Origin of the sequence: Planobispora rosea, from assembly GCF_014648175.1 — a bacterium.
GTDB lineage: Bacteria > Actinomycetota > Actinomycetes > Streptosporangiales > Streptosporangiaceae > Planobispora > Planobispora rosea.
The window spans coordinates 1-56,727 of sequence record NZ_BMQP01000019.1 but is presented as its reverse complement, the minus strand read 5'-3'; the positions used below and the strand labels follow the sequence as shown (position 1 = coordinate 56,727).

The window sequence follows — 56,727 nt, the reverse complement described above, 5'->3', positions numbered from 1 at the left end:
TATGGCAGAGATGCTCAAGGGCGGCGTCATCATGGACGTCGTCACCCCGGAGCAGGCCAAGATCGCCGAAGACGCGGGCGCCGTCGCGGTCATGGCCCTGGAGCGGGTCCCCGCCGACATCCGCGCGCAGGGCGGCGTCTCCCGGATGAGCGACCCCGACATGATCGACGGCATCATCAACGCCGTCTCCATCCCGGTCATGGCCAAGGCCCGCATCGGCCACTTCGTCGAGGCCCAGGTCCTGCAGTCGCTGGGCGTCGACTACATCGACGAGTCCGAGGTCCTCACCCCGGCCGACTACGCCAACCACATCGACAAGTGGCAGTTCACCGTGCCCTTCGTCTGCGGCGCGACCAACCTGGGCGAGGCGCTGCGCCGCATCACCGAGGGCGCGGCCATGATCCGCTCCAAGGGCGAGGCCGGCACCGGCGACGTCTCCAACGCCGTCACCCACATGCGCACCATCCGCGCCGAGCTGCGGCGGCTCTCCTCCCTGCCCGAGGACGAGCTGTACGTCGCGGCCAAGGAGCTGCAGGCGCCGTACGAGCTGGTGGCCGAGGTCGCCAAGACCGGCAAGCTGCCGGTCGTGCTGTTCACCGCGGGCGGCATCGCCACCCCGGCCGACGCCGCGATGATGATGCAGCTCGGCGCCGAGGGCGTGTTCGTCGGCTCCGGAATCTTCAAGTCCGGCAACCCCGCCCAGCGCGCCGCCGCGATCGTCAAGGCCACCACGTTCTACGACGACCCGGACGTCGTGGCGAAGGTCTCCCGCGGTCTGGGCGAGGCCATGGTCGGCATCAACGTGGACGACATCCCCGTCCCGCACCGCCTGGCCGAGCGAGGCTGGTGACACGCGGGCATCCGCAGGAGAGGGCGGCATCCGCGAGGATGCCGCCTTTTTCATGTCCGGTGGAGTTCACCCCCCTGTCATGATCCTCCGCGAGGCTACGGATGCCCGCGCCTGATCATCCAGGAGGCCCCGTGTCCCAGTTCAGCCGCCGAACGTTCCTCGTCACCGGTATCGCGGCGGGGGCCGTGGCCGGTGTCCCCGCCGCGCACGCCGCCTCCCGGACCTCCCGGGAGCTGACGTCCGACCCCTTCACGCTCGGGGTGGCCTCGGGCGACCCCGACTCCGACGGGTTCGTGATCTGGACCCGCCTGGCGCCCCGGCCGCTGGCCGAGGACGGCATGGGTGGCATGCCCGCCCGGCCCTTCCGGGTCCACTGGCAGGTCTACGCCGACGAGGGGGGCCGCGCGGTCCTGCGGCACGGTGTGGCCACGGCGGCGCCCGAGTGGGGCCACAGCGTCCACGTGGAGGTCGACGGGCTCTTCTCCGACCGCGACTACTGGTACCGCTTCCGGGCCGGCGCGTACGTCTCGCCCATGGGCCGGGCCAGGACCGCCCCGCACCCGCTGTCGTACGGCTCCGGCCTGACGATGGCCTTCGCCTCCTGCGCGCAGTACGAGCACGGCCACTTCACCGCCTACCGGCGCCTGGCCGAGGAGAACCCGGATCTGGTGCTCCACCTGGGCGACTACCAGTACGAGTACCAGCGCGACACCTACACGATCCCCGGCGGCAACGTCCGCCACCACGAGGGCCCGGAGACCGAGACCCTCGCGAACTACCGCCAGCGGCACGCCCAGTACAAGACCGACCCCGACCTGCAGGCCGCCCACGCCGCCGCGCCCTGGCTGGTGGTCTGGGACGACCACGAGCTGGACAACAACTGGGCCGACGAGGTGCCGGAGAAGCCGGAGATCCCGCAGCCGGGCTTCCTGACCCGCCGCGAGGCGGCCTTCCGCGCCTACTACGAGAACATGCCGCTGCGCCGCAGGTCGGTCCCGAAGGGGATCGACCTGCAGCTCTACCGGCGGATCCGGTGGGGACGGCTGGCCGCCTTCCACATGCTCGACACCCGGCAGTACCGCAGCGACCAGGGTTGCGGCGACGGCTACCGCGACTGCCCGGAGGCGGCCGACCCGGCCCGCTCGATCACCGGCGAGGAGCAGGAGCGCTGGCTGATCGAGGGCTTCCACCGCTCGCGGGCGCAGTGGGACATCATCGGCCAGCAGGTCTTCTTCGCCCAGCGCGACAACAACGCCGGACCGGCCAAGATCACCAGCCAGGACGCCTGGGACGGCTACGTCGCCTCGCGGCAGCGCATCACCCAGGGCTGGGTGGACGCGGGGGTGCGCAACCCGGTGGTGCTCACCGGCGACGTGCACGCCCACTGGGCCAGTGATCTCAAGCTCGACTACGACGACCCGACGACCCGCACGGTCGGCTCGGAGCTGGTCACCTCCTCGATCAGCACGGGCGGCGACGGCCGGGACTCCGATCCGGCGGCCCACCCGTTCCTGACCATCAACCCGCACCTGAAGTTCTACAACAACCAGCGCGGTTACGTGATCACGAAGATCGAGCGCGAGCTGCTCACCGCGGACTTCAGGGTGCTGCCCCAGGTCACCCAGCCGGGTGCGGCGGTGCACACCAAGGCGACGTTCGTGATCGAGGACCGGGTGCCGGGGGTGCGGCAGACATACCTGCGCCCGATCGGCCCCCAGGCCAGGACGCTGCCGCCGGCGGACCAGATCCAGGAGACGGTGGACCTGGAGACCAGGCGCCCCTGACGCGCGGGCACGGGGTACGCGGGGCGGCGGCCGTACGGCCGCCGCCCCGTCCCGTTGCGGGAACGCCCGGTGTGATCGTGTCCGGCACACCGGGCGGCAGGGACTACGCTCATAAGCGAACCCGACAAGCCAGGCGAAAGGATGACCGTGCTCACGATCGGTGTGCTCGCCCTTCAGGGGGACGTGCGCGAGCATGCGCGCGCGCTGGAGACGGCGGGCGCGAAGGCGGCGGCCGTACGGCGGCCCGCGGAGCTGGAAGCCGTCGACGGGCTGGTCATCCCGGGCGGGGAGTCCACCACGATGTGGAAGCTCGCCGACACCTTCGAGATGCTCGAACCGCTCCGGATGCGGATCAAGGACGGCATGCCGGCCTACGGATCCTGCGCGGGCATGATCATGCTGGCCGACCGGATCGAGGGCGGCATCGAGGGTCAGGAGACCGTCGGCGGCATCGACATGACGGTCCGCCGCAACGCCTTCGGGCGCCAGGTCGACTCCTTCGAGGCCGACCTCGACTTCGCCGGGCGCGGCGCGATGCGCGCGGTTTTCATCCGCGCACCCTGGGTGCAGTCGATCGGTTCCGGGGTCGAGGTGCTGGCACGGGCCGAACCTGGAGATAGGATCGTCGCGGTCCGTCAGGGACCGCTGCTCGCCACCTCGTTCCATCCGGAGCTCACCGGGGATGTCGGCGTGCATTCATACTTCGTTGAGATGGTTAGGGAGCTTTAGCCGATGTCGGGCCACTCCAAATGGGCGACGACCAAGCACAAGAAGGCCGCGCTCGACTCCAAGCGCGGCAAGCTGTTCGCCAAGCTCATCAAGAACATCGAGGTCGCGGCCCGGACCGGCGGTCCCGACCCGGACGGCAACCCGACGCTGTACGACGCCATCACCAAGGCCAGGAAGAGCTCGGTCCCGCTGGACAACATCGAGCGCGCCCGCAAGCGCGGCGGCGGCCTGGAGGCCGGCGGCGCCGACTGGCAGACCATCATGTACGAGGGCTACGCCCCCGGCGGCGTCGCGGTGCTGATCGAGTGCCTCACCGACAACCGCAACCGGGCGGCCTCCGAGGTCCGCGTCGCGCTGACCCGCAACGGCGGCTCCCTGGCCGACCCCGGTTCGGTCTCCTACATGTTCAACCGCAAGGGCGTCGTGATCGTGCCCAAGGGCGACCTGACCGAGGACGACGTGCTGACGGCCGTCCTCGACGCGGGAGCCGAGGAGGTCAACGACCTCGGCGAGGCCTACGAGGTCGTCTCCGAGGCCGGTGACCTCGTCCCGGTCCGCAAGGCCCTGCAGGAGGCCGGGATCGACTACGACTCGGCCGAGTCCAGCTTCATGCCGACCATGAACATCCAGCTCGACGAGGAGGGGGCCCGCAAGGTCTTCCGCCTGATCGACGCGCTGGAGGACAGCGACGACGTGCAGAACGTCTGGTCGAACGCCGACGTCTCGGACGAGGTCCTGGAGAAGCTCGACGCCTGACCCGCGGTGACGCCCGCTGCCCGGCCCGGGGAGGAGAGCCCTCCCGGGAGCCGGGCGGGCGGCGTTCCGGGAATCGCCGTGTGGAGCCGTGAGATCACCACGGGGTGCCCTGGGACCACGTGAGATCACCGCGGAGCGCCCTGGGACCACGCGGGATCATCGCGGGCGGTACGCCCGCCGGGTGCCGGGACGATTTGTCCTCGATGTCGTGGGTATCTCCGCGGGACCATGGGGAACTCCGACCTGATCTTTGCCGTGGCGGGCGTCGGCGCGCTGCTGGCGGCCGTCCTCCCGCAGGTGCTCAGGAAGCGCGCCTTCTCGCTGCCTCTGGCCTGCCTGGTGGTCGGCGTGCTCCTCTACCTCTCGCCGCTGGACCTGCCCCGGCTCGATCTTGTAGCGCACCGGGCGGCGGTCGAGCATGTCACCGAGATCTGCGTGCTCATCTCGCTGATGGGCGCGGGACTGGCGCTCAACAGGCCCTTCGGATGGCGCGGCTGGGCCTCCACCTGGCGGCTGCTGATCTGGACGATGCCGCTGACCGTGGCGGCGGTCGCCGGGGCGGCCTGGCTCCTGCTGGACTGGCCGCTCGCCGCGGTGCTGCTGCTGGGGGCGGTGCTGGCCCCGACCGACCCGGTGCTCGCCTCCGACGTGCAGGTCGGCGAGCCCGTCGACTCGGAGAAGGCCGACGACGAGGTGCGCTTCACCCTCACCTCCGAGGCCGGGCTCAACGACGGCCTGGCCTTCCCCCTCGTCTACGCGGCGATCACACTGGCCCTGGTGGGCGGCTCCGGGTGGGTCGCGGAGTGGGCGCTGGTCGACCTGCTCTACAAGTGCGGCGTCGGCGTGCTGTGCGGCCTGGTGATCGGCAGGCTGCTGGGCCGCATGTTCTTCCGGGCCCGCACGCCGGACCTGAGGCTGGCCGAGCACCGGGACGGCTTCGTCGCGCTGGCCGCGACGTTCCTGGCGTACGGGCTGACCGAGCTGGCGCGGGGGTACGGCTTCATCGCGGTGTTCGTGACCGCCTGCACCATCCGGGCCGCCGAGCGCACCCACGGCTACAACGGCGTGCTGCACGGCTTCATCGAGCAGGTCGAGCGGCTGCTCACCGCCTGGCTCATCCTGCTGCTCGGCGGTTTCGTGGCGTCCGGCGGCCTGGCCGCCCTCACCTGGCGGGGAGCGGCCGTGGGCCTGCTCCTGCTGCTGGTGATCCGGCCCCTGACCGGATGGATCGCCGGGCTCGGCGGCCGGGCCGGGCCGCGTGAGCGCGGGGTGATCGCCTTCTTCGGCATCCGGGGCATCGGCTCGCTGTTCTACCTCGCCTACGCCCTCGGCCAGGCCGATTTCGGCGTGCCGGGAGAGGAGCTGTGGGCGGTGGTGGCGTTCACCATCCTGGCCTCGGTGGCCCTGCACGGCGTCACGGCGACGCCGGTGATGGCCCGGCTGGACCGGATGCGCGTCCGCGCGGCCGAGGGCACCAACGGTGAGCCCGCCGCCCAGCACCTGTGAGCCCACCGGTGAGCCCCGGGGCTTCTTGCGCACGGCTCCATGCGCGTGTCGCCCGCAGGCGGTAGAGTCGGGCACCGAACAGGTGTTCGGCGGGGTGGGAGGCGTGCCGGTGGGGGTGCCCGAGCTGCGGGTGATGGGAGTCGACCCGGGTCTGACCCGGTGCGGGCTCGGCGCGGTGGAAGGACGGCCCGGCTCGCCGCTGACCCTGGTCAAGGTGGGGGTCGTGCGCACCTCCGCCGACGACGAGATCGGGGCCCGGCTGGTGGCCGTCGAGGCCGGGATCGAGCAGTGGCTCGACGAGGTCAGGCCCGACGCCGTGGCCGTGGAGCGGGTCTTCGCCCAGCACAACCTCAGGACCGTCATGGGCACCGCGCAGGCCTCGGCCGTGGCCATCCTGTGCGCCTCGCGGCGGGGGCTGCCCGTCGCGCTGCACACCCCGTCGGAGGTCAAGGCCGCGATCACCGGCAGCGGCACGGCCGACAAACGGCAGGTCGGCACCATGGTGACCAAACTGCTCCGACTCGACGCGATGCCCAAGCCCGCCGACGCCGCCGACGCCCTCGCGCTCGCCATCTGCCACGTGTGGCGGGGCGGCGTGCAGAACCGCCTGGCCGAGGCGGTGGCCAGGACCGCCGGTCCGGGCACGACCGCGGCGGCCTACTTCCGCGGCCGGGGCCGCGCCGGACACTCGAGAGGAAACACCCAGTGATCGCCTCCGTGCGGGGACAGGTGACCGCGATCGCGCCCGACGGGGCGGTCGTCGAGGTCGGGGGGGTCGGCGTGCTGGTGCACTGCACGCCGGCCACGCTCGCGACGTTGCGGGTGGGGGAGGAGGCCCGGCTGGCCACGTCGCTGGTGGTCCGCGAGGACTCCCTCACCCTGTACGGCTTCGCCGACGACGACGAGCGCCGGGTCTTCGAGCTGGTGCAGGGCGCCAGCGGGGTCGGGCCCAAGGTGGCGCTGGCCATGCTCGCCGTGCACACGCCGAACACGCTCCGGGTGGCCGTGGCGAGCGCCGACGTCAAGGCGCTGACCCGGGTCCCCGGCGTGGGTCCCAAGGGCGCGCAGCGGATCATCGTGGATCTCAAGGACAAGCTGGGTGCGCCCGAGGAGGCGGTCAACGCCGCGCTCAACGGCCGCGCGGTCGCGCCCGCCTGGCGTGAGCAGGTCCACTCCGGGCTGGTCGGGCTGGGCTACTCGGCCAAGGACGCCGACGAGGCCGTCGCCGCGGTGAGCCCGCAGGCCGACGCCGACGTGGCGGAGGGCCGTACGCCGCAGGTGGCGGTGCTGCTGAAGGCGGCGCTGCGGATGCTGAGCCTGCGATGAGCGCGGATGCCGAGCCCCCGATGAGCGCGGAACGGGATCTCGTGTCGGCGGAGGCCGCGGGCGACGAGCGGCTGATCGAGGCGGCGCTGCGGCCCAAACGGCTGGACGAGTTCATCGGCCAGGCACGGGTGCGCGAGCAGCTCTCGCTGGTGCTGCACGGCGCGCTGCGCCGGAACCGGCCGCCGGACCACGTGCTGATGAGCGGCTCGCCGGGGCTCGGCAAGACGACGCTCTCGATGATCATCGCGACCGAGCTGGGCGTCCCGCTCCGCATCACCTCCGGGCCCGCCCTGGAACGGGCCGGTGACCTGGCCGCGATCCTCTCGACGTTGTCGGAGGGGGAGGTCCTGTTCATCGACGAGATCCACCGGATGTCCCGTCCCGCGGAGGAGATGCTCTACCTGGCGATGGAGGACTTCCGGGTCGACATCGTGGTGGGCAAGGGGCCGGGCGCGACCGCGATCCCGCTGGAGATCGCCCCGTTCACCCTGGTCGGCGCGACCACCCGGGCGGGACTGCTGCCGGCGCCGCTGCGCGACCGGTTCGGTTTCGTCGCGCACATGGACTTCTACGAGGTCGCCGAGCTGGAGCAGGTGCTGCACCGCTCGGCGCGGCTGCTCGGCCTGGAGCTCCCGGACGACGCGGCGCGCGAGGTCGCCGGGCGCTCCCGGGGCACGCCCCGGATCGCCAACCGGCTGCTGCGCCGGGTCCGCGACTTCGCCGAGGTCCGGGCGGACGGTGTGATCACCCGGGACATCGCCTCGGCCGCGCTGAACCTGTACGAGGTCGACGCCCAGGGACTGGACCGGCTGGACCGGGCGGTGCTGGGGGCGCTGCTGCGCAGGTTCGGCGGCGGCCCGGTCGGCCTGTCCACGCTGGCGGTGGCGGTGGGAGAGGAGCCCGAGACGGTCGAGGTGGTCGCCGAGCCGTTCCTGGTCCGGCAGGGGCTGCTGGCCCGCACCCCGCGCGGCCGGGTCGCGACCGCCGCCGCCTGGATCCATCTCGGGCTGACGCCGCCGCCGGACGCCTTCGGCGCCGGAGTCGCCGCCGATCTCGCGGAGGGTGACGAGCGGTCCTGACGCCGTCTCGCGGAGGGGATGGACGACCCTGACGCCGTCCCGCGGAGGGAACGAACAACCCTGATGCCGCCCTGCGGAGTACCGTGGAACGGGACAAACAGCTCTTAGGTTGTTCTTCTTGGAGGGAAGGCCCGGTAGAGGCCGTACAGGATTCCGTGCGGGAGCCGTACAGAATCGATCACGGATCGATGACAACCATCCCGAAACGGGAACTTCCCTGTATACGAGATCGTGACTTCGTTGCCGCGCTCCGAACAGCTCGCCTAAACTCCGTGGCTTGGCTGGCTGTGTAGGCTGACGTGCTGAGCGGCGTGGCCGTGTTCGACGTCCGGCGGCAGGCCGGTCATTCCCAAGTGAAGGAGCGGCCCTATGGCTGACTACTCAAGCCTTATCATGATCGCTCTCATGGTCGTGGTGTTCTACTTCCTGCTGATCCGCCCGCAGCGCAAGCGGCAGCAGGAGCAGATCCAGATGCAGAACTCCCTTACCCCGGGGACGCGCGTCATGACCACGACCGGGCTTTTCGCAACCGTGGTGACCATCGACGCCGACGACGTGATCCTGGAGATCGCTCCCGGTGTCGAGACCCGCTGGGTCAAGGCCGCCATCGGGCGTGTGCTGGTCCCGGTCGACGACACCGAGGTCAACCTGAAGGCCGTCGACGGTGACGCGGTGGAGACCGCCCAGCAGCAGGACGACGACCAGGACTCCACGACCAAGAAGTCCTGACCAGGCTCACCGCCAATCCCCTATAGCCGAAAGAACTGACGACCAGTGGCCCGACCGACCAGCGGCCAGAGCAGACCGGGGCGCATGCTCCTGCTGCTCCTGGCGCTCATCCTCGCCATGGGCGGGGTGATGTTCCTCAACAAGGCGCTCACCCCCGAATATGGCCTCGACCTCGCCGGCGGCACGACAGTGACGCTGCAGCCCATCACCCCGGACGGGAGCGACCCCTCCGAGGAGAGCCTCAACCTGGCCGTGAACATCATCCGTGACCGGGTGAACGGCAGTGGCATCTCCGACGCCGAGGTCGCCATAGCCGGTGACAACATCGTCATCTCCGTCCCCGGAGTGGGCCAGGAGGAAGTCGTCAAGCTGGTCGGCACGACCGCCGAGCTGCGTTTCCGCCAGGTGCTCGCGATCGGCGCCGGTTCCCCCACGCCCCCGGGCGAGATGGCCACCCAGGCTCCGACGCCCTCCGCCTCGCCGACGGCCACCGGGGGACAGGGCACGCCCGCGCCGAAGCCGTCCGCGTCCGCGACCGCGCCGAAGCCGTCCGAGACCGCGGCGCCGGGCCCGAGCGGCTCGCCCGCCGGACGCGGCCTGTCCTCCGCGCTGACCAATCCGAGCCCCGCCGCCTCGGCCCAGCCGGAGAAGGCCGCGACCCCGTCGGCCCGGGCCGGGCGGAACGGGACGCAGGAGGGGACGCAGAACGGGAACACCGCGGCCCGGCAGGGCAAGGGCGCCACTCCCTCGGCCGCCCCGAGCGCCAGCGCCAGCCCGTCGGCCCCGCCCGCGGCCCCCGAAGAGGCGTCGGTGGCCGGACTGGAGCTCGGCGGGATCGACGACGCCGTGCTCAAGGAGTTCCAGGCCCTCGACTGCTCGAAGGCGGACCGGGGCCAGGGCGCCCAGGACGACCCGAACAAGCAGTTCGCCGGGTGCAGCGACGACGGCAGCGTCAAGTACATCCTCGACAAGGCCGCCGTGACCGGTACCGCGATCGACAGCGCCGATGCGGGCCAGGAGCCGAGCACCGGCGAGTGGCTCGTCCAGCTCTCCTTCAAGGGCCAGGGGCCCGAGCAGTGGACCAAGGTCACCACGACCGCCTTCAACTCGCAGGAGCCGCGCACCCAGGTCGCCATGGTCCTGGACGGCGTGGTGATCTCCGCCCCCGTCATCCAGGAGCCCATCACCGGCGGCCGGGCGCAGATCTCCGGCGGCTTCACCCTGGAGACCGCCACCGAGCTGGCCAACCAGCTCAAGTACGGCGCGCTGCCGCTGAAGTTCCAGAAGGGCTCGATCGACGAGGTCTCCTCCACCCTGGGCGCCGACCAGCTCCGCGGCGGTCTCATCGCCGGCGGGATCGGCCTGGCCCTGGTGGTCGTCTACTCGATGCTCTACTACCGCGGCCTGGGCCTCGTCTCGGTGCTGAGCCTCGCGGTCGCCACCATCCTGACGTACCAGTCGGTGGTGCTGCTCGGCCACTACGCGGGCTTCCGCCTCTCGCTGCCGCACATCATCGGCCTCATCGTCTCGATCGGTATCACCGCGGACTCGTTCATCGTCTACTTCGAGCGCATCCGTGACGAGATGAAGGAGGGCCGCCGCACGCTGCGCGCGGCCGTCGAGGTCGCCTGGGTCCGCGCCCGGCGGACGATCCTGATCGCCGACGCGGTCATGTTCATCGCCGCCGTGGTCCTGTACTTCCTGGCGGTCGGCGGCGTGGCCGGGTTCGCGTTCGCGATGGGCCTGACCACCCTGATCGACCTCGTCGTGGTGTTCATGTTCACCAAGCCGTTCGTCGCGCTGCTGGCCCGCCTGAAGTTCTTCGCCAAGGGGCACCCGCTCTCCGGTCTGGACGCCGAGCGCATGAGCGTCCAGCCGGTCGCCGGCCCCAAGACCGTTTCGCAGGAGGCATGATGGCCGGCCTCGTAAGCCGCCTGTACCGGGGCGAGGTCAACGTCGACTTCGTCGGACGCCAGAAGCTCTGGTACGGCCTGTCCGCCTTCCTGCTCGTGGTCTCCATCGCGGGTCTGGTCGTCAACGGCCTGAACCTGGGCGTGGAGTTCAAGGGCGGGTCCGTCTTCTCCTTCAAGGCGCCCTCGGCCACCATCGAGCAGGTCCGCGGCACCGTCCAGGAGGCGGGCGCGCACCAGGTCATCGTCCAGACGACCAACAACGGCTGGCGGGTCACCACCGAGAGCCTCCCCGAGGCGGAGGTGACCGCGGTGCAGAACGCGGTCACCAAGAGGTTCGGCAGTGACGTCACCCTCCAGGTGATCGGCGGTTCCTGGGGCGGTCAGGTCGCCGACAAGGCCATCATCGGCCTGATCGTCTTCATGCTGGCGATCATCCTGTACCTGACGATGGCCTTCGAGTGGAAGATGGCGCTGGCCGCCATCGTCGCGCTGGTGCACGACCTGGTGATCACCGCGGGCGTCTACGCGTGGTCCGGGTTCGAGGTCACCCCGGCGACCCTGCTGGGCTTCCTGACGATCCTCGGATACTCGCTGTACGACGCGGTCGTGGTGTTCGACATGATCAAGGAGGTCACCGCCAAGCTCGGCACGACCTCGAAGGTCACCTACACCCAGGCCGCCAACGACGCGCTGAACCACACGCTGATCCGGTCGCTGAACACCACCCTGGTGGCGATCCTGCCGGTGGCGGCGATCCTGTTCATCGGCACCACGCTGTTCGGCGCGGGCACGCTGAAGGACCTGTCGCTGGCGCTGTTCGTCGGCATGATCGTCGGTACCTACTCCTCGCTGTGCGTGGCGACGCCGCTGCTGGTGACGCTGAAGGAGCGCGAGCCGCGCTACCGGAAGATCGCCGAGCGGCTCGCCGCCACAGGCGGCGGGACGGGCGCCCGGACGGAGAACGCCAAGGCCGCCCGCCAGACGGTGGCGGCGGGCGCGTCCAAGGCCACGGCCGCGGACGACAAGCGCAAGAAGAAGTAGCCGGAGATGATTGCGCCTCCGCCCTCCCCAGGGGAGGACGGAGGCGTTTTCCGTGGGCGGCGTCCCCTGCCGGGCGGCGCCCTCCGGCAGACTCGTCGAAGACCCCACCCGCAGACCCCACCCGCAGACCCCACCGCTCCACCAGGGATGTGACCATGAGCGACCTGAGCCGGCTGATCCTGGACCGGATCCGCGACGTGCCCGACTACCCCAAGCCGGGAATCCTGTTCAAGGACATCACCCCGCTGCTGTCCGACCCCGAGGCGTTCGCCGCGGTGACGGACGAGCTGGCCGGGCTGCACACCGTCGACAAGATCGTCGGCATCGAGGCCCGCGGGTTCATCCTGGCCGCTCCCGCGGCCTACAGGGCGCGCGCCGGATTCGTGCCGATGCGCAAGAAGGGCAAACTTCCCGCGGAAACCCTTGACGCGTCCTATGATCTGGAGTACGGCTCCGCCACCATCGAGGTCCACCGGGACGCCTTCGCTCCCGGAGACCGGGTTCTGATCGTCGATGACGTGCTCGCCACCGGTGGGACGGCGCGCGCGGCGGTGGAGCTGGTCCGCAGGGCGGGCGCCGAGGTCGTCGCCGTCGCCGTGCTCATGGAACTGGCCTTCCTGAAGGGGCGGGAGAGGCTCGACGGAGTCGGGCTCCACTCCCTCGTGATCGTCTGATCCACCCCGGGGCGGGCGGCACCCGACCAGGTCTGGATACACTGAGGGATCTGGACTCGAACGTGAGGAGTCTGAGTGCCCCGTGATGTGGTCGTGCCCGACGTGACCGCCGCCGGTGGCGGTCCCGACATGGCCGTCCCGGCAGGCGATGCCGGTTCCGCCATGTCCGGAGCCACCGAGGAGAAACCGGCGGTGCGGCGGAGGATCGCCCGCTTTGGGGGGCAATGGGGTGGCGCCATGAACCCGGTGCTTGAGCCGCTTTTCCGCACGGTCCGCGCGACCCATCCGAAGGCCGACCTGCGGCTGATCGAGCGTGCCTACGATGTGGCGGCCTATCACCACCGCGATCAGAAGCGCAAGAGCGGTGATCCGTACATCACCCATCCGCTGGCCGTCGCGACGATCCTGGCCGAGCTGGGCACCGACGACGAGACGCTGTGCGCGGCGCTGCTGCACGACACCGTCGAGGACACCGCCTACGGCCTGGACGAGCTGCGGCAGGACTTCGGCGACAACATCGCGCAGCTGGTCGACGGCGTCACCAAGCTCGACAAGGTCAAGTTCGGCGACGCCGCCCAGGCCGAGACCGTGCGCAAGATGGTCGTCGCGATGTCCCGCGACATCCGGGTGCTGGTCATCAAGCTCGCCGACCGGCTGCACAACATGCGCACCATGCGCTACCTGCCCGAGCACAAGCGGCAGCAGAAGTCCCGCGAGACGCTGGAGATCTTCGCCCCGCTCGCCCACCGGCTGGGCATGAACACCATCAAGTGGGAGCTGGAGGACCTCGCGTTCGCCATGCTCTACCCCAAGCGCTACGACGAGATCGCCCGGATGGTGTCGAAACGGGCCCCGCGCCGGGACCTGTTCCTGCAGGAGGTCATCGAGACCGTCTCGGCGGACCTGCGCGAGGCCAAGATCCGCGCCGAGGTCAAGGGCCGTCCCAAGCACTACTACTCGGTCTACCAGAAGATGATCGCCAGGGACGTCGCCTTCGACGACATCTACGACCTGGTGGGCATCCGGGTGCTGGTCGACACGGTCCGCGACTGCTACGCCGCCCTCGGAACGATCCACGCGCGATGGAAGCCGGTGGCCGGCCGGTTCAAGGACTACATCGCGATGCCCAAGTTCAACATGTACCAGTCGCTGCACACCACGGTGATCGGTCCCGAGGGCAAGCCGGTGGAGCTGCAGATCCGCACCCACGGCATGCACCGCAGGGCGGAGTACGGCGTCGCGGCGCACTGGAAGTACAAGGAGGACATGACCACCTCCGGTCCGGGCGGGGGCAAGCTGAAGCCCGCCAGCGACATGGCGTGGCTGCGCCAGCTGCTGGACTGGCAGAAGGAGACCGCCGACCCGGGGGAGTTCCTGGAGTCGCTCCGGTTCGACCTGTCGGTCTCCGAGGTCTACGTCTTCACCCCGCGCGGCCAGGTGCTCGCCCTGCCCGAGGGCGCGACCCCGGTCGACTTCGCCTACGCCGTCCACACCGAGGTGGGTCACCGCTGCATCGGGGCCCGGGTCAACGGCCGCCTGGTGCCGCTGGAGTCCCGGCTCAACAACGGCGACACCGTCGAGATCTTCACCTCCAAGTCGCCGGACGCCGGGCCGTCCCGCGACTGGCTGAAGTTCGTCAAGTCCGGCCGGGCCCGCAACAAGATCCGCCAGTGGTTCTCCAAGGAACGCAGGGAGACCGCGATCGAGGCGGGCAAGGAGGCCATCGGCCGGGCGATGCGCAAGCAGGGACTGCCGCTGCAGCGCCTGATGTCCGGAGAGTCCCTCCTGGCGCTCGCCAGGGACCTGCGCTACCCGGACGTCTCCTCGCTCTACGCGGCGGTCGGAGAGGGCCACATCGCCGCCCAGGCGGTCGTGCAGAAGCTCGTGCAGTCCCTCGGGGGCGTGGAGAGCGCCGAGGAGGACATCGCCGAGACCGCGGTCCCGACGAAGCTCAAGGGCCGCCCGCGCGGCGGTGGCGGCGCGGGCGTCGTGGTCGCCGGCGACTCGGACGTCTGGGTACGGCTCTCGCGCTGCTGCACCCCGGTCCCCGGAGACGACATCGTCGGCTTCGTCACCCGCGGGCACGGCGTGTCGGTGCACCGGACCAACTGCCCCAACGTGGAACAGCTGCGCTCCGAGCCGGACCGCCTGGTCGAGGTCTCCTGGGCTCCCGGCGGCGACTCGGTGTTCCTGGTCGCCATCCAGGTCGAGGCGCTGGACCGGCCCCGCCTGCTGTCCGACGTCACCCGGACCCTGTCCGACCAGCACGTGAACATCCTGTCGGCCTCGGTGACCACGTCCCGCGACCGCGTGGCGATCAGCAAGTTCACCTTCGAGATGGGCGACCCCAAGCACCTGGGCCACGTCCTGAAGGCCGTCCGCAACGTCCAGGGCGTCTACGACGTCTACCGGGTCAGCGGCGCCGGCGGCTGAGGCGTCCTCGGCGTCCGAGGGAGAACCCCCGCGATCGGTGTGCTGATCGCGGGGGTTCCCCGTGGTACGGCGGGCAGGCCCGGGACGGTCAGGAGAACTCGGCGAGCGTGCGCTCGGCCTCCTCCAGCCAGGAACGGCGGGCGGTCAGGGCCTCCTCGGCGTCCTTGGCGTCCTTGTCCCGGCCGGCGGCGCGGGCCTTGGCCAGGCGGGCCTCCAGCTGCTCGATGGACCTGCGGAGCTGGTCCACCGTGTTCTGGGCGCGGGCGCGGGCCTCGGGGTTGGAGCGCTTCCACTCCGTCTCCTCGGCCTTGCGGACCGCGTCGTCCACCTTGCGCAGCCCGCCCTCCAGACGGTCGCGCTGCTCCCGGGGGACCGGACCGGCCTCCTCCCAGCGTTCCAGGATGCCGCGCAGGGCGGCCCGGGCGGTGCGGGCGTCGGTGACGGGGAGGATCTTCTCCGCCTCGGCCAGCAGCTGCTCCTTGACCTCGGCGTTGGCCGCCAGCGAGGCGTCACGCTCGGCGAAGACCGCCGAGCGGGCCTGGAAGAACTGGTCCTGGGCGCCCTTGAACCGGGCCCAGAGCTCGTCCTCGACGTCGCGGGCGGCCCGGCCGGCGGCCTTCCACTGGCGCATCAGCTCCCGGTAGGCCGAGGCGGTCAGGCCCCAGTCGGTGGAGGAGGCCAGGGCCTCCGCCTCCGCCACGATGCGCTCCTTGGTGGCGCGCACACCCTCGCGCTGCTCGTCCAGGCCCGCGAAGTAGGCCTTGCGCCGCTTGGCGAAGGCCGTACGGGCCGCCGACAGCCGCTTCCACAGCGCCGCCTCGGTGGTCCGGTCGATCCGCTCGGCGGCCTTCCACTCCTCCACCAGCTGACGCAGGCGCTCCCCGCCGGTCTTCCAGTGGGTGGTGGACTCGGCCACCGACTCGGCCTCGGCGACGATGCGCTCCTTGATGCCCTTGGCCTCGGCCCGCGCCACGTCACGGGCGGCCTTGGCCTCCTCCCGGCGCTGGGAGACCAGCTCCGACAGGCTGTCCAGCCGCTTCAGCAGCGCGTCGAGATCGCCGACCGCGTGCGCGTCGGTGATCGCCTCGCGGAGCTTGACGATGGTGGCCTCGGCCTGAGCGGGAGGCAGGTCCGTGCCGCGCACCCGCTGCTCCAGCAGCGTGACCTGCCCGGCCAGCTCGTCGAACTTGCGGCGGAAGTAGGCGAGCGCCTCTTCCGGCTCGCCGGCCTGCCAGGACCCGACGGCCCGCTCTCCCTCAGCCGTACGCACGTAGACGGTGCCGTCGTCGTCTACCCGGCCCCACGGGTCGGTGCTCACCGTGTCCTCCCGCACTTTCCTGTCGCCTTTCCGGGACCGTCCGGCCCCGGGTCCATATGCCTGGTTGTATTACGTCAGCTCTTGGCGGACATTGTCACGTCTTTGATCTCGACGGTTTTCTTCGGGGCACCGGTACCGTCGGGTCCCGGGGTGATGACACCGCCCTTGTTCACCTCGTCGACGATCTCCAGACCCTTGGTAACCGTACCGAACGGCGTGTAGTTCGGGCCCAGTGCGGCGTCACCGTACACGATGAAGAACTGGCTGCCGTTGGTGTTGGGACCGCTGTTGGCCATGGCGACCACGCCGCGGCTGTACTTGGCGCCCTCGAGGTTCTCGTCCACGAAGCGGTAGCCGGGGCCGCCCTGCCCGTCGGTCTGGCCCTTGCCGTCGGCCTTGGCCAGCGGGTCGCCGCACTGCAGGACCGGGAACTGGTCGGAACCCAGGCGGTGGCACTTGGAGCCGTCGAAGTAGTCCTTCGAGGCGAGGAACGCGAAGGACCCGACCGTGCACGGGGTCTTCTCGGCGTCCAGCTTGATGACGATGTCGCCCTGGTTGGTCTTCAGCGTCATCGTCTTGGGGGAGAGATCGACCTTGGCCGGGGGCATGCCGACGTTCTTGGCCTCGCCGCCCTCGGTGGCGGGCACGTAGCCGCAGCTGCCGGAGGCCTTGTCGAAGGCGGTGGGCTCGGGCCCGGCCGCGGCGCTCTCGCTCGGCGCTGGGGTGGCTGCGGCGTCCGTCGGGGCGGGGTCGCCGGAGCCTCCGAGCAGGGCGATCGCGGCGACGATGCCGCCGATCACCACCACGGTGCCCACGGTGCTGCCGATGATCGCGGTCTTCTTGGCCTTGGTCTCGCGCTCCATACGTCGCTGCATCTGCCGCTCGTAGTGCTCGCGCGCCAGTTGCTTCTGGCGGTCCTTGCCGCTCACCGCTTCGCCCTCCCGAGTGCCGGAGTATTCATATTGAGGTGGGCGAATCGTATCGGCCAGAGCGCGATGATTCGCAGCCCGCCGACCCGCACCGGTACCCTTCGGTTACATTCTCATCCGCATTCTTGACGAGATCAGCTGAGGCAGATGCTCATCGCAGGGTTTCCCGCAGGGTCCTTCCAGGCCAACTGCTATGTCGTCGCTCCCGCCGCGGGTGAGGAGTGCGTCATCGTCGATCCAGGGCAGAACGCCGTCGGCGACCTGGACGACCTGCTGCGGGAGCATCGGCTCAAGCCGGTCGCGGTGCTGGTCACCCACGGTCACATCGATCACATGTGGTCGGTCGCCCCGGTCTGCGGCGCGCGCGACGTGCCGGCCTGGATCCATCCCGAAGACCGCGACCTGCTGTCCGACCCGGGCAAGGGGCTGTCGCTGACGACCCGGCAGCAGCTGTTCGGCGGGCTCACCTTCACCGAGCCCGACGACGTGCGGGAGCTCGCCGACGGCGAGGTGCTGAGGCTGGCGGGCATGGAGCTCACGGTCGACCACACTCCCGGCCATACCAGGGGGTCGGTGACGTTCAGGTTGCCCGGTACGGACGAGATCCCGGACGTGATGTTCTCGGGCGACCTGCTGTTCGCCGGCTCCATCGGCCGCACAGACCTCCCGGGCGGCGACTACCCGACGATCCTGCGCAGCCTGGCCGTCAAGTGCCTGCCGCTGCCGGACGACACGGTGGTCCTGCCCGGCCACGGACCACAGACCACGATCGGCCGGGAGCGCGCCACCAACCCGTATCTCGCGGAGGCGGCTCCCCACGCCGGTCCCGGCAGGGGACTTTAGAGACATGAGCTTCCAGGCGCCCAAGGGCACCTTCGACTGGATCCCGCCGCGCTCCGAGCGGGTCCTCGCCATACGGGAGGCGCTGGCCGCCCCCGCCCGCCGCGCGGGCTACGGCTACGTCGAGACACCGGTCTTCGAGGACACCGCGCTGTTCGCACGCGGCGTGGGGGAGTCGACCGACATCGTCTCCAAGGAGATGTACACCTTCACCGACAAGGGCGGGCGCTCCATCACGCTGCGTCCCGAGGGCACCGCGTCGGTCGTGCGGGCCGTCCTCCAGCACGGCCTGCACAACGGGCAGCTGCCCGTCAAGCTGTGGTACTCCGGGAGTCAGTTCCGCTACGAGCGCGCGCAGAAGGGCCGCTACCGCCACTTCTGGCAGGTCGGCGCCGAGGCCCTCGGCGCCGAGGATCCGGCGCTGGACGCCGAGCTGATCCTGCTGGCCGCCGACGGCTACGCCGGGCTGGGCCTGACCGGGGTCCGGCTGCTGGTCAACACGCTGGGCTGCAAGGAGTGCCGGCCCGGCTACCGGGCCGCGCTCCAGGAGTTCCTGCGCGCGCTCGACCTCGACGAGGCCACCCGGGCCCGGATCGAGATCAATCCGTTGCGCGTGCTGGACGACAAGCGCCCGGAGGTGCAGGCCCAGCTGGCCGGCGCGCCGATGGTCGTCGACCACCTGTGCGGGGCGTGCAAGGCCTACCACGAGGAGGTCCGCTCGCTGCTGACCGCCTCGGGCGTCGCCTTCACCGACGACCCGCGCCTGGTGCGCGGTCTCGACTACTACACGCGAACCACCTTCGAGTTCGTCCACGACGGGCTGGGCTCGCAGTCCGCGGTCGGCGGCGGCGGGCGCTACGACGGGCTGAGCGAGATGATCGGCGGTCCGTCGCTGCCGAGCGTCGGCTGGGCGCTCGGCGTGGACCGGACGCTCCTGGCGATGGAGGCCGAGGGCCTGCTTGCGGACGAGTCCGCCGGGGAACGTGTGCAGGTGTACGGTGTCCCGCTGGGCGAGGAGGCACGCCGCCGGATGTTCCTCCTCGTCACCGAGCTGCGCCGGGCGGGCCTCACCGCCGACATGTCGTTCGGAGCCAAGGGCCTCAAGGGGGCCATGAAGGGCGCCGGCCGCTCCGGTGCCCGCTACGCGCTGGTCCTGGGCGAGCGCGACCTGGCGGCCCAGGCCGTACAGCTGAAAGACCTGACCACCGCAGAGCAGACCGAGGTGCCGTTGGCCGAGGTCGCCGACATTCTGAAGGGGAAGTTCTCGTGATCCGCACGCACACCGCCGGTTCGCTCCGCAAGGAGCACGCGGGTGAGCAGGTAACGCTGGCCGGATGGGTGGCGCGCCGCCGCGACCACGGTGGCGTGGTCTTCATCGACCTGCGTGACGCCTCCGGCACGGCCCAGGTGGTCTTCCGCGAGGAGGACGACGCGCACGGCCTGCGCGCCGAGTACTGCGTCAAGGTCGTCGGGGAGGTGCGGGTCCGCCCCGCGGGCAACGAGAACCCCGATCTGCCCACCGGTGAGATCGAGGTCGTCGCCTCCGAGGTCGAGGTGCTCAGCGAGTCGGCCCCGCTGCCGTTCCCGATCGAAGGCGCCGCGGGCATCTCCGAAGAGGCCCGGCTGAAGTACCGCTACCTCGACATCCGCCGCCAGCAGGTCGCCCAGGCCATGCGGATCCGCTCCAAGGCCACCTACCTCGCCAACGAGGTGCTGAACGAGCACGGGTTCGTCTACGTCGAGACGCCGACGCTGACCCGCTCCACCCCCGAGGGCGCCCGCGACTTCCTGGTCCCGGTCCGCCTGCAGCCCGGCAACTGGTACGCCCTGCCCCAGTCTCCGCAGCTGTTCAAGCAGCTGCTGCAGGTCGCCGGGCTGGAGCGCTACTACCAGCTGGCCAAGTGCTACCGCGACGAGGACCTGCGCGCCGACCGGCAGCCGGAGTTCACCCAGATCGACCTTGAGATGTCCTTCGTGGACCAGGAGGACGTCATCGCCGTCGGCGAGGCGCTGATCGGGCGGGTCTGGAAGGAGATCCTCGGCTACGAGATCCCGCTGCCGCTGCCCCGGATGACCTACGCCGACGCCATGGCCCGCTACGGTTCCGACAAGCCGGACCTGCGCTTCGGCCAGGAGCTCGTCGACATGACCGGGTTCTTCGCCGACACCACCTTCCGCGTCTTCCAGGCGCCGTACGTCGGCGCCGTGGTCATGCCGGGCGGCGCCTCCCAGACCCGTAAGGAGCTGGACGGCTGGCAGGAGTGGGCCAAGTCGCGCGGCGCCCGGGGCCTGGCCTACGTGCTGGTCGGCGAGGACGGCACGCTCGGCGGCCCGGTGGCCAAGAACCTGTCGGAGACCGAGACCGCCGGTCTGGCGGCCAAGGCGGGCGCCGAGCCCGGTGACGCGATCTTCTTCGCGGCCGGTGCGGTCGCCGCCTCCCGCGACCTGCTCGGCGCGGCCCGCCTGGAGATCGGCCGGCGCTGCGGCCTGATCGACGAGTCGCAGTGGAGCTTCCTGTGGGTCGTCGACGCGCCGATGTTCGAGCCCGTGCTCGACGACGCCGGCACCCAGATCGGCTGGACCGCGGTGCACCACCCGTTCACCGGTCCCAAGCCCGAGTGGGCCGACACCTTCCAGGACAACCCCGGCGAGGCCCTGGCCTACGCCTACGACATGGTCTGCAACGGCATGGAGATCGGCGGCGGCTCGATCCGTATCCACCGCGCCGAGATGCAGCAGCGCGTCTTCGACGTGCTCGGCATCTCCAAGGAGGAGGCCGAGAGCAAGTTCGGCTTCCTGCTGGAGGCGTTCAAGTACGGCCCGCCGCCGCACGGCGGCATCGCCTACGGCTGGGACCGCATCTGCATGCTGCTGGCGGGCGGCGACTCGATCCGCGACGTCATCGCCTTCCCGAAGACGGCCTCCGGCTTCGACCCGCTGACCGGCGCGCCCACCCCGATCACCTCCGAGCAGCGCAAGGAGGCGGGCGTGGACGCCCGGCCGAAGGAGACGGGGCCGAAGGAGACGGGGCAGCAGACCGAGGCGGCCCAGCCCGCCTGAGCCTGATCCGTCCGCATGCCGGTGCCCCGGCGGGCACGCCGCCCGCCGGGGCACCGGCATGTGAGGGCGAGGCCCGCCGGTGTCAGAAGCGGACCGGGAGCGCGTTCAGGCCGCGGATGAACGAGGCCTGTCCGCGCCAGGAGAGCTCCTCGGGGGCGCAGTCGAGCGCGATGCCCGGCAGGCGGCGCAGCAGCGTCTCGAAGGCGATGTGGGCCTCCATGCGGGCCAGCGGGGCGCCCAGGCAGAAGTGGACGCCGTGGCCGAAGGCCATGTGCTGGCCGGGGGGCCGGGTGACGTCCAGCCTGTCCGGATCGTCGAACGCCGCGGGGTCGCGCCCGGCCGCGCCGAGCGAGACGTGGACCAGGCTGTCCGCCGGGATGGGGACGCCTGCGATCCGGAGGTCCTCGGTGGCGAAGCGGAGGGTGGCGCGCTCCAGCGGCCCGTCGTAGCGGAGGAACTCCTCGACGGCGTCCGGGATCAGGCCGGGCCGCTCCCGCAGGAGCCGGAGCTGGTCGGGGTGGGTCAGCAGGGCCAGCATGCCGTTGCCGATGAGGTTGGCCGTGGTCTCGTGACCGGCGATGAGCAGCAGCGTGAGCATGGCGATCAGCTCGGGCTCGGTCAGCGTCTCGTCCCCGTCGCGCGGGGCGGCCAGCGCGCTGACCATGTCGTCCCTGGGCGCGGCCCGGCGTTCGGCGATGAGCCGGGAGAAGCAGGTCTGGATGGCGCCGCTCACCTCGTCGCGGCGCTTGACGGCCTCCTCGTCGAGCGACGGGACGACGAGGGTGGCCGACCAGACGCGGAAGTCGTCGCGGTCCTCGGCGGGCACGCCCAGCAGCTCGCAGATCACGGTGACCGGCAGCGGGAAGGCGAAGTCGTCGAGGAGGTCGGCCCGCCCCCTGCCCTCCATCCGGTCGACCAGCCGGTCGGTGATCTCCTGGACCCGGGGCCGCAGGCTCTCGACCCGGCGCGGAGTGAACGCCCTGGAGACCAGGCGGCGCAGCCGGGTGTGGTTCGGCGGATCGCTGGAGAGCATGTTGTCGGCGAACGCGGGATTGGCGCCGGCCAGTTCCTGCAGGAGGGCGGATCCGTGCTGCAGGTTCTTGGCCAGCCGGGGGTCGCTCAGCGCCGCCCGGCCGTGCTCGTGGTCGATGACCAGGAAGGACGACATCCCCGGGGGGAAGTCCACCGGGTGGACCGGCCCCGCGTCGCGCAGCCCGGCGTACTGGGCGTACGGGTCCCGGACGAACTCCGGGGCGAGCAGGAACTCGATCGGCAGTTTCCCGGGAGCCGGTGCGTTTCCGGAGACCGGGTCGTGCTCGGCGGCATGTCCGTCGCCGGTGTCCGGGCCGGGCCTGGCGGTCGGGTCGGGCATGGGCGTCTCCTCCGTGAGTCGGATCGCGTGCCTTGCCCCTACAGCTTGATCTCCTGCGGGCGGTGATCGACACGATGTGACCGAGATCACAGGATGGAGGCGCCCCGCCCGCGTGCGTCCCGTCCTCGCGGGCCCGTGCCGGGAGCCGGGCCCGTGCCGGGAGCGGGCCCGGGACGCCTCAGGAGAGCTTGACGTCCTTGATGATGACCGGGATCTTGGGGGCGTTGGAGCCGCCGTCGCCGGTGATGTCGTCGGGGTTGGTGATCCACCCGCCCGCGGCGATCTTGTCGATGATCTCCATGCCCTTGGAGACGGTGCCGATGGGCGTGTAGGCCGCCGCCGCGTCGAGCTGGGCGGTCTCCTCGTGGTAGGAGATCCAGAACTGGCTGCCGTTCTGGTTGCTCGCGTCGCCGGGCTGGGCCAGCGCGACCGTGCCCCTGCCGTACGACAGGCCTCCCAGGTTCTCGTCGTTGAACACGTAACCCGAGCTGCCCTGCCCGTCGGTGGGGTTCTTGCCGTCGGCCTTGGCCTGCGGGTCACCGCACTGCAGGAGTCCCAGCCCCGCGTTCTCGGGGGTGGCCAGGCGGTGGCACCTGGTGTTGTCGAAGAAGTTCTTCTTGGCCAGGAAGGCCATGGAGTTGACGGAACAGGGGGCCGCCTCGGTCGCCAGGTCGATCACGATGTCACCGTGGTTGGTGGTGATCGTCATGGTCTTCAGCTTCAGGTTCGGCTTCTTCGGCGGGTAGCCGACCTTCTTGGCGGGGGAGCCGCTGGTGTCCTCGCGGTACTCGCAGGTGACGGCACCGGCGTTGAGCGGGGTGCTGGGGCTCGGCTGCGTGCTCGGGCTCTCCGACGCGGACGGGGTCGGCGTGGCGGCCGCCTCGTTCGTGGCGCCGCTGCTGCCTCCGAGGAGGGTCGTCGCGGCGATCACACCGCCGGCCACGACGGCCACGGCGGCGCCGGCTCCGATGAAGGTGTTCCGCTTCGCCTTGCCGGCCTGCTGCGCACGCTGGATCTGCCGTTCCTTGTGCTCCCGTGCCAGCTGACTCTGGCGGTCTTCGCCGCTCACCGCTATGTCCTCCAGGATCGCCGTTCTATGACTGTTAACCCGGCGAAAGCGTACCGGCACTGGAGTGTGATGGATGTAAGTGGCGGAATCTGCCACATGCCTACACACGTGATGGGAGGGAAAACGCTGGATCTCTTTACATCTTCCGGAACCTCTGCGTGGTGAGATGCGTACTCGGTGACCACGAACTACGCACGACCGGAGCAACACCATGTTCGAAGAGTTTCTCGGCCTTCCCGCCCATCCCCTGATCACCCATTCGGCCGTGGTCCTGATACCTCTGCTCGCGGTCCTGGCGGCGGTCTACGCTCTGGCTCCGCGGACGCGCGCCGCGACGACCTGGGCGGTTCTGGGACTCGCCGTGGTCGCGCCCCTCGCCACCCTGGCGGCCCGGCAGAGCGGCATCGCGTTCAAGGAGGGCCGGTTCTCCTCCGCCTCGGGGCAGCTGGGAGAGCGCATCGCCGAGCACGAGAGCTTCGGCACGCCGCTGACGCTGGTCGTGGCCGGGCTGGGGCTGGCCGCGCTGGGACTGGTCTACGTCACCCGCGGCGACCGGTTCGGCCGCCCGGTGGTCCTGGCCGTCTCGGCGCTCACCGTCGTCCTGGCCGTGGCCGCCGGGTACTACGTGGCCCGGGCCGGTCACAGCGGGGCCGTGGCGGTCTGGGCGGACTAGCCGGTGACGGTACTGTCGGGGGGTGGACAGCCTGTTCGACTCGGCGGCGGAGGAGGCCCACCGCGGCCAGGAGCCCCTCGCGGTCCGGATGCGTCCGAGATCCCTGGACGAGGTCATCGGCCAGCGCCACCTGCTGGGGCCGGGGACGCCGCTGCGGCGGCTCGTCGAGGCCGAGGCTCCGATGTCGCTGTTCCTGTGGGGGCCTCCGGGCACCGGCAAGACCACCCTCGCCTACGTCGTGGCGGGGGTGACCAGGCGCCGTTTCGTCGAGGTCTCCGCGGTCTCCGCGGGCGTCAAGGAGGTCCGCGCGGCCATCGAGCAGGCCCGGCGCGAGCTGGGCATGTCCGGCCGCCAGACGGTGCTGTTCGTCGACGAGGTGCACCGCTTCAACAAGGCGCAGCAGGACGCCCTGCTGCCCGCCGTGGAGAACCGCTGGGTCACCTTCATCGGGGCCACCACGGAGAACCCGTTCTTCTCCGTCATCTCGCCGCTGCTGTCGCGCTCCCTTCTGCTCACGCTGGAGCCGCTCTCCGACGACGACGTCCGGACGGTGCTGGAACGCGCCGTCGCCGACCCCCGCGGCCTGGACGGGAGGGTCCGGCTGACGCCGGAGGCGACCGGGCACCTCGTCCGGCTGGCGGGCGGGGACGCCCGCCGGTCGCTGACCTACCTGGAGGCCGCCGCGCTGATCGCCGACGGCGAGGTCACCGTGGAGGTGGTGGAGCGGGCGGTGGACAAGGCGGCCGTGCGCTACGACCGCCAGGGCGACCAGCACTACGACGTGATCAGCGGTTTCATCAAGAGCATGCGCGGTTCCGACGCCGACGCGGCCCTGCACTACCTGGCCCGGATGATCGAGGCGGGCGAGGACCCCCGGTTCATCGCCCGCCGGATCATGATCTTCGCCTCCGAGGACGTCGGCATGGCCGACCCGACCTGCCTGCAGGTCGCGGTGGCCGCGGCCCAGGCGGTGGAGCTCATCGGCCTGCCCGAGGGGCGGCTCAACCTCGCCCAGGCGGTCATCCACTGCGCGCTGGCCCCCAAGTCCAACGCGGTGATCAGCGCCATCGACGCGGCCGCGGCGGACGTGCGGCGCGGCGACATCGGCCAGGTCCCCGGCCACCTGCGCGACGCCCACTACGCCGGGGCGAGGAAGCTCGGCCACGGCAAGGGCTACAAGTACCCCCACGACTTCGAGCACGGACTGGTCCGTCAGGACTACATTCCCGGCACGCTCCGCGACCGCCGCTACTACCAGCCCACCAGGCACGGGGCCGAGGCGGCTTTCGCCGACCGGTGGGCCAGGATCCGGGCGTTCCTCCGCGGCGTGCCGGGAGAAGACGGCAAGACGCGATAGGGTCGTGCCGTTCTGGGCGGGTGAGGTAGGGAGAGTCGGCGCGTGCTTACCGCTGGAGAGGTCGCCGGACTGATCGCGGCCGTGGCCTGTGTGGTCCTTGTCTGCTTCCTGATCGTGGTCCTGCTCAAGCTGTCCCGGTTGCTCACCGAGACCACCAAGGCGGTCACCGAGCTGAACGGCCGGGTGGTGCCCCTGCTGGAGGAGGTCGCGCTCACCGTCGGCGAGGCCAACCGCCAGCTCGTCGAGGTCGAGGCCGTCATCCGCGACGTCAAGCGGGTCAGCGGGCACGCGGCCAAGGTCAGCGACGTCACCCAGGCGCTGGTCACCCGCCCGCTCATCAAGGTCGCGGCGCTCGGCCACGGACTCCGGCAGGCCATCGGCGCCCGCGGCCGGGGCCGGCCGCAGCCCCGCGCGCTGGAGAGGCGGCGGCGATGATCCGCAGACTGTTCTACATGGGCCTGGGGGCCTTCGGGGCCGTGTGGGTCATGCGTAAACTCCAGGCCCTGCACCCCAACCACGTGGCGCGCCGCGCCGTCCGCAACGCCTCCGGTCTGCTGGAGCAGGCCAGGGACATCGCGGGGGACGCGCGGGAGGTCGCCGCCAGGCGGGAAACCGAGTTGCGGGCCCGCTTCGGGCTCGACACTGTGGAAGACACCACCGTGGAAAACACCTATCACTACGACGTAAAGGATGGCCGCTGACATGGAGTCGGCAGAGATCGCCCGCCGCTTCCTGCGCTTCTTCGAGGAGCGTGGGCACACCGTCGTGCCCTCGGCCAGCCTGATCGCCGAGGACCCGACGCTGCTCCTGGTCCCCGCGGGCATGGTCCCCTTCAAGCCCTACTTCCTGGGTCAGCGCAAGCCCCCCTACAAGCGGGCCGCCAGCGTGCAGAAGTGCGTGCGCACCCCGGACATCGACGAGGTCGGCAAGACCACCCGGCACGCCACCTTCTTCCAGATGCTCGGCAACTTCTCCTTCGGCGACTACTTCAAGGACCAGGCGATCCCGTTCGCCTGGGAACTGCTGACCACCTCCGAGGCCGACGGCGGCTTCGGCTTCCCGGAGGAGCGGCTCTGGGTCACCGTCTTCCACGACGACGACGAGGCCGCCGAGATCTGGCACCGGCGGGCCGGGATGCCGCTGGAGCGCATCCAGCGCCGCGGCCTGGCCGACAACTACTGGCACATGGGCGTGCCCGGGCCGGGCGGGCCGTGCACCGAGATCTACTACGACCGCGGCCCGGAGTACGGCCGCGAGGGCGGTCCCGTCGCCGACGAGAACCGCTACCTCGAGGTGTGGAACAACGTCTTCATGCAGTTCCAGCTCGGCACGGTCCGCAGCAAGACCGACTTCGACGTCGTCGGCGAGCTGCCCGCCAAGAGCGTCGACACCGGCATGGGCCTGGAGCGCATGGCCGCGATCCTGCAGGGCGTCGACAACATCTACGAGATCGACACCACCTACAAGATCCTTGACCGCGCCGCCGAGCTCACCAAGACCCGCTACGGCCGCGACGAGCGCTCCGACGTCAGCCTGCGCGTGGTCGCCGACCACGTCCGCACCAGCACCATGCTGGTCGCCGACGGCGTGCTGCCCGGCAACGAGGGCCGGGGCTACGTGCTCCGCCGCATCCTGCGCCGCTCGATCCGGAACCTGCGCCTGCTGGGCTCCGGCGAGGAGCGCTACATGCACGAACTGACCGCCGTCGCGATCGACGTGATGGGCGAGCTGTACCCCGAGCTCAAGGCCGACGCCCCGCAGATCCACGGGGTCGTCGACGCCGAGGAGGCGTCCTTCCTCGGCACCCTGCGCACCGGCACCGCGATCTTCGACGTGGCCGTGGAGGAGACCAAGCGCAAGGGCCGGAACGTGCTGGCCGGCGAGCAGGCGTTCCAGCTCCACGACACCTACGGCTTCCCGATCGACCTGACCCTGGAGATGGCCTCCGAGCAGGGCCTGAAGGTCGACGAGGAGGGCTTCCGCCGGCTGATGAAGGAGCAGCGCGACCGGGCCAAGGCCGACGCCGCCGCCAAGAAGACCGGCAACGCCGACATCTCGGTCTTCGGGCAGATCCTGGAGAAGGCCGGCAAGGTCGAGTTCCTCGGCTACGACCAGGTGACCGCCGAGACGGAGGTCATCGGCCTGCTCGCCGACGGCGCCCCGGTCCCGGCGGCGGGCGCCGGGAGCATGGTCGAGGTCGTGCTGGGCCGTACCCCCTTCTACGCCGAGGGCGGCGGCCAGCTCGCCGACCAGGGCGTCATCCGCACCTCCGGGGCCGAGGTCGAGATCGTGGACGTGCAGTCCCCGGTGGCCGGCGTCATCGTGCACCGCGGCAAGGTCCGCGCCGGTGAGATCCGGGTGGGCGACCAGGCCGAGGCCGAGATCGACGTCGAGCGCCGCCGCGCCATCTCCCGCAGCCACACCGCCACCCACCTGGTGCACCGCGGCTTCCGCAACGCGCTGGGCGAGACGGCGGCCCAGGCCGGCTCGGAGAACTCGCCCGGCCGCTTCCGCTTCGACTTCACCTCCGCCGGCGCCGTGCCGCCCAGCGTGCTGCGCGACGTCGAGGACGAGGTCAACGCCGTCCTGATCAACGACCTCCAGGTCAACGCCTTCCACACCTCCCAGGCCGAGGCCCGGGCGATGGGCGCGCTGGCCCTGTTCGGCGAGAAGTACGGCGACGTGGTCCGCATCGTCGAGGTGGGCGACTACTCCCGCGAACTGTGCGGCGGCACCCACGTCAGCAACTCCGGCCAGCTCGGCCTGGTCAAGGTGCTGGGCGAGTCCTCGATCGGCGCCGGCGTGCGCCGGGTGGAGGCCCTGGTCGGCCTGGACGCCTTCCGCTTCCTGGCCCGTGAGAGCGTGCTCGTCGCCCAGCTGTCCGAGCAGCTCAAGGCCCGCCGGGAGGAGCTGCCCGAGCGCATCGAGGGCATCGTCACCCGGCTGCGCACCGCCGAGAAGGAACTGGAGCGGCTCCGCTCGGCCCAGGTTCTCGCCGTCGCCGGCGAGCTGGCCGCGGGCGCCCGCGACGTGCACGGCGTCTCCGCCGTGACGCACCGCGCGCCCGACGGCACCTCCGCCGACGACCTGCGCAAGCTCGCCCTCGACGTGCGCGGGCGCTTCCCCGCCGACCGCGCCGCGGTGGTCGTGGTCGCCGGCGTCCCCGCCGACCGGCCGGTCGTCGTCGCCGTGGTCAACGACGCCGGGCGCACGCGCGGCCTGAAGGCGGGCAGCCTGGTCGGCGTGGCCGCCAAGGCCCTCGGCGGCGGCGGTGGCGGCAAGGACGACATCGCCCAGGGCGGCGGCGCCCGTCCCGAGGCGATCGGCGACGCCCTCGGCGCCGTCGAGCAGGCGATCGCCCAGGCGCTGTCCTGACGGTGAGGACCCGGCGATGAGGAACGGCGTGCGCCTCGGCGTCGACGTCGGCTCGGTCCGCATCGGCGTGGCCCGCAGCGACCCCTCGGGGCTGCTGGCCACGCCGGTGGAGACCGTACGGCGGGGCAAGGGCGATCTGGACCGGATCGCCGGGATCGCGGCCGAGCACGAGGTGATCGAGGTCGTGGTCGGCCTGCCGACCTCCCTGTCCGGCCGCGAGGGACAGGCGGCCGGACTGGCCCGCGACTTCGCGGCCAAGATCGCCGCGCGGCTCGATCCGGTCCCGGTGCGGCTGTTCGACGAGCGGCTCACCACGGTCACCGCCCAGCAGGGCCTGCGGGCCAGCGGGGTGAAGGCGAAGAACCAGCGCGGCGTGGTCGACCAGGCGGCGGCGGTCGTGCTGCTCCAGGCCGCCCTGGACGCCGAGCGCGCCACCGGCAGGCGACCGGGGAGTCCCGTCGGCCTCACGCCGTGAGATTCGCGACGTCCTCGGGCCGGTCCTCGCCAGGGCCGTGAGCCATGCGGAAGATGACAGGTCAGGTTTGTCGTGACCAGCCCAGAGCATAGAATCACGAAATTCACTGACAAAGAGAGTGAGTTCGTGAGATACCGGGAAGAGCTGAACAGATTCGCTGGAGCGTGTTGATGCCCGGCGGAACACCCCCCGTCCCAGCGTGCGTGGCGGCACCTGCCGGGACACCGAGGGAAGGTGCCCGGCCGATGGGTACATTTAGCTCGGTGGTTCCCCATGGTTTGGCACACTTGCTTGACGCCGGGTCGCCCGTGCCGGGAGATTGGCCAGCGCAGCTATGAACGATCTCGACATGGATTTCCTCGTTGGCGCGGACAGCGACGATGGTCGCTCGCCGCGCGGCTCCCGCGCGGGCCGTGGCCGGCGCCGGAAGCGACGGCGCAACAAGGGCGGCTTCCTGGCCCCTCTGCTGGCGGTCATCATCCTGGTCGGCGGTCTCGGCGGAGGCGGCTACTACGGCTACACGTGGTTGCGCGACGCGATGACCGTCGAGGACTACACCGGGCAGGGCACCGGTAAGGTCCTGGTGGAGATCAAGCAGGGACAGAGCAGCGCCGCCATCGGGCAGACCCTGGAGGAGCAGGGCGTGGTCAAGAGCGCCCGCGCGTTCACCGACGCGGCCGAGGCCGCGGGCAAGAGCGCCTCGTTCCAGCCCGGTGTCTACGAACTGCGCAAGCAGATGTCCGGCGCCGCGGCCGTCGAACTGCTCGACCCGAGCAAGCAGATGGTGGACCGGGTCACCCTCAAGGAGGGACTGCGCCTGTCCGACACCCTGGTCACCCTGGCCAAGGCGACGGGCAAGCCGCTGAAGGAGTTCCAGCAGGCGGCCAAGGACGCCGAGGCGCTGGGCCTGCCCTCCTACGCCAAGGGCAGACTGGAGGGCTACGCCTTCCCCGCCACCTACGACATCACGCCCAAGATGTCGGCCGCCGACATCCTCACCGCGATGGTCGACCGCTTCAACCAGACCGCCGAGAAGGAGCGGCTGGTGGCCGGGGCCAAGGAGATGGGCCGCACCCCGCACGAGATCATGACCATCGCCAGCATCGTGCAGGCCGAGGCCGGCAACGTCGACGACATGGGCAAGATCGCCCGTGTCATCTACAACCGGCTCAAGGTGGACCAGAAGCTGGAGATGGACAGCACGATCTTCTACGCGCTGAACAAGTACGGCATCGCCGCCTCCAACGCCGACATCGAGAGCGACTCCCCCTACAACACCTACCGGCGGCTCGGGCTGCCGCCCGGACCGATCGCCAACCCCGGTGACCACGCCATCCAGGCCGCGCTCAACCCCACCGAGGGCGACTGGCGCTGGTTCGTGACCACCGATCCGGAGCGGGGCATCACCAAGTTCGTCTCCACCGAAGACGACTTCTTGAAGATCAAGGCCGAGTTCGAGCGGAACCAGGGCCAGCAGAGGCAAGGAAACGGATGACGCGGGCCGCGGTTCTCGGATCCCCCATCGCCCACTCGCTCTCGCCGTACCTGCACCGGGCCGCCTACGCGGGGCTCGGTCTGGACGGCTGGAGCTACGAGGCGATCGAGTGCGACGAGGCGGGGCTTGCGGCGCTGCTGGACGGGCTCGGCCCCGGGTGGGCCGGGCTCTCGCTGACCATGCCGCTCAAGCGGGCCGTGCTGCCGCTGCTCGACGAGGTCTCCGAGCTCGCCGTCGAGGTGGGCGGGGCCAACACCGTGGTCTTCCGCGACGGGGCCCGGTACGGCGACAACACCGACGTGTACGGCATCGTCCGGGCGCTGGCCGAGGCCGGAGTGGCCGCGCCCCGCTCGGCGACGGTCCTCGGCGGCGGCGCCACGGCGGCCTCCACCCTGGCCGCCCTGCGCGAGCTGGGCCTGGGCGGGGCGACCCTGGTGGTCCGCGACCCGGCCAGGGCGGGGGAGACCGCCGAGGTGGCCGAGCGGCTGGGGATCGCGCTGGAGACGCGGACCTTCGACAAGCTCGACACCGCCCTGGACGTCGACCTCCTCGTCTCGACACTGCCCTCCGGCGCGGCCGACGGCCTCGCCGGGACGGTGGCGGGCCGGGTGCCCGCGGTCTTCGACGTGGTCTACGCCCCCTGGCCCACCCGCCTGGCCGCGGCAGTGGAGCGGGCGGGCGGCACCGTGATCGGCGGGTTCCCGATGCTGCTGCACCAGGCGGTCCGGCAGGTCGAGCTGATGACCGGCCGGACCGACGTCCCCGTCGAGGCGATGCGCGCGGCCGGGGAGGCCGAGATCCTCAGGCGATCCGGTCGGGTGAGCTGACCGTCCCGGAGCCGTACGGCTTGAAGCCGCGCCTGGCCACGGTGAAGATGACGGCCACCAGGAGCACCTCCAGCAGGAAGGGCGGCCAGCCCCGCATCTGGATCTGCGCGAAGACCTGCTGACCCGCGACCGTCAGGATGATCGGGAGCAGGAGCACGACGGCGCGCCGGCCCACCGGGGTGCGGCAGCCGGCCCCGCAGGCCATGGCGACCAGGGCCGGGACGGCCATCTGCTCGATGAAGAAGTCGACCATGAACGCGTTCCAGATGACGGTCGTCACCGCCAGCGCCAGGGCGGAGACGGTCGTCCAGCGGATCAGGGCGCCGCGTCCCACCAGGTCCACGCCCTCGGCCGGGCGGGAGGCGAGGGTTATCAGCACGGCGGTGAGGACGCCCGGCAGGTACGGGGAGACGACGGAGGAGAGATCGAGCGGCTCCGCCGCGACGGCTCCCCACCCGAACAGGGCCGCGGACCCGTAGTAGGTCAGGACGGGCCCGCTGAGGCCCCATATCCACGCCCAGGCCACCGCCGCCCGGCGCGGCCCGCGCAGCACCAGCAGGAGGATGAGCGCGTCCGGCAGGACCACCAGGCCGAGGGCGAGCAGGTGGTCGCGCAGGGACGCCTCTCCTCCGATGAACGGCGTGATGGCGATGGGGCTGGTGGCGAGGACGAGAAAGAAGATCGGAGCGATGACCGCGGCGACGTTCAGCGCGTCGCGCCAGTGAGCGGACGACTCGGGCCCGAGAAGCCGCTGGGCGCGGATGACGACCGCGCCGCGGAGGAGGTCGAAGACGTCGCGCGGGTCCGGGAGCCTGCGGCCCGGATCGGCCCCGGCCAGGAGCACCCCGAGCATCTCCTCCTCGTGGCGTGCCCGGTGGTCCGCGGGGTACCAGGCCAGCAGCCTGCGGTAACGGCCCTCGAGCGCTCTCACACTGCCTCCTCCGCCGACCGCGTCCGCGATGCCGCGGTGCCCGCCGGCCCGCTCGCCCGCGCCGCCCCCTCCGCCGGTCGCGTTGGCTGCACTGCTGTGCCCACCGGCTCGCTCGTCCCGCCCGCTCACGCCGTACCTCCCGCGAGACCGCGGTGGAACGGGGTCTCCCCGCCGAGCGGGCGGTTGCGGAGGGCATGGCCGGACAGCGCGCCTCCGGCGAGGCGGGCGCGCAGGCGGGTGGTGGCGGCCTCGGCGTTCCGGCGCAGGCGCTCGGCCTCGGCGGCCAGCCGGGTGCCGCCCTCCTCGGTCAGCCGGTAGTAGCGGCGGACGCGGCCGTCCACGATCTCCTCCCGGTCGACGGCGATGAGGTGCTCGGCCTGGAGCCGGTCCAGGGCCGCGTAGAGGGTGCCCGCGCGCAGCCGTACCCGGCCGCCGGAGATCTCCTGGACGTCGGTGATCATCCCGTAGCCGTGCTGTGGCCCCGCGGCGAGGGCGGTGAGGATGAGGAAGGTCGGCTCCTGCATCGATCGGTCACTCATGTCTTCTTTATATATCGATCGTCTGTATATAGGAAGGGAAGATTCTGAGGTCGCGCCGCGTTGTGGTAACGTAGCTAATCGATCGGTCCGGCATGCCTGCTGGACGCGCAAGCGGAGGTCTTCTCCCACCTGGTCGGCCGCGAGGCCGGCAGGTCAAGGATCACCCCGGGTGAAACCGGGGAGCTTACGGCTTCGGGTTCGTGAGCTCGTGTGGCCCCGCATGCGCGACGTGCGGGGCAATTTGCGTTCGGCATCCGGCACGCGGATGCGCCAGGCGTGACCTCCCGGCACGATCGAGCACGTGGCAGCCGCCCCGCAGGGCGGCAGCGGATCGCAACCTAGGAGGCCCCATCAGCGCCGAGCCCCGCATCAACGACCGTATTCGTGTGCCCGAGGTGCGCCTCGTCGGCCCGAACGGCGAACAGGTGGGCATCGTCTCCATCGGCGATGCTCTGAAGCTGGCTCAGGAGGCCGACCTCGACCTCGTGGAGGTCGCGGCCACGGCTCGCCCGCCCGTGTGCAAGCTCATGGACTACGGCAAGTTCAAGTACGAGTCCGCCATGAAGGCACGCGAGGCGCGCCGCAACCAGGCATACACGATCATCAAGGAGATCAAGCTCCGGCCGAAGATCGACCCGCACGACTACGAGACCAAGAAGGGTCACGTGGTGCGGTTCCTCAAGGCGGGAGACAAGGTCAAGGTCACGATCATGTTCCGCGGGCGGGAGCAGTCCCGGCCCGAGCTGGGATTCCGGCTCCTGCAGCGGCTGGCGGAGGACGTCACGGAGCTCGGCTTCGTGGAGTCCCAGCCCAAGCAGGACGGCCGAAACATGATCATGGTGATCGGCCCGCACAAGAAGAAGGCCGAGGCCAAGGCCGAGAAGGCCGCGGCCAAGGCGCGACGAGACGAGGAGCCCGCGGAGGTGACCGAGGCGCCCGAGGTGTCCGAGGCGTCCGCTCCGCAGGAGTGACTCGCATAGCCTGAACGCTCAGGCAGTCGCGAGATGAATCCGAGACCGGGTCCGGTCTCGCAGTCAGGCATGCCCTTGACTCGGGTTACCGGCCCGGGGCATCGGCACGATCGAGGGAGAGACGGCTCAGATGCCGAAGATGAAGACGCACAGTGGTGCGAAGAAGCGGTTCCGGCTCACCGGCACCGGCAAGATCAAGCGCCGCCGCGCCAACCGCGCGCACTACAACGAGTGGAAGTCCTCCACCTTGACGCGTCGTCTCAAGCCCGAGGTCGTGCTCTCCGACGCCGACACCAAGAAGATCAAGAAGCTGCTCGCTAAGTAACGACCCGGGGAGATAGATACACATGGCACGCGTGAAGCGGGCGATCAACGCCAAGAAGAAGCGCAGGGTCGTTCTCGAGCGGGCGAGCGGTTACCGGGGGCAGCGGTCGCGTCTGTACCGCAAGGCCAAGGAGCAGATGCTCCACTCGATGACCTACGCCTACCGCGACCGCAAGGACCGCAAGGGCACCTTCCGCCGTCTCTGGATCCAGCGCATCAACGCCGCTGCCCGCCAGAACGGCATCACCTACAACCGGCTCATCCAGGGTCTGCGCCTCGCGGAGATCCACGTGGACCGCAAGATCCTCGCCGACCTCGCGGTCAACGACGCCGCGACGTTCGCGACGCTGGTCGAGGCCGCCAAGAAGGCCCTCCCGGCGAACGTGAACGCGCCGGTCGCTCAGTAACCAGCGCGCCTCAGTCGCGCCGGGCTGATCCGGTTCTCGTACGGCACGCGGCCCACAGCGATCACGCTGTGGGCCGCGTTCGCATTCTTGGGTTTCTCGAAGGACGGGTATGGCGGGCTCCGAACTCACCAACATCAAGTCGCCGCGGGTCAAGGCCGCGCGCAGGCTGACCAAACGGGCCTTCCGGGACCGGGACCGGTCCTTCCTGGCCGAGGGGCCGCAGGCGGTCCGGGAGGCCCTGGCGCTGGACGGCGTCGTCACGGAGCTGTTCACCACGGCCGAGGCCGAGGTCCGGCACGCCGACATCGTCGCCGCCGCGCGGGACGCGGACGTCCCCGTGCACCGGGCCAGCGGCGAGGTCATGGCCGAGCTCGCCCAGACGGTCACCCCCCAGGGCCTGCTGGCCGTGTGCCGGTTCGTGCACGTGCCGCTGGAGCGCGCCGTCACCTCCGGCGCCCGCCTGGTGACCGTCCTGGCGCACGTCCGCGACCCCGGCAACGCCGGGACCGTGCTGCGCTCGGCCGACGCCGCCGGCGCCGACGCGGTCGTCTTCACCGACGCCTCGGTGGACCCCTACAACGGCAAGTGCGTACGGGCCAGCGCGGGCAGCCTGTTCCATCTCCCGGTCGTCACGGGGGTGCCGGTGGCGCAGGCCGTACGGGAGCTGCAGGCCGCCGGGCTGCGGGTGCTGGCCGCCGACGGCGCGGGCACCCGCACGCTGGACGACGTGGACCTGTCCGGGCCCACCGCGTGGATCTTCGGCAACGAGGCGTGGGGGCTGCCGGAGGAGATCCTGAGGCTGGCCGACGACGTCGTCCGCGTGCCGATCTACGGCAGGGCCGAGAGCCTCAACCTCGCCACCGCCGCCGCGGTGTGCCTGTACGCCTCCGCCCGGTCCCAGCGGACGGGCTCCCCGGTCCCGGCGCCGTGACCCCCTGTAATTTCCCTGTGATTCCGCTGTGACCCCCCGATAATCCCGTTGTGACCCCTGATGGCCGCCCGGCCGGCCCCGCGGGCCGTCGCCGAGGCTGCCGGAGAACGCGGGAAACCCGCTATTGTCGGCGATGTAGCGTCGAGGAGGCGGGGTCGTGCACGACGGACACACCGACGGGCGGAGCGCTGACTCCGCGTGTGTCATCGGCGTGGACGACCTGCCGGACGGCCTGGTGGTGGTCGACCGCGACGGGCACGTGCTGGCCGTCAACCGGGCCGCCACCCGTCTGACCGGGGTCACCTCCGCCGGGGCCGTCGGCCGTCACGTGCGGGACGTGTTCTCCTTCCGCGACCAGGACGGCCGCGACTGGTGGAAGTGGCTCGACACCTACGGCGGCCTGCCCACCCGCACCCGCCAGCCCGAGCTCCCGCTGCGCACCCCGGGCGGGCACGAACTGCTCGTCGCGGCCCGCCTGGTGCGCGAGCCCGAGCGGGGCGGGGAGATCGTGCGCGTGGTCGTCACCATGCGCGACGCCGGTGCCCGGGCCCGGCTGGAGCGCAGCCGCGCCGACCTGGTCTCCACCGTCGCCCACGAACTCCGCTCGCCGCTGACCAGCGTCAAGGGGTTCACCGCCACGCTGCTGGCCAAGTGGACCCGCTTCACCGACGACCAGAAGCTGGTCATGCTGGAGACGGTCAACGCCGACGCCGACCGGGTGACCCGGCTGATCACCGAACTGCTCGACGTGTCCCGGATCGAGTCCGGCCGGCTGGAGATCCACCGGCAGGTCGTCGACATCCCGGCCCGGGTCCGGAGGATCATCGCCGGGCGGGTCGCGGCGGGCGAGCCCGAGGAGCGCTTCGCCCTCCAGGTCCGGGGCGAGTTGCCCGAGACCTGGCTCGACCAGGACAAGATCGACCAGGTCCTGGCCAACCTGGTGGAAAACGCGCTGCGTCACGGGCGCGGTACGGTGACAATAGTCGTCGAACCGAACGAGTGGGGAGTGACCGTGTCCGTCCGTGACCAGGGGGAGGGCATCCCGCCCGAGCTGGCCACGCGCGTGTTCCGGCAGTTCTGGCGGGGCAACGCTCGCCGTCGCGGCGGCACCGGCCTCGGCCTGTTCATCGTCAAGGGCCTGATCGAGGCCCACGGCGGCAGCATCACCGTGCAGCGGGGTCCCGAGGGCGGGGCCGAGTTCCGATTTATGCTGCCCACCGGCACCCCCGACTTCGCCTGAGGCGGACCCGGACCCGGTGGGCTTCTCCCGGTTTCATCAGCGCTTCGACGGCGCTGCGCGCCGTGCTCGCCGGACCACCCGGATCGACCGGGCCCGGCCCTCCCAGCGATAGACTCGTGGCCGCTTAGGCCCTGGATTCGGAGCTCTCTCTTGTCTAACTACGACCCGGTCGAGGTGACACCGCTGCACGCCGACGAGATGGCGCGCATGCGGGCCGACGCGCTCGACGCCATCACGGCGGCGCGCGACCTCGACGAACTCAAGCAAGTACGGCTCGCGCACGCCGGCGACCGCTCGCCGATCGCCCTGGCCAACCGGGAGATCGGCGCGCTGCCCCCGGCGGCCCGCGCCGAGGCGGGCAAGCGCGTCGGCGCCGCCCGTAAGGCCGTCGCCGACGCCCTCGCCGAGCGCCAGGCCCAGCTGGAGGCCGAGCGGGACGAGCGGGTCCTCGTCGAGGAGACGGTCGACGTCACCCTCCCCTGGGACCGCGCCCCGCGCGGCGCCCGGCACCCGCTGACCACGCTGCAGGAGCGCGTCGCCGACGCGTTCGTCGCGATGGGCTACGAGGTGGCCGAGGGGCCCGAGCTGGAAGGCGAGTGGTTCAACTTCGACGCGCTGAACATCTCGCCCGACCACCCCGCCCGATCCGAGCACGACACCTTCTTCGTGGAGTCCGTGGACTCCGGCAAGGTGCTGCGTACCCAGACCTCGCCGGTGCAGATCCGGGCCCTGCTGAGCCGGGAGCTCCCGGTCTACGTGATCTCTCCCGGCAAGGTGTTCCGCACCGACGAGCTCGACGCCACCCACACCCCGGTCTTCCACCAGGTCGAGGGGCTCGCGATCGACGAGGGCCTGACGATGGCCCACCTCAAGGGCACCCTGGACCGCTTCGCCGAGGTCATGTTCGGCGAGGGCATCACCACCAGGTTCCGGCCGAACTACTTCCCGTTCACCGAGCCGTCGGCCGAGATGGACCTGAAGTGCTTCGTCTGCCGCGGCGCCTCGGCGGTGCCCGGCACCCCGCCGTGCCGTACCTGCAAGTCCGAGGGCTGGATCGAGTGGGGCGGCTGCGGCATGGTCAACCCGCGGGTGCTCGTCGCCTGCGGCGTCGACCCGGCCCGCTACTCCGGGTTCGCCTTCGGCATGGGCATCGAGCGCACGCTGATGTTCCGCCACAACGCCGAGGACATGCGCGACATGGTCGAGGGAGACGTCCGCTTCACGCTCCCGTTCGGGATGGAGGTCTGATGAAGGTCCCGCTTTCATGGCTGCGGGAGTACGTCGATCTCCCCGCCGTCACCGCCCACGAGATCGCCGACAAGCTGACCGCGGCAGGTCTCAAGCTGGAGGCCGTCGCCTCCTACGGCCACGACGTGAAGAACGTCGTCGTGGGCGAGGTGCTGTCCATCGAGGAGCTGGAGGGCTTCAAGAAGCCCATCCGGCACTGCCAGGTCGAGGTCGGCGAGGCTGCCCCGCGCCAGATCGTGTGCGGCGCGACCAACTTCGTCGCCGGTGACCGGGTCCCGGTGGTGCTGCCCGGCGGCGTGCTGCCCGGCGGCTTCGAGGTCGGTGCCCGCAAGACCTACGGGCGCATGTCCGAGGGCATGATCTGCTCGGAGCGCGAGCTGGGCCTCGGCGACGACCACTCCGGCATCATGGTGCTGCCCGAGGGCACCCCGATCGGCGCCGACGTGGTCGAGCTGCTCGGGCTGCGCGAGGACGTCATCGAGCTGGAGATCACCCCGGACATCGGTTACGCGCTGTCCATCCGGGGCGTGGCCCGCGAGGTCGCCACCGCCTTCGGCGCGCCGTTCCGCGACCCGGCCGACATCTCCCCGCCGGCGGATTCCGGCCCGTCCTACCCGGCCTCCATCGCCGACCCGGGCGCGTGCGACCGCTTCGTGCTGCGCCGGATCGACGGCTTCGATCCGCACGCGCCCAGCCCGTTCTGGCTGCGGGCCCGGCTGACCCGCGCCGGCATGCGCCCGGTCTCGCTGGCCGTCGACGTCACCAACTACGTGATGCTGGAGCTCGGCCAGCCGCTGCACGCCTTCGACGCCACCAGGCTCACCGGCGAGATCGTGGTCCGCCGGGCCCGGCCGGGGGAGACGCTGGAGACGCTCGACCACGTCGTGCGCACGCTCCACCCGGAGGACATCCTGATCACCGACGGGTCCGGGGCCATCTCGATGGCCGGGACCATGGGCGGCCTGCACACCGAGATCTCCGACGCGTCCACCGACATCGTCATCGAGGCCGCGCACTTCTCCGCCAGCGGCGTCGCGCGCATGTCCCGCCGCCACAACCTGGTCAGCGAGGCGTCCAAGCGCTTCGAGCGGGGCGTGGACCGGGAACTGCCGCTGTACGCCTCCTGGCGCGCGGTCCGGCTCCTGACCGAGCTGGGCGGCGGCACGATCCAGCCGGGCGTCACCCACGCGGAGGTTCCGGCCGAGCCGGTCCGCATCTCCATCCCGAGCGACCACCCCGGCAAGGTCGCCGGCATGTCCTACGACCGCGAGACCGTGATCCGCCGCCTGGAGCAGGTGGGCTGCACGGTCGAGAGCGGCGCCGTCACGCCGGCCGACGAGATGGCGGCGATGCTCGCGGTCACCGGCGACGACATGCTGACGGTCATCCCGCCCTCCTGGCGGCCCGACCTGACCGACCCGAACGACCTCGCCGAGGAGGTCATCCGGCTCGAGGGCTACGAGAACCTGCCCTCGATCCTGCCCGCCGCCCCGGCGGGCGCGGGCCTCACCGAGGGCCAGCGGCTGCGCCGCCGGGTCGGCCGGGCGCTGGCCGCGGCGGGCTACGTCGAGGTCCTCGCCTACCCCTTCGTCGGGGAGCGCGACTTCGACAACCTGCAGCTTCCCGCGGACGACGCCCGCCGCCGCGCCGTACGGCTGGCGAACCCGCTCAGCGAGGACGAGCCGCTGATGCGGACCACGCTGCTGCCGGGCCTGCTGAAGACCCTGGTCCGCAACGTGGGCCGTGGCTTCGGCGACGTGGCGCTGTTCGAGACGGGCCTGGTCTACCGGCCTTCCGCGGACGCCCCGGAACGGGCCCCGGTGCTCGGTGTGGACCGCCGTCCCACCGAGGACGAGCTCACCTCGATCGAGGAAGCCCTGCCCGTGCAGCCCCGGCGCGTGGCGGTCGTGCTGGCCGGAGAGTTCGAGCACTCCGGCTGGTGGGGTAAGGGCCGCCCGGCCACCTGGGCGGACGCCGTCGAGGCGGCCCGCACGGTGGCCCGCGAGGCCGGCGTCGAGATCAAGGTCCGCGCCGACCGGCACGAGCCCTGGCACCCGGGCCGCTGCGCCGCGCTGTACGCCGGGGACACGCTCGTCGGCCACGCCGGCGAGCTGCACCCCCGCGTCGTCGAGGCGTACGGCCTGCCGCCGCGCACCTGCGCGATGGAACTGGAGCTGACCCGGCTGGAGGCCGTGCTGCCCGGTCCGGCGCAGGCGCCCGCGGTCTCGGCCTACCCGGTCGCCACCCAGGACGTCGCGCTGATCGTCGGCGCGGACGTCCCGGTCGCCGAGGTCGAGGCGGCGTTGCGGGAGGGCGCGGGCGAGCTGCTGGAGTCCATCCGGCTGTTCGACGTCTACACCGGCGCGCAGGCCGGCGAGGGCAACAAGTCCCTGGCCTACACGCTGCGCTTCCGGTCGCCGGAGCGCACGCTGACGGTCGAGGAGACCACCGCGGCCCGCGACGCGGCCGTGGCCCTGGCCGCCGAGCGCACCGGCGCCCAGCTCCGCGGCGCCTGACGGGACGGTCGTGGGGAGACCCCGGCGGCACGTCCGCCGGGGTCTCCTCACTCACGGGTGACCCGGTCGAGGGCGGTGGAGAGCCGCTTGAGCGCCTCGATCACCCGCTCCAGGCCGTCCGGGCCGAGCTCGTCCGCCACCTGGTCCGCCACCGCCTCCAGATCGGGGCCGATCCGCTCGATCGCGGCCACGCCCTTGGCGGTGGGCCGCAGCAGCTTGGCCCTGCGATGGGCGGGATTCGGCTCGTACTCGGCCAGGCCCTGCTCCACCAGCAGATCGGCGACTCGCTGCACGCCCTGCCTGGTCAGCCCGCGCAGCCGGGCGACGCCGGCCACGGACATGGGCTCGTCGAGGACCGCGCTCAGCACCTGCCACCACGCGACGGTCATCCCCACGGGCCTGGCGAGCATGTCGCCGACGCCGAGAAACTGCCCGTTGAGGCGGTAGACGGTGAGCGCGGCCTCCGAGAGCAGATCTCCTGTCCTGTTCATGCGCCCGATGGTGCCATCAGCCTCTCGAAGGCCGAGGCGTCGTTGTGCGCGAACAGCCGGTACCAGGCCTCCAGCACCTCGGGGGTGTACAGGTCCAGCCTGGCGAAGATCTCGCGGGCGAAGTCGACCGGTGCGGTGGGCGTGCCCGTGATGAGGTCCCCGTCGGTCACGGCGAGCGCTTCGACGTAGTGCTCCGCGCCGCCGTACCCCGGCTGCATCTGCAGGTACGGCAGTGCGGCGCTGGTGTGGGCGCGGGTGTCGAGGATCCCTTCCCGGGCCAGTCCTGCTGTCGCGCCGCAGATGGCCGCGACCGGCACGCCCGCCTCCAGGAGCTCGCCGGCCTTGCGGGCGAAGGGGGCGAGCTCGTCGCCCTCGTCCCAGAGCGCGGCGCCGGGGAGGATGAGCATCGCCGCGTCCTCGATCGAGCCGATGGAGACGTCGGGGGTGACGCGCAGGCCGCCCATCGTGGTGACCGGTCCGGTCGTGAGACCGACGGTGACGAGCTCGTAGCGGCCGGGCGCCCGGTGGAACTGGCCGTTCCTGATGTGGGCGGTGGCGTGCCCGGTCTCCCAGTCGGCCATGGCCTCGTATACCGCGTGGTAGATCGTTTCCATGTCAATATGTTGTCATTACGACAGCATGCTGTCAATGAAATCGCGGAAGGATTCTCCCCGGCCCGGTGGCTCCTCTCCCTGCCCCGTCTCCGGGATGCGATGGAGTCCGGGATCCGCCAAGATGGGTCCTCGCAGGGATGCGGTGCTACTCGCAAGGAAGCATCCGGGAAGGAAGAGATGAGGCACCTGCTGGTCTTCGCGGAGCGCGACGACGCCCAAGAGGTCGCGGAGGCGGTGGCCGAGGAGTTCCCGGCGCTGGAGACGCCCCGGGTGGTCCGGGAGACCCTGGCGGGCGAGGACGACGCCGAGGACGCCCAGTGGGTCGTCGCGGTCGAGGATCCCGAGGACACCCTGGGGGAAGAGGACCAGAGCTGGCTGGACGAGCTGGCCGAGCAGTACGGCGGCTGGCGCGAGACGGACTGACCGCCCGGGCTGGCCCGGGGCTCAGAGCAGGTCGATCTCCGTCAGGTCGATGTCGACGGTGAAGGGGACGGACGTCTTGAGGATCTCCTGGTGGACCCCGATGATCACATAGGAACGGGTGACCTCGTCGAACTTGTAGGCGTTCACGACGGGGTGTCCCGAGTCGTTCTCCACGAGCCAGAAGTGCGGGATCCCGGCCTCGGCGTAGAGTAGCGGCTTGCGCTTGCGGTCGCGGTCCCTCGACTCGGGTGAGACCACCTCGGCCACGAGCAGGACGTCCTCGGCGCGGTAGAAGGTCTGGCCTGGATCCTGCTCGGCGGACGCCCGGATGACGATCAGGTCCGGCTCGGGCCGCTGGGCTCTTCCCAGGACGACGCTCATCTCGCGGCGCACCCGCAGATCGCCCGGCAGGGTCCTGCGCAGGCCCGACTCGAGGAGCGACAGCGCCCGCATATGGAAAGAAGCCTGAGGGGTCACGAACACCAAGCTTCCATCAATCAACTCTGTGTGCGCAGGCAGATTCGGAATGTGATCGAGGTCTTCGGCCGAATACCCCCCCGGCGGAGGGAACACCCAGTCGGGCAGAGAAGAATGCGTCATCTCCGGGCTCCATGCCTCAGCCGTCATAACGGTCAGCGTAGCAATAGGTACCCTGCGCGTCAGGTTCATCACGGAGCGGAGACATCGAGTCCCGTGTGTCCGCGGGCGGTGAAGCGCCCCGGCGGCGCGCCGTCCCGGGCCGCTATGAGGCGGTGGCCCGGGCGAGTTCCTCGCGACGGGCGCGTTCGCGGACGGCGTGCTCGTCGGTGCGGGCGTCGTAGTCCCGGAACTTCGGCAGGAGCCCGGCCAGGGCGACGACGGCTCCGACGCAGAGCAGACCGCCCGCGCCGAGGGAGAAGCGGGTGCCTCCCAGGTGGTCCATCAGCCCCGCCCGAGCGTTGCCCAGCATCGGGCCGCTGGTGTAGGAGAGCAGCTCGATCCCGGCCAGGCGGCCGCGGTAGGAGTCGGGGATGGTCTGGTTCCAGATGGTCGCCCGGAAGACACCGCTGATCATGTCGGCGGCTCCGGCCAGGGCGAAGAAGGCGAGGATGCCCCACATGTTCGGCATGACGGCGGCCAGCGCCACCGCGATCCCCCACACGAGGGCGGCGACGATCACGCCCAGGCCGTGCCGGTGGACGTGGCCGGTCCAGCCGGAGGTGACCGAGGCGATGAGCGAGCCGACGGCGGCGGCCGAGTAGAACAGGCCCAGCGACTCGGGGCTGCCGACCTGGTCGGCGAGGAACGGGTAGAGCGCGGTGGAGAAGGCGAAGACCATCGCCGCGACGTCCACCAGGTAGGTGCCCATCAGGTCGGGGCGGCCCGCGGCGTAGCGCACGCCCTCGACCATCGATCTGATCGAGGCGGGGGAGGCGTCCTCCGCCTGCGGCGGGGCCTTCACCAGCCAGAGCAGGACCAGCGAGGCCAGGAAGGTGGCCACGTTGATCGCGTAGGCGGCGGCGACGCCGTAGGCGGCGGCGATCAGGCCGCTGAGACCGGGGGCGATGATGGCGCCGAGGTTCCAGCGGAAGGCGCCGAGCGCGGCGGCCGCGGCGAGCTGGTCGTGCCGGACGACACGGGGCATCAGCGATTCGAGGCTGGGCCGCTGCAGGCTGCCGAAACCGGCCGACATCGCGCCGACGACATAGAGGACCCAGACCCGGGGCTCCGGGAGCAGTGCGTTGACCAGCAGGATCGTGACGGTGAGGCAGAGACCGACCTCGGTGTACAGGATGATCTTCCGTCGGTCCAGCGCGTCCGCGATGGCCCCGCCCCACAGGCCGCAGACCACCATCGGCACGAACTCGGCCGCGCTGACCAGACCCACCGCCAGCGGTGAGTCGGTGAGCTGCTTCATCTGCAGCGGGACCGCGACCAGGGTGAGGAACGTGCCGAACATCCCGATCACTCCGGAGCCGAACAGCAGCCGGAAGTCACGGGAGTCGCGCAGCGGGCTCAGGTCCATCCGCATGCGGCGCAGCAGGGCCCCGAGGGACCGGCCAGGATTTTCCGGCTTGGGAGACGGATCGGGATTTTCGGGCACGAACAGCTAGTTTCACCCCCGGCCCGCCCGATGGCAAACCATTATCGGGCGGGCCGTGCCGAGGTCAGGAGCCCAGGACCTCCTTGCGGAGGTGGGTCTTGAGGATCTTGCCTCCGGGGTTGCGGGGCAGCTCGGCCTCGCGGATCCAGAACCTGACCGGGACCTTGAACGGCGCGATCCGGCCGCGCAGGAACTCCTGGAGCTCCTCGGGGGTGACGGGGGACTCGGCGGGGGCCTTCAGCCGTACCACCGCGCCGACCTCCTCGCCCAGCTCGTCGTGGGGAATGCCGATCACCGCGGCGTCGTCGATCGCCGGATGCTCGAAGAGGGCGGCCTCGACCTCGGCGCAGTAGACGTTCTCGCCGCCGCGGATGACCATGTCCTTGGCCCGGTCCACGATGTAGACGAAGCCCTCCTCGTCCATCCGGGCCAGGTCCCCGGTGTGCAGCCAGCCGCCCACGAAGGTCTCGGCGGTGGCCTCGGGGCGGTTCCAGTAGCCCATGATCACGTTCGGGCCGCGCATGCACAGCTCGCCGACCTCGCCGGCCGGGAGCTCCTCGCCGAGCGGATCGGCGATCTTGACGTCGACCACGGCGACCGGCAGGCCGATGCTGTCGGGCTTGGCCGCGTAGTCGGCACCGGCGTTGTTGATCGCCAGCGCGGTGGTCTCGGTCATGCCGTAGCCGTTGGTCGGGGCCCGGCTCGGCAGCTTCTCCCCGATGCGCTCCAGGAGCTTGGGCGGGGCGGGGGCGCCGCCGTACCCGAGGGCGTTGAGGCTGGAGATGTCGTACTTCTCCAGGTCGGGGTGGGAGAGCAGCTGCCAGACGTTGGTGGGCACGCCGCTGATGCCGGTGATCTTCTCGCGCTCGATCAGCTCCAGGGCCTTGCCGGGGTCCCACTTGTACATCAGCACCAGGCCGCCGCCGCTGAACATCGTGGTGGTCATCACCGCGAAGCAGCCGGTGACGTGGAACAGCGGCACGGTCAGCAGGGTGACGCGGCGCTGCCCGGCCGACTCGCCCGGGTCCTTGCCCGCCCGGACCACGGCGCGCATCAGGCTGTAGGCCACGGTCATGGGGGACTGGCCGAGGTTGCGGTGGCTGCCGAGCGCGCCCTTGGGCACGCCGGTGGTCCCGGAGGTGTAGAAGATGGTGGCCGGGTCGTCGGGGGAGAGCTCGACCTCCGGCAGCGTCACGTCCGCCGCGACCTCGCCGAGCACGTCCTGGAAGGAGCGGGCGCCCTGGGGGACCTCGCCGCGCGTCACGATCAGCGCCGGGCCCGCGCCGGCGAGCAGGGCGGCGCGCTCGCCGTCGGCGATGAGCACCTTGGAGCCGGAGTCCGACAGGCCGAACTCCAGCTCCGGCCTGGTCCACCAGGCGTTGAGCGGTACGGCGATCGCCCCGGCGGCCAGCGCGGCGGAGAAGGAGACCACCCATTCGGGGTAGTTGCGCATGGCGATGGCGACCCGGTCGCCCTTGACGACGCCGTACTCCTCGACGAGACGCCGTGCCAGCGTGGCCGCCCGCCGGAAGTGCTCCTCGTAGGTGATGTGCTCGTCCTCGTAGGTGAGGAAGACTTTGTCACCGTGGAACCGGCTCATCTCCAGGAGGGCCCGGAAGTGACCGGGGGCGTGCTTCCAGGTCCGGACCGTGCCGCCCTGACCGGGGACCTCCTCCATCTCGAAAAGCTGTCCGGGACCGGTGAGCTGGGCCTGGACCTGGTCATGGGTGACAGTCATACGTTCTACTCCCCGGGTGTGGAGGGACCGGAAACGTCACGATACCGACCGGTAGGTACGCGCAACAGGGCTGAAGTATCACGAAACATCCAGCCCGCATGCCCATCCAGAAGTGAAGCCCGCCCGCCCGTGGCCCGTCCCGCTCCACGGTGCGTGAAGCCCTTCTGTCTCAGGGGCATCGTCTTGCATAAAAATCCCGAAGGTTGCATAATCTCTCTAGCAAGCCTATAAGCGAACATGCATAAGCATGCAGGGAGTGGGGGGACGGATGAGAGCGGCGATCGCCGGTGCCAGCGGCTACGCCGGAGGTGAGCTCCTGCGCCTGCTCCTGTCCCACCCGGAGATCGAGATCGGCGCGCTGACCGCCGGATCCAACGCGGGCACCCCGCTGGGCGCCCATCAGCCCCACCTGGCGCCGCTGGCCGACCGGCCGCTGCTGGAGACCACCGCCGAGACCCTCGGCGGACACGACGTCGTCTTCCTCGCCCTCCCGCACGGCCAGTCCGCCGCCATCGCCGAACAGCTCGGCCCGGACACACTGATCGTCGACTGCGGCGCCGACTTCCGCCTGATCGACCCCGCCGCCTGGGAGCACTTCTACGGCGGCACGCACGCGGGCACCTGGCCGTACGGCCTGCCCGAGCTGCCCGGCCAGCGCGACCGGCTCCGCGCCACCCGCAGGATCGCCGTCCCCGGCTGCTACCCCACCGCCGTCACCCTGGCCATGTTCCCCGCCCTGGCCGCCGGCCTCGCCGCGCCCGACGTCGTCGTCGTCGCCGCCACCGGCACCAGCGGGGCGGGCAAGTCCCTCAAGCCGAACCTGCTGGGCAGCGAGGTCATGGGCTCGGTCAGCGCCTACGGCGTCGGCGGCGTGCACCGGCACACCCCGGAGATGGAGCAGAACCTGGCGGCCGTCGCGGGGGAGCCGGTGACGGTCTCCTTCACCCCCATGCTGGCCCCGATGAGCCGCGGCATCCTCGCCACCTGCACCGCCCCCGCCACGCCCGGCGCGACCGCCGAGGCCCTGCGCGAGGCCTACGAAACCGCGGTCAAGGACGAGCCGTTCCTTCGGCTGCTGCCCGCCGGGCAGTGGCCGGCCACCTCGATGACCCTCGGCGCCAACACCGCCGCCCTCCAGGTCGCCCTGGACGAGCGCGCCGGGCGCGTCGTGGTCGTCATCGCCATCGACAACCTCACCAAGGGCACGGCGGGAGGCGCGGTCCAGAGCGCCAACCTCGCGCTGGGCCTGCCCGAAGAGCTCGGCCTTCCCCTCAATGGAGTCGCCCCATGAGTGTGACCGCACCCCTCGGCTTCCGGGCCGCGGGCATCGCCGCCGGCATCAAGACCGGCGGCGCCCGCGACCTGGCACTCGTCGTCAACGACGGCCCGTCCCGCGCGGCGGCCGGCGTCTTCACCGCCAACCGCGTGAAGGCCGCCCCCGTGCTCTGGTCGGCGCAGGTGCTGGCCGGGGGCCGGGTCCGCGCGGTCGTCCTCAACTCCGGCGGCGCCAACGCCTGCACCGGCCCGCTCGGTTTCCAGGACACCCACGCCACCGCCGAGAAGGCCGCCGCCGTGCTGGACGACTCGGCCGGCGAGATCGCGGTCTGCTCCACCGGCCTGATCGGAGAGCGGCTGCCGATCGACACCCTGCTCGACGGAGTGGACCTCGCGGCCTCCCAGCTCAGCAGGGACGGCGGCCTGGCCGCCGCGGACGCCATCCGCACCACCGACACCGTCTCGAAGATCTCCTTCAAACGGGGCGAGGGCGGCTACATGGTCGGCGGCATGGCCAAGGGCGCGGGCATGCTCGCCCCCGCACTGGCCACCATGCTCTGCGTGATCACCACCGACGCCGAGGTGACCTCCGAGCAGCTCGACGCGGTGCTCCGCAACGCGACGCGCGTCACCTTCGACCGGCTCGACTCCGACGGCTGCATGTCCACCAACGACACCGTGCTGCTGCTGGCCAGCGGCGCCTCCGGCGTCGTGCCGGACCTCGCCGAGTTCGAGAAGAAGATCACTGAGGTCTGCGCCGATCTGGCCCGTCAGCTCCTGGTCGACGCCGAGGGCGCCTCCAAGGCCATCGCCATCGAGGTCGTCGGCGCGGCCTCGGAGGAGGACGCGGTCACCGTCGGCCGCGCCGTCTCCCGCTCGAACCTCCTCAAGTGCGCCATCCACGGCGAGGACCCCAACTGGGGCCGGGTGCTCTCGGCGGTCGGCACCACCGACGCCGTCTTCGAGCCCGACCGGCTCAACGTCGCCATCAACGGCGTCTGGATCTGCCGGGGCGGCGCCGCCGGGGACGACCGCTCCAAGGTCGACCTGCGCCCCCGCGACGTGACGATCACCGTGGACCTGTCGGCCGGGCCGCACTCGGCGACGGTGCACACCACCGACCTCACCGCGGCCTACGTCCACGAGAACTCGGCGTACTCGTCATGACGGTCAACAGGATCAACGGAGCCCTCTCCAAAGCCACCACGCTGATCGAGGCGCTGCCCTGGCTGGCCCGCTTCCAGGGCGCGACCGTCGTCATCAAGTACGGCGGCAACGCGATGACCGAGGAGCACCTGCGGGAGAAGTTCGCCGACGACGTCGTCTTCCTGCGCTACGCCGGGCTCAAGCCGGTCATCGTGCACGGCGGCGGCCCGCAGATCAACGCCCAGCTCGACCGGCTCGGCATCGAGTCCACCTTCACCGCCGGCCTGCGGGTCACCACCCCTGAGGCGATGCAGGTGGTCAGGATGGTCCTGGTCGGCCAGGTCAACCGCGACGTGGTCGGCCTGATCAACCGGCACGGCCCGCTCGCCATCGGCATGTCCGGCGAGGACGCCCACCTGTTCACCGCCGAGCGCAAGCACGCCGTCGTCGACGGCGCCAAGGTGGACATCGGCCAGGTCGGCGAGATCGTCCGGGTCGAGGCCGGAGCCGTGCAGGCACTGCTGGACGACGGGCGCATCCCGGTGATCTCCTCCGTCGCCCGAGGCGAGGACGGCACCGTCTACAACGTCAACGCCGACACGGCCGCCGCCGCGCTCGCCGTGGCGCTCAAGGCGTCCAAGCTCATCGTCCTGACCGACGTCGAGGGCCTCTACCGCAACTGGCCGGAGAGCGACGAGGTGATCAGCCGGCTCACCGCGGGCGAGCTGGCGGAGCTCCTGCCGGGCCTGTCCAGCGGCATGGTGCCCAAAATGGAGGCATGCCTCTCCGCCGTCCAGGGCGGCGTGCCCCAGGCGCACGTGCTCGACGGCCGGGTGCCGCACGCCGTACTGCTGGAGATCTTCACCGACGAGGGGATCGGGACGATGGTGCTGCCCGGCACGGCGTCCGGAACCGCTCCGGCGGTCGCCGCACCGGACCTGGTCAAGCGCAGGCTGACCGCCACCATCAGACTGAACGGGAGCGACACGTGAGCACCCTGTACGACCGGTTCGAAGCCGCCTTCATGCCCAACTACGGCGTGCCCCCGGTGGCGCTGGCCCGCGGCGAGGGCTGCGAGGTCTGGGACGTCGACGGCAACCGCTACCTCGACATGATCGGCGGCATCGCGGTCAGCTCCCTCGGCCACGCCCACCCCGCGCTCGTCGAGGCCGTCTCCCGCCAGGTCGCCACCATCGCGCACACCAGCAACCTGTTCCTGCATGAGCCCGAGGTACTGCTCGCCGAGCGGCTGATCGGCCTGCTCGGCGGCCAGGGCCGGGTCTTCCTCGCCAACTCCGGCACCGAGGCCAACGAGTGCGCTCTCAAGATGGCGCTGAAGTACGGCAGGACCACCGGCCGGACCTACGTCGTCGCCGCCGAGAACGCCTTCCACGGCCGCACCCTGGGCGCGCTCTCGCTGACCGGCAAGCCCTCGATCCGCGACCAGTTCGGCCCCTTCCCGACCGATGTCCGGTTCGTCCCGTACGGCGACGCTGACGCGCTCAAGAACGCCGTCACCGACGAGTGCGCCGCCGTCTTCCTGGAGCCCACCCAGGGCGAAGCCGGGGTCGTGCCCCCGCCGGACGGCTACTTCCGGGCCGCCCGGGAGATCTGCACCGCCTCCGGGGCGCTGCTGGTCGCCGACGAGATCCAGTCCGCGATCGGCCGGACCGGCCACTGGTTCGCCCACCAGCACGAGGGCGTGCTGCCCGACATCCTGACCCTGGCCAAGGGCCTGGGCGGCGGCATGCCGATCGGCGCCTGCGTCGGCTTCGGCCCGGCCGCTACGATCTTCGCCAAGGGCGACCACGGCTCCACCTTCGGCGGCAACCCCGTCTCGGCCGCCGCCGCGCTCGCCGTACTCGGCACCATCGAGAACGACGGCCTGCTGGAGCACGTCCGCACGGCCGGCGCCGAACTCGCCGACGGCATCGCCGCGATCGACCACCCGCTGCTCAAGGGGGTGCGCGGCCGGGGCCTGTGGCTCGCTCTCGTGCTCACCTCCGGCCGCTCTCCCCAGGTCCAGGCCGCCGCGCAGAGGGCCGGGTTCCTGGTCAACGCCCTCCAGCCCGACGCGGTACGGCTCGCGCCGCCGCTGATCATCACCTCCGAGCAGGTCACGGCGTTCGTGACCGCGCTCCCCGCGATCCTCGACGAGGCCTCCCGTGACTAGACACTTCCTCAAGGACGACGACCTGACCCCCGCCGAGCAGGCCGAGGTGCTCGACCTGGCCGAGGCGATGAAGAAGGACCGGTTCGGCTACCGTCCCTTCGAAGGCCCGAAGACCGTCGCCGTGCTGTTCGACAAGCACTCCACCCGGACCCGCGTCTCCTTCAGCGTCGGCATCGGCGAGCTGGGCGGGCTCCCGCTCGTGCTGGACGCCGGCTCCTCCCAGATGGGCCGGGGCGAGTCCATCGAGGACACCGCCCGGGTGCTGGAGCGCCAGGTCGCGGCCATCGTGTGGCGGACCGCCGGACAGGAGAGGATCGAGGCCATGGCCTCCGTCTCGTCCGTCCCGGTGGTCAACGCCCTCACCGACTCCTACCACCCCTGCCAGATCCTCGCCGACCTGCAGACCGTCCGCGAGCGCTTCGGCAGGACCGCCGGGCTCACGCTGGCCTACTACGGCGACGGCGCCAACAACATGGCCCACTCCTACCTGCTCGGCGGGGCCACCGCCGGGATGCACGTGAGGGTATGCGCCCCCGACGGCTACCGGCCCGACCCGGTGATCCTGTCCCGCGCCGCCGAGGTCGCCGAGGGCACCGGCGGCAGCGTCGCGGTGCTGGATGACCCCCGCGCCGCCGCCGAGGGAGCCCAGGTGGTCACCACCGACACCTGGGTGTCCATGGGGCAGGACGGCAAGGACGAGCGGATCGCCGCGCTCATGCCGTACCAGGTGAACGCGGCCGTGATGGACGCCGCCGCGGACGACGCGATCGTGCTGCACTGCCTGCCCGCCTACCGGGAGCTGGAGATCACCGCCGAGGTCCTCGACGGCCCGCGCAGCCTCGTCTGGGACCAGGCCGAGAACCGCCTGCACGCCCAGAAGGCTCTGCTGCACTGGCTGGTCACCGGGGGTGGGTCGTGATTCCCATGACCAAGGCCGCCCGCCAGGCGCGGATCGCCGAACTGCTGGAGCGCCAGGCCGTGCGCTCCCAGCCCGAGCTGGCCAAGCTCCTGGCCGAGAGCGGGGTCGAGGTCACCCAGGCCACCCTCTCCCGGGACCTGGACGAGCTCGGCGCGCTCAAGCTCCGCGCCGAGGACGGTTCCCTGGTCTACGCCCTGCCGGGCGAGGGCGGCGGGCGCATCCCGCTGGCCCGGCTCGGCACCGGGGAGTCCCCGGCCGCCCGGCTCACCCGCCTGGCCGAGGAACTGCTGGTCTCCGCCGAGGCGTCGGCGAACCTCGTGATCGTCCGCACCCCGCCGGGCGCCGCCCAGTTCCTCGCCTCCGCCATCGACCACGCCGACTGGGAGTCCATCCTCGGCACGGTGGCCGGAGACGACACGATCCTCGTGATCACCCGCGACCCGGCGGGCGGCGCGCCGGTCGCCGAGGCGTTGCTGCGCCACGCCGACCGGCGCGGCCAGTAGCGCGTCCGGGGACCAGCGGCGCGCTCAGCGCCGCGGTCCTCCACGGCGGGGGCCGTACCCGATGTGACTTCGACAGAAGACTTTTTGGAGCAGAAGACACCATGAGTGACCGGATCGTACTCGCCGGCTCCGCAGGCCCCGACGTCTCCGCGGCGCCCTCTTTTCCCGCGGACCAAGATCGCTGCCGCCGGGACACGCGGCTGGGCTGATCAGGGTGCCGGATGACCGGAGGGATCCCGCCCAACCCGGGCGCGGGCCTGCCGGACATCCTTTAGTGTCGCGGATTGAACTGGGAGGGAGAAGAACGGTGACTGATGGTGGCAAGCCGATGCGGCTGTGGGGCGGGCGGTTCGAGGGAGGTCCGGCCGACGCGCTGACCCGGCTCTCGGTGAGCGTGCACTTCGACTGGCGGCTGGTGCCGTACGACCTGATGGCCTCGCGGGCGCACGCCCGGGTGCTGCACCGCGCGGGACTGCTCACCGAGGACGAGCTGGGACGCATGATCGGGGCCCTGGACGACCTGGAGCGGGCGTGCAAGTCGGGTGAGTTCCGGCCGACCGTGGCCGACGAGGACGTGCACACCGCGCTGGAGCGCGGCCTGCTGGAGCGCCTGGGCACGCTCGGCGGCAAGCTGCGCGCCGGTCGTTCGCGCAACGACCAGATCGCCACCGACCTGCGGCTCTACCTGCGCGACCACGTCAGGACCATCGTGTCCCGCCTGGTCGAGCTGGAGACCGCGCTGATGAGCCAGGCCGAGGAGCACGCCGAGACGGCCGCCCCCGGCATGACCCACCTGCAGCACGCGCAGCCGGTCTCCTTCGGCCACCAGCTGCTGGCGCACGTCCACGCCTTCTCCCGCGACATCGACCGGCTGCGCGACTGGGACCGGCGCGCGGCCGTCTCCCCGCTCGGCTCCGGCGCGCTGGCGGGCTCCTCGCTCCCGCTCGACCCGCAGGCCGTCGCCGCCGAGCTGGGCTTCGACTCGGCCGCACCGAACTCGATGGACGCCGTCGCCGATCGCGACTTCGCCGCGGAGTTCCTGTTCTGCGCCGCGATGATCGGCACGCACCTGTCGCGGCTGGGCGAGGAGATCGTCCTGTGGGCCTCGCAGGAGTTCCGCTGGATCGAGATGGACGACGCCTACTCCACCGGCTCGTCGATCATGCCGCAGAAGAAGAACCCCGACGTCGCCGAGCTGGCCCGCGGCAAGAGCGGCCGCCTCATCGGCAACCTCATGTCGCTGCTGACCACCCTCAAGGGCCTGCCGCTGACCTACAACCGCGACCTGCAGGAGGACAAGGAGCCGGTGTTCGACTCCGTCGACACCCTGCTGCTGGTGCTCCCGGCGGTGGCCGGGCTGGTCTCCACGATGCGGGTCAACACCGCCAAGCTGGAGTCCTCGGCGCCCGACGGATTCGCTCTCGCCACCGACCTGGCCGAGCTGCTGGTCCGCAAGGGCGTCGCGTTCCGGGACGCGCACGAGGCGGTCGGCCACCTGGTGGTCTGGTGCCAGGTCAACGACAAGGACCTCGACGAGCTCACCGACGAGGAACTCGCCAAGGTCTCGCCGCACTTCACGCCCGACACACGCGCGGTGCTCTCCGTCCCGGGCGCGCTGGCGGCCCGCAAGGCCCACGGAGGTACGGCGCCGGCCCGGGTCCGCGACCAGCTCGCGGCCCTGCGCGAGGACGTCGACGCCCAGGCGGCATGGGCGAGCGGCAGCTGACGCCGGCGGGCGGGACCGTCCCGCTGGGCCGGGAGTTCTTCGACCGGCCCGCGCACGAGGTCGCCCCGGACCTGCTGGGAAGGGTGCTCGTGTACGGTCCCGTCGCGCTGCGGCTCACCGAGGTCGAGGCGTACGGCCTGCCGGGGGAGGACCCCGCGGCCCACACGTACCGGGGGATGACGCCGCGCAACGCGGTGATGTTCGGGCCGCCCGGCCACGTGTACGTCTACTTCACCTACGGCATGCACTTCTGCGCGAACCTGGTCTGTCTCCCCGAAGGCGTCGGTTCGGGGGTGCTGCTGCGGGCCGGAGAGGTGGTCGCCGGGATCGAGATCGCCACGGCGCGGCGGAGTGCGGGCACGGGCCGCGGCGTCCCCGCGCGGGATTTGGCACGCGGGCCCGCACGTCTGGCCGTGGCGCTCGGCCTGACCCTGGAGCACAACGGGCTCGACGCCTGCGCGCCGGCCGATGGGACGCTGGCCGTACTCGAAGGGGAACCTCCCGGCGCGGACCTGATCAGATCGGGCCCGCGCACCGGGGTCGCGTCGGGCAAGGAGACGCCCTGGCGTTTCTGGATCGACGGTGATCCCACGGTCTCGCCGTACCGGCCGCACGTCCCGCGCCGCCGGCGGACCTCGTGACCATCGGGCCTCCGGGGCCGGTGCGGCGCCTGCGCGTCCGCTCCGGCCCCGCTTTCACCGCGATGCCGGGCCGGGCCCGGACCGGCTACGCTAGGCCCGGGATACCTGGATTACTCAGGTAACTCAGGAAACCAGCGACGCTGCAGGGCAAAGCCGTACATGACCCACCGAGCATAGGAAAGCAAGGACCGTGACCGACATCCTGGATGACCTCGCCTGGCGCGGCCTGATCGCGCAGTCCACCGACATCGACGCCCTGCGCGCGTCGATGGCCGAGGGTCCTATCACGGTCTATTGCGGCTTCGACCCGACCGCGCCCTCCCTCCACGTCGGAAACCTCGTCCCCCTGCTGACGCTGGCCCGCTTCCAGCAGACCGGCCACCGGGCCATCGGCCTGGTCGGCGGCGCGACGGGCCTGATCGGCGACCCGAGCGGCAGGAGCACCGAGCGCTCGCTCAATTCCTCCGAGGTGGTGGCCGAGTGGGTTGCGCGGATCCGGGTCCAGGTCGAGAAGTTCCTGGATCTCTCCGACGAGTCCCGCGGGTTCATGGTCAGCAACCTCGACTGGACCGAAGGCATCTCCGCGATCGAGTTCCTGCGCGATGTCGGCAAGCACTTCCCGGTCAACCGCATGCTCGCCCGCGAGTCGGTCTCGGCCCGGCTGGCCGGGGAAGGCCTCAGCTACACCGAGTTCAGCTACCAGATCCTGCAGGCCAACGACTACCTGGAGCTGCACCGGCGGTACGGCTGCGCGCTGCAGATCGGCGGCAGCGACCAGTGGGGCAACATCACCGCGGGTACCGACCTGATCCGCCGGGTGACCGGACACCACGTGCACGCGCTGACCGTGCCGCTGATCACCAAGGCCGATGGCACCAAGTTCGGCAAGACCGCCGGCGGCGCGGTCTGGCTCAACCCGGAGATGACCTCGCCGTACGCCTTCTACCAGTTCTGGCTGAAGGCGGACGACCGCGACGTGGTGAAGTTCCTCAAGATCTTCAGCTTCAAGTCCCGTGAGGAGATCGAGGAGCTGGAGAAGGCCGTGGCCGAGCGTCCGGCCGCCCGCGAGGCGCAGCGCGCGCTGGCCGAGGAGTTCACCACGCTGCTGCACGGCGCGGACGAGTGCGCTGCGGTGATCGCGGCCTCGGCGGCGCTGTTCGGCCGGGGCTCGCTGGAGGAGCTGCCGGCGCACACCCTCGGGGCGGCGTTGGCGGAGGTACCGCGTGCGGAGGTGCCCGCCCTGGGAGCGCTGTTCGTGGACCTGCTGGCCGAGACCGGTCTGGTGAAGTCGAAGTCCGAGGCGCGTCGCACGGTCAAGGAGGGCGGCGCCTACCTCAACAACGTCAAGATCACTGACGAGGCCTACGTGCCAAGCTCCGAGGACCTGCTGCACGGCCGCTACCTGGTACTGCGGCGAGGTAAGACGTTCGGCGCCGTCGAAGTCGTCTGATCGAGGAGCGCGGGTCCGTCCCCGCCCGCCGTTCCCGTTCCGCGGGACGGGTCGCAGGTGACGGATGCCGTGCCTCCCACGAGAAGCTCCCTGTGACGAGCGCCCCGGTTCCGGCCGGGGCGCTCTGTCGTTCCGGGGGCCTCAGGGCGCGCGAGCCGTGGCGCGACGGCTCCGCGGGAATGGATCGCGGAACGGCGGTGTTCTGACTGCTCGGTAACGTTCTGGTAGCGGAGTGCCCGTCATAGGGTGGGAAAAGCCGATGACCTGCGGGTTCGGCCGGAGGAATTGATTTGACGCCGCTCCGGACGCCGCCTAAAGTTTTCAGAGCCCGGGAGCGAGCCGGACGCCTGAGCGGCGGACGGGCCCCAGGGCAGCCCCCTCTCTGACGAACCTGAGCGTTCGCCCCTGTTCACGCCTCCGGAAAACCGGTCGATTGGACAAGGCGCCGATGTCACGGTAAGCTGTGAGGGTTGCCTCGGAGACGGGGCAGTCGCAATCCGGATGGATGTGCTCGAACGGGTCAGATTGACACGAACCGGGCGGATCCGCTAGGATGGTGACACGGAATGGAACGCCCCGGATCGGGACGATCGAGGAAATGATCGGCTCGGACGGTGTACGCGTCCGTTTCTTGAGAACTCAACAGTGTGTTAAAAGCCAGTGCATGAAGCACAACCCCGTCCCGCCACGCCGTTGGGTGTGGGTGGATGGGATTCCTTTGGTAGACACCCCGCCCGGTGGGCGGATGGTGTTTGCTGGGATGCAACACTCGAAGACATTTGTTGGAGAGTTTGATCCTGGCTCAGGACGAACGCTGGCGGCGTGCTT

Annotated in this window: 52 protein-coding genes (1 of these 52 only partly in view); 41 read left to right on the top strand and 11 right to left on the bottom strand. The window is 71.1% G+C overall.

Annotated elements, in window-relative coordinates; genetic code table 11:
• The 13 genes from pdxS to IEZ08_RS19995 all read left to right on the top strand — a co-directional run.
• Positions 1-850, top strand: partial view of a pyridoxal 5'-phosphate synthase lyase subunit PdxS gene (gene pdxS, locus IEZ08_RS20055; protein WP_068924238.1) — the 3' portion only. It extends 65 nt beyond the left edge of the window; 850 of the gene's 915 nt are visible here — the last part of the coding sequence; the start codon falls outside the window, past its left edge; its stop codon occupies positions 848-850.
• A 101-nt stretch (positions 851-951) separates the two neighbouring features.
• Positions 952-2,634, top strand: a complete 1,683-nt coding sequence (locus IEZ08_RS20050) for an alkaline phosphatase D family protein (protein ID WP_189242665.1) — start codon at positions 952-954, stop codon at positions 2,632-2,634.
• 141 nt (positions 2,635-2,775) lie between these two features.
• Positions 2,776-3,363: a pyridoxal 5'-phosphate synthase glutaminase subunit PdxT gene (pdxT, locus tag IEZ08_RS20045; protein ID WP_275424745.1), complete on the top strand. Its 588-nt coding sequence runs from the start codon at positions 2,776-2,778 to the stop codon at positions 3,361-3,363.
• A gap of 3 nt (positions 3,364-3,366) precedes the next feature.
• Positions 3,367-4,119 carry a YebC/PmpR family DNA-binding transcriptional regulator gene (locus tag IEZ08_RS20040; protein WP_068924235.1) on the top strand — a complete coding sequence of 251 codons (753 nt, stop codon included), beginning with the start codon at positions 3,367-3,369 and terminating at the stop codon, positions 4,117-4,119.
• A gap of 228 nt (positions 4,120-4,347) precedes the next feature.
• Complete coding sequence (locus IEZ08_RS20035) at positions 4,348-5,625, top strand: cation:proton antiporter (protein ID WP_068924234.1); 1,278 nt, start codon at positions 4,348-4,350, stop codon at positions 5,623-5,625.
• A gap of 124 nt (positions 5,626-5,749) precedes the next feature.
• A complete protein-coding gene (ruvC, locus tag IEZ08_RS20030; protein WP_068928908.1) occupies positions 5,750-6,334 on the top strand; it encodes a crossover junction endodeoxyribonuclease RuvC in 585 nt (194 codons plus the stop codon).
• Complete coding sequence (gene ruvA, locus IEZ08_RS20025; RefSeq protein ID WP_068924233.1) at positions 6,331-6,951, top strand: Holliday junction branch migration protein RuvA; 621 nt, start codon at positions 6,331-6,333, stop codon at positions 6,949-6,951. The genes ruvC and ruvA overlap by 4 nt, the downstream gene beginning before the upstream one ends.
• Before the next feature lie 20 nt (positions 6,952-6,971).
• Positions 6,972-8,030, top strand: a complete 1,059-nt coding sequence (gene ruvB / locus IEZ08_RS20020; protein ID WP_068924232.1) for a Holliday junction branch migration DNA helicase RuvB — start codon at positions 6,972-6,974, stop codon at positions 8,028-8,030.
• Positions 8,031-8,399: 369 nt separating this feature from the next.
• On the top strand, positions 8,400-8,759 hold the full coding sequence (gene yajC, locus IEZ08_RS20015; RefSeq protein ID WP_068924231.1) for a preprotein translocase subunit YajC: 360 nt from the start codon (positions 8,400-8,402) through the stop codon (positions 8,757-8,759).
• Positions 8,760-8,843: 84 nt separating this feature from the next.
• Positions 8,844-10,673, top strand: a complete 1,830-nt coding sequence (gene secD, locus IEZ08_RS20010) for a protein translocase subunit SecD (RefSeq protein ID WP_068924230.1) — start codon at positions 8,844-8,846, stop codon at positions 10,671-10,673.
• Positions 10,673-11,713: a protein translocase subunit SecF gene (secF, locus tag IEZ08_RS20005; protein WP_068924229.1), complete on the top strand. Its 1,041-nt coding sequence runs from the start codon at positions 10,673-10,675 to the stop codon at positions 11,711-11,713. Before secD ends, secF begins: the two co-directional genes overlap by 1 nt.
• 155 nt (positions 11,714-11,868) lie before the next feature.
• Positions 11,869-12,387, top strand: coding sequence for an adenine phosphoribosyltransferase (locus tag IEZ08_RS20000; protein ID WP_068924228.1), 519 nt, complete (start codon positions 11,869-11,871; stop codon positions 12,385-12,387).
• Positions 12,388-12,516: 129 nt separating this feature from the next.
• Entirely contained in the window at positions 12,517-14,820 is a 2,304-nt protein-coding gene (locus IEZ08_RS19995; RefSeq protein ID WP_373294370.1) for a RelA/SpoT family protein, read from the top strand.
• 88 nt (positions 14,821-14,908) lie between these two features.
• On the opposite strand, the gene IEZ08_RS19990 is transcribed toward IEZ08_RS19995, so the two are convergent.
• Positions 14,909-16,138, bottom strand: a complete 1,230-nt coding sequence (locus tag IEZ08_RS19990; protein ID WP_189242663.1) for a DUF349 domain-containing protein — start codon at positions 16,136-16,138, stop codon at positions 14,909-14,911.
• Between the two features lie 74 nt (positions 16,139-16,212).
• Entirely contained in the window at positions 16,213-17,067 is an 855-nt protein-coding gene (locus tag IEZ08_RS19985; RefSeq protein ID WP_068924226.1) for a peptidylprolyl isomerase, read from the bottom strand.
• A gap of 147 nt (positions 17,068-17,214) precedes the next feature.
• Between IEZ08_RS19985 and IEZ08_RS19980 the strand changes: the two genes are divergently transcribed.
• The 3 genes from IEZ08_RS19980 to aspS are packed head-to-tail and all read left to right on the top strand — an operon-like array spanning position 17,215 to position 20,967.
• The gene (locus IEZ08_RS19980; RefSeq protein WP_068924225.1) at positions 17,215-17,910 is read left to right on the top strand and encodes an MBL fold metallo-hydrolase; all 696 of its coding nucleotides are present in this window, start codon (positions 17,215-17,217) and stop codon (positions 17,908-17,910) included.
• A 4-nt stretch (positions 17,911-17,914) separates the two neighbouring features.
• The gene (gene hisS, locus IEZ08_RS19975; RefSeq protein WP_068924224.1) at positions 17,915-19,177 is read left to right on the top strand and encodes a histidine--tRNA ligase; all 1,263 of its coding nucleotides are present in this window, start codon (positions 17,915-17,917) and stop codon (positions 19,175-19,177) included.
• Positions 19,174-20,967 carry an aspartate--tRNA ligase gene (aspS, locus tag IEZ08_RS19970; RefSeq protein ID WP_068924223.1) on the top strand — a complete coding sequence of 598 codons (1,794 nt, stop codon included), beginning with the start codon at positions 19,174-19,176 and terminating at the stop codon, positions 20,965-20,967. Before hisS ends, aspS begins: the two co-directional genes overlap by 4 nt.
• Positions 20,968-21,049: 82 nt before the next feature.
• On the opposite strand, the gene IEZ08_RS19965 is transcribed toward aspS, so the two are convergent.
• Both IEZ08_RS19965 and IEZ08_RS19960 read right to left on the bottom strand, forming a co-directional pair.
• Complete coding sequence (locus IEZ08_RS19965; RefSeq protein WP_189242662.1) at positions 21,050-22,339, bottom strand: cytochrome P450 family protein; 1,290 nt, start codon at positions 22,337-22,339, stop codon at positions 21,050-21,052.
• A gap of 178 nt (positions 22,340-22,517) precedes the next feature.
• A complete protein-coding gene (locus IEZ08_RS19960) occupies positions 22,518-23,408 on the bottom strand; it encodes a peptidylprolyl isomerase (protein ID WP_189242661.1) in 891 nt (296 codons plus the stop codon).
• A 211-nt stretch (positions 23,409-23,619) separates the two neighbouring features.
• Here IEZ08_RS19960 and IEZ08_RS19955 point away from each other — a divergent pair, with 211 nt between their 5' ends.
• From IEZ08_RS19955 to IEZ08_RS19920, 8 genes are all read left to right on the top strand, one after another.
• On the top strand, positions 23,620-24,081 hold the full coding sequence (locus tag IEZ08_RS19955; RefSeq protein ID WP_189242660.1) for a DUF2231 domain-containing protein: 462 nt from the start codon (positions 23,620-23,622) through the stop codon (positions 24,079-24,081).
• A gap of 22 nt (positions 24,082-24,103) precedes the next feature.
• The gene (locus tag IEZ08_RS19950) at positions 24,104-25,438 is read left to right on the top strand and encodes a replication-associated recombination protein A (RefSeq protein ID WP_068924220.1); all 1,335 of its coding nucleotides are present in this window, start codon (positions 24,104-24,106) and stop codon (positions 25,436-25,438) included.
• 42 nt (positions 25,439-25,480) lie between these two features.
• Positions 25,481-25,873: a DUF948 domain-containing protein gene (locus IEZ08_RS19945; protein ID WP_068924219.1), complete on the top strand. Its 393-nt coding sequence runs from the start codon at positions 25,481-25,483 to the stop codon at positions 25,871-25,873.
• Positions 25,870-26,139, top strand: a complete 270-nt coding sequence (locus IEZ08_RS19940; protein WP_068924218.1) for a hypothetical protein — start codon at positions 25,870-25,872, stop codon at positions 26,137-26,139. The genes IEZ08_RS19945 and IEZ08_RS19940 overlap by 4 nt, the downstream gene beginning before the upstream one ends.
• Before the next feature lies 1 nt (position 26,140).
• Positions 26,141-28,813, top strand: coding sequence for an alanine--tRNA ligase (alaS, locus tag IEZ08_RS19935; RefSeq protein ID WP_189242659.1), 2,673 nt, complete (start codon positions 26,141-26,143; stop codon positions 28,811-28,813).
• Between the two features lie 16 nt (positions 28,814-28,829).
• Positions 28,830-29,288, top strand: a complete 459-nt coding sequence (gene ruvX / locus IEZ08_RS19930; protein WP_189242658.1) for a Holliday junction resolvase RuvX — start codon at positions 28,830-28,832, stop codon at positions 29,286-29,288.
• Positions 29,289-29,637: 349 nt separating this feature from the next.
• Entirely contained in the window at positions 29,638-30,783 is a 1,146-nt protein-coding gene (gene mltG / locus IEZ08_RS19925) for an endolytic transglycosylase MltG (protein WP_229803316.1), read from the top strand.
• The gene (locus IEZ08_RS19920) at positions 30,780-31,610 is read left to right on the top strand and encodes a shikimate dehydrogenase (protein ID WP_068924214.1); all 831 of its coding nucleotides are present in this window, start codon (positions 30,780-30,782) and stop codon (positions 31,608-31,610) included. Before mltG ends, IEZ08_RS19920 begins: the two co-directional genes overlap by 4 nt.
• Here IEZ08_RS19920 and IEZ08_RS19915 read toward each other — a convergent pair.
• Together IEZ08_RS19915 and IEZ08_RS19910 are read right to left on the bottom strand one after the other, a co-directional pair.
• Complete coding sequence (locus tag IEZ08_RS19915; protein WP_068924213.1) at positions 31,585-32,541, bottom strand: hypothetical protein; 957 nt, start codon at positions 32,539-32,541, stop codon at positions 31,585-31,587. The genes IEZ08_RS19920 and IEZ08_RS19915 overlap by 26 nt on opposite strands.
• Positions 32,542-32,666: 125 nt before the next feature.
• The gene (locus tag IEZ08_RS19910) at positions 32,667-33,080 is read right to left on the bottom strand and encodes a PadR family transcriptional regulator (RefSeq protein WP_229803314.1); all 414 of its coding nucleotides are present in this window, start codon (positions 33,078-33,080) and stop codon (positions 32,667-32,669) included.
• Positions 33,081-33,430: 350 nt separating this feature from the next.
• Here IEZ08_RS19910 and infC point away from each other — a divergent pair, with 350 nt between their 5' ends.
• The 7 genes from infC (at position 33,431) to pheT (ending at position 40,717) form a co-directional block, all read left to right on the top strand.
• Positions 33,431-34,051 carry a translation initiation factor IF-3 gene (infC, locus tag IEZ08_RS19905; protein ID WP_084781030.1) on the top strand — a complete coding sequence of 207 codons (621 nt, stop codon included), beginning with the start codon at positions 33,431-33,433 and terminating at the stop codon, positions 34,049-34,051.
• 130 nt (positions 34,052-34,181) lie between these two features.
• Positions 34,182-34,376, top strand: coding sequence for a 50S ribosomal protein L35 (gene rpmI / locus IEZ08_RS19900; protein WP_068924211.1), 195 nt, complete (start codon positions 34,182-34,184; stop codon positions 34,374-34,376).
• A gap of 22 nt (positions 34,377-34,398) precedes the next feature.
• Positions 34,399-34,782 (top strand): 50S ribosomal protein L20, encoded by a 384-nt coding sequence (rplT, locus tag IEZ08_RS19895; RefSeq protein ID WP_068924210.1) that lies wholly within the window; start codon positions 34,399-34,401, stop codon positions 34,780-34,782.
• A 109-nt stretch (positions 34,783-34,891) separates the two neighbouring features.
• Positions 34,892-35,713 (top strand): TrmH family RNA methyltransferase, encoded by an 822-nt coding sequence (locus IEZ08_RS19890; RefSeq protein WP_189242657.1) that lies wholly within the window; start codon positions 34,892-34,894, stop codon positions 35,711-35,713.
• A gap of 157 nt (positions 35,714-35,870) precedes the next feature.
• Positions 35,871-36,953 (top strand): sensor histidine kinase, encoded by a 1,083-nt coding sequence (locus IEZ08_RS19885; RefSeq protein ID WP_189242656.1) that lies wholly within the window; start codon positions 35,871-35,873, stop codon positions 36,951-36,953.
• A gap of 198 nt (positions 36,954-37,151) precedes the next feature.
• Positions 37,152-38,201: a phenylalanine--tRNA ligase subunit alpha gene (gene pheS / locus IEZ08_RS19880; protein WP_189242688.1), complete on the top strand. Its 1,050-nt coding sequence runs from the start codon at positions 37,152-37,154 to the stop codon at positions 38,199-38,201.
• Positions 38,201-40,717, top strand: coding sequence for a phenylalanine--tRNA ligase subunit beta (pheT, locus tag IEZ08_RS19875; RefSeq protein ID WP_189242655.1), 2,517 nt, complete (start codon positions 38,201-38,203; stop codon positions 40,715-40,717). The genes pheS and pheT overlap by 1 nt, the downstream gene beginning before the upstream one ends.
• A gap of 47 nt (positions 40,718-40,764) precedes the next feature.
• Here pheT and IEZ08_RS19870 read toward each other — a convergent pair whose 3' ends face one another.
• Together IEZ08_RS19870 and IEZ08_RS19865 are read right to left on the bottom strand one after the other, a co-directional pair.
• Entirely contained in the window at positions 40,765-41,208 is a 444-nt protein-coding gene (locus IEZ08_RS19870) for a MarR family winged helix-turn-helix transcriptional regulator (RefSeq protein ID WP_068924206.1), read from the bottom strand.
• Positions 41,205-41,822, bottom strand: coding sequence for a type 1 glutamine amidotransferase family protein (locus IEZ08_RS19865; RefSeq protein ID WP_068924205.1), 618 nt, complete (start codon positions 41,820-41,822; stop codon positions 41,205-41,207). The genes IEZ08_RS19870 and IEZ08_RS19865 overlap by 4 nt, the downstream gene beginning before the upstream one ends.
• Positions 41,823-41,999: 177 nt before the next feature.
• Here IEZ08_RS19865 and IEZ08_RS19860 point away from each other — a divergent pair, with 177 nt between their 5' ends.
• Positions 42,000-42,245 carry a hypothetical protein gene (locus tag IEZ08_RS19860; RefSeq protein WP_068924204.1) on the top strand — a complete coding sequence of 82 codons (246 nt, stop codon included), beginning with the start codon at positions 42,000-42,002 and terminating at the stop codon, positions 42,243-42,245.
• Between the two features lie 21 nt (positions 42,246-42,266).
• Here IEZ08_RS19860 and IEZ08_RS19855 read toward each other — a convergent pair whose 3' ends face one another.
• The 3 genes from IEZ08_RS19855 to IEZ08_RS19845 all read right to left on the bottom strand — a co-directional run bounded on the left by IEZ08_RS19855 (position 42,267) and on the right by IEZ08_RS19845 (position 46,066).
• A complete protein-coding gene (locus IEZ08_RS19855) occupies positions 42,267-42,845 on the bottom strand; it encodes a Uma2 family endonuclease (RefSeq protein ID WP_068924203.1) in 579 nt (192 codons plus the stop codon).
• Positions 42,846-42,987: 142 nt separating this feature from the next.
• Complete coding sequence (locus IEZ08_RS19850; RefSeq protein WP_229803312.1) at positions 42,988-44,256, bottom strand: MFS transporter; 1,269 nt, start codon at positions 44,254-44,256, stop codon at positions 42,988-42,990.
• 136 nt (positions 44,257-44,392) lie between these two features.
• Positions 44,393-46,066 carry a class I adenylate-forming enzyme family protein gene (locus IEZ08_RS19845; protein ID WP_068924202.1) on the bottom strand — a complete coding sequence of 558 codons (1,674 nt, stop codon included), beginning with the start codon at positions 46,064-46,066 and terminating at the stop codon, positions 44,393-44,395.
• Positions 46,067-46,334: 268 nt separating this feature from the next.
• On the opposite strand from IEZ08_RS19845, the gene argC reads away from it, so the two are divergent.
• The 9 genes from argC to tyrS all read left to right on the top strand — a co-directional run bounded on the left by argC (position 46,335) and on the right by tyrS (position 55,899).
• Positions 46,335-47,357 carry an N-acetyl-gamma-glutamyl-phosphate reductase gene (gene argC, locus IEZ08_RS19840; protein ID WP_068924201.1) on the top strand — a complete coding sequence of 341 codons (1,023 nt, stop codon included), beginning with the start codon at positions 46,335-46,337 and terminating at the stop codon, positions 47,355-47,357.
• Positions 47,354-48,508, top strand: coding sequence for a bifunctional glutamate N-acetyltransferase/amino-acid acetyltransferase ArgJ (argJ, locus tag IEZ08_RS19835; protein WP_068924200.1), 1,155 nt, complete (start codon positions 47,354-47,356; stop codon positions 48,506-48,508). The genes argC and argJ overlap by 4 nt, the downstream gene beginning before the upstream one ends.
• The gene (argB, locus tag IEZ08_RS19830) at positions 48,505-49,479 is read left to right on the top strand and encodes an acetylglutamate kinase (protein WP_068924199.1); all 975 of its coding nucleotides are present in this window, start codon (positions 48,505-48,507) and stop codon (positions 49,477-49,479) included. Before argJ ends, argB begins: the two co-directional genes overlap by 4 nt.
• A gap of 32 nt (positions 49,480-49,511) precedes the next feature.
• Positions 49,512-50,660, top strand: coding sequence for an acetylornithine transaminase (locus tag IEZ08_RS19825; RefSeq protein ID WP_068928903.1), 1,149 nt, complete (start codon positions 49,512-49,514; stop codon positions 50,658-50,660).
• Positions 50,653-51,579 (top strand): ornithine carbamoyltransferase, encoded by a 927-nt coding sequence (gene argF / locus IEZ08_RS19820; protein WP_068924198.1) that lies wholly within the window; start codon positions 50,653-50,655, stop codon positions 51,577-51,579. The genes IEZ08_RS19825 and argF overlap by 8 nt, the downstream gene beginning before the upstream one ends.
• 5 nt (positions 51,580-51,584) lie before the next feature.
• Entirely contained in the window at positions 51,585-52,082 is a 498-nt protein-coding gene (locus IEZ08_RS19815; protein WP_068924197.1) for an arginine repressor, read from the top strand.
• 328 nt (positions 52,083-52,410) lie between these two features.
• Positions 52,411-53,808: an argininosuccinate lyase gene (argH, locus tag IEZ08_RS19810; protein WP_068924196.1), complete on the top strand. Its 1,398-nt coding sequence runs from the start codon at positions 52,411-52,413 to the stop codon at positions 53,806-53,808.
• Complete coding sequence (locus IEZ08_RS19805; protein WP_068924195.1) at positions 53,790-54,449, top strand: DNA-3-methyladenine glycosylase; 660 nt, start codon at positions 53,790-53,792, stop codon at positions 54,447-54,449. Before argH ends, IEZ08_RS19805 begins: the two co-directional genes overlap by 19 nt.
• A 190-nt stretch (positions 54,450-54,639) precedes the next feature.
• On the top strand, positions 54,640-55,899 hold the full coding sequence (gene tyrS, locus IEZ08_RS19800) for a tyrosine--tRNA ligase (protein ID WP_068924194.1): 1,260 nt from the start codon (positions 54,640-54,642) through the stop codon (positions 55,897-55,899).
• The last annotated feature ends 828 nt before the right edge of the window (positions 55,900-56,727 follow it).

Bases quoted from the DNA above. Each gene is read 5' to 3' on its own strand.
- IEZ08_RS20050 (WP_189242665.1), top strand. From the start codon at position 952: ATGCCCGCGCCTGATCATCCAGGAGGCCCCGTGTCCCAGTTCAGCCGC.
- pdxT (WP_275424745.1), top strand. From the start codon at position 2,776: ATGACCGTGCTCACGATCGGTGTGCTCGCCCTTCAGGGGGACGTGCGC.
- IEZ08_RS20040 (WP_068924235.1), top strand. From the start codon at position 3,367: ATGTCGGGCCACTCCAAATGGGCGACGACCAAGCACAAGAAGGCCGCG.
- IEZ08_RS20035 (WP_068924234.1), top strand. From the start codon at position 4,348: ATGGGGAACTCCGACCTGATCTTTGCCGTGGCGGGCGTCGGCGCGCTG.
- ruvB (WP_068924232.1), top strand. From the start codon at position 6,972: ATGAGCGCGGAACGGGATCTCGTGTCGGCGGAGGCCGCGGGCGACGAG.
- yajC (WP_068924231.1), top strand. From the start codon at position 8,400: ATGGCTGACTACTCAAGCCTTATCATGATCGCTCTCATGGTCGTGGTG.
- secD (WP_068924230.1), top strand. From the start codon at position 8,844: ATGCTCCTGCTGCTCCTGGCGCTCATCCTCGCCATGGGCGGGGTGATG.
- secF (WP_068924229.1), top strand. From the start codon at position 10,673: ATGGCCGGCCTCGTAAGCCGCCTGTACCGGGGCGAGGTCAACGTCGAC.
- IEZ08_RS20000 (WP_068924228.1), top strand. From the start codon at position 11,869: ATGAGCGACCTGAGCCGGCTGATCCTGGACCGGATCCGCGACGTGCCC.
- IEZ08_RS19995 (WP_373294370.1), top strand. From the start codon at position 12,517: ATGGCCGTCCCGGCAGGCGATGCCGGTTCCGCCATGTCCGGAGCCACC.
- IEZ08_RS19980 (WP_068924225.1), top strand. From the start codon at position 17,215: ATGCTCATCGCAGGGTTTCCCGCAGGGTCCTTCCAGGCCAACTGCTAT.
- hisS (WP_068924224.1), top strand. From the start codon at position 17,915: ATGAGCTTCCAGGCGCCCAAGGGCACCTTCGACTGGATCCCGCCGCGC.
- IEZ08_RS19965 (WP_189242662.1), bottom strand. From the start codon at position 22,339: ATGCCCGACCCGACCGCCAGGCCCGGCCCGGACACCGGCGACGGACAT.
- IEZ08_RS19955 (WP_189242660.1), top strand. From the start codon at position 23,620: ATGTTCGAAGAGTTTCTCGGCCTTCCCGCCCATCCCCTGATCACCCAT.
- IEZ08_RS19940 (WP_068924218.1), top strand. From the start codon at position 25,870: ATGATCCGCAGACTGTTCTACATGGGCCTGGGGGCCTTCGGGGCCGTG.
- alaS (WP_189242659.1), top strand. From the start codon at position 26,141: ATGGAGTCGGCAGAGATCGCCCGCCGCTTCCTGCGCTTCTTCGAGGAG.
- ruvX (WP_189242658.1), top strand. From the start codon at position 28,830: ATGAGGAACGGCGTGCGCCTCGGCGTCGACGTCGGCTCGGTCCGCATC.
- mltG (WP_229803316.1), top strand. From the start codon at position 29,638: ATGGATTTCCTCGTTGGCGCGGACAGCGACGATGGTCGCTCGCCGCGC.
- IEZ08_RS19920 (WP_068924214.1), top strand. From the start codon at position 30,780: ATGACGCGGGCCGCGGTTCTCGGATCCCCCATCGCCCACTCGCTCTCG.
- IEZ08_RS19910 (WP_229803314.1), bottom strand. From the start codon at position 33,080: ATGAGTGACCGATCGATGCAGGAGCCGACCTTCCTCATCCTCACCGCC.
- rpmI (WP_068924211.1), top strand. From the start codon at position 34,182: ATGCCGAAGATGAAGACGCACAGTGGTGCGAAGAAGCGGTTCCGGCTC.
- rplT (WP_068924210.1), top strand. From the start codon at position 34,399: ATGGCACGCGTGAAGCGGGCGATCAACGCCAAGAAGAAGCGCAGGGTC.
- IEZ08_RS19890 (WP_189242657.1), top strand. From the start codon at position 34,892: ATGGCGGGCTCCGAACTCACCAACATCAAGTCGCCGCGGGTCAAGGCC.
- pheS (WP_189242688.1), top strand. From the start codon at position 37,152: ATGGCGCGCATGCGGGCCGACGCGCTCGACGCCATCACGGCGGCGCGC.
- pheT (WP_189242655.1), top strand. From the start codon at position 38,201: ATGAAGGTCCCGCTTTCATGGCTGCGGGAGTACGTCGATCTCCCCGCC.
- IEZ08_RS19870 (WP_068924206.1), bottom strand. From the start codon at position 41,208: ATGAACAGGACAGGAGATCTGCTCTCGGAGGCCGCGCTCACCGTCTAC.
- IEZ08_RS19865 (WP_068924205.1), bottom strand. From the start codon at position 41,822: ATGGAAACGATCTACCACGCGGTATACGAGGCCATGGCCGACTGGGAG.
- IEZ08_RS19860 (WP_068924204.1), top strand. From the start codon at position 42,000: ATGAGGCACCTGCTGGTCTTCGCGGAGCGCGACGACGCCCAAGAGGTC.
- IEZ08_RS19855 (WP_068924203.1), bottom strand. From the start codon at position 42,845: ATGACGCATTCTTCTCTGCCCGACTGGGTGTTCCCTCCGCCGGGGGGG.
- IEZ08_RS19850 (WP_229803312.1), bottom strand. From the start codon at position 44,256: ATGCGGATGGACCTGAGCCCGCTGCGCGACTCCCGTGACTTCCGGCTG.
- IEZ08_RS19845 (WP_068924202.1), bottom strand. From the start codon at position 46,066: ATGACTGTCACCCATGACCAGGTCCAGGCCCAGCTCACCGGTCCCGGA.
- argC (WP_068924201.1), top strand. From the start codon at position 46,335: ATGAGAGCGGCGATCGCCGGTGCCAGCGGCTACGCCGGAGGTGAGCTC.
- argJ (WP_068924200.1), top strand. From the start codon at position 47,354: ATGAGTGTGACCGCACCCCTCGGCTTCCGGGCCGCGGGCATCGCCGCC.
- argB (WP_068924199.1), top strand. From the start codon at position 48,505: ATGACGGTCAACAGGATCAACGGAGCCCTCTCCAAAGCCACCACGCTG.
- IEZ08_RS19825 (WP_068928903.1), top strand. From the start codon at position 49,512: ATGCCCAACTACGGCGTGCCCCCGGTGGCGCTGGCCCGCGGCGAGGGC.
- IEZ08_RS19815 (WP_068924197.1), top strand. From the start codon at position 51,585: ATGACCAAGGCCGCCCGCCAGGCGCGGATCGCCGAACTGCTGGAGCGC.
- argH (WP_068924196.1), top strand. From the start codon at position 52,411: ATGCGGCTGTGGGGCGGGCGGTTCGAGGGAGGTCCGGCCGACGCGCTG.
- IEZ08_RS19805 (WP_068924195.1), top strand. From the start codon at position 53,790: ATGGGCGAGCGGCAGCTGACGCCGGCGGGCGGGACCGTCCCGCTGGGC.